The 57,374-nt window shown below is 61.8% G+C and carries 57 protein-coding genes and 4 pseudogenes (1 of these 61 running past the window's edge); 29 read left to right on the top strand and 32 right to left on the bottom strand.

The features are described 5' to 3' along the window. A protein-coding gene (locus CH273_RS00320) for a YceI family protein (protein WP_143546152.1) crosses the window boundary here: on the top strand, nt 1-420 show its 3' portion. 87 nt of this gene lie to the left of the window's left edge; only the last 420 of its 507 coding nucleotides appear in the window; its start codon lies beyond the left edge, outside the window; it ends in the stop codon at nt 418-420. A 10-nt stretch (nt 421-430) separates the two neighbouring features. Here CH273_RS00320 and CH273_RS27500 read toward each other — a convergent pair whose 3' ends face one another. Both CH273_RS27500 and CH273_RS00310 read right to left on the bottom strand, forming a co-directional pair. Next, a complete protein-coding gene (locus tag CH273_RS27500) occupies nt 431-787 on the bottom strand; it encodes a DUF2834 domain-containing protein (protein WP_052049195.1) in 357 nt (118 codons plus the stop codon). Nucleotides 788-866: 79 nt separating this feature from the next. Further along, on the bottom strand, nt 867-1,532 hold the full coding sequence (locus CH273_RS00310) for a TetR/AcrR family transcriptional regulator (RefSeq protein WP_176457419.1): 666 nt from the start codon (nt 1,530-1,532) through the stop codon (nt 867-869). 127 nt (nt 1,533-1,659) lie between these two features. Between CH273_RS00310 and CH273_RS00305 the strand changes: the two genes are divergently transcribed. Genes CH273_RS00305 through CH273_RS00295 form a run of 3 tightly spaced genes read left to right on the top strand, consistent with a single transcriptional unit; the run spans nt 1,660 to nt 4,608 of the window. Continuing rightward, a complete protein-coding gene (locus tag CH273_RS00305) occupies nt 1,660-2,511 on the top strand; it encodes an alpha/beta fold hydrolase (protein ID WP_094618277.1) in 852 nt (283 codons plus the stop codon). A gap of 49 nt (nt 2,512-2,560) precedes the next feature. Next, a complete protein-coding gene (locus CH273_RS00300; RefSeq protein ID WP_032393608.1) occupies nt 2,561-4,162 on the top strand; it encodes a phytoene desaturase family protein in 1,602 nt (533 codons plus the stop codon). A 38-nt stretch (nt 4,163-4,200) separates the two neighbouring features. After that, on the top strand, nt 4,201-4,608 hold the full coding sequence (locus tag CH273_RS00295; protein ID WP_032393704.1) for a nuclear transport factor 2 family protein: 408 nt from the start codon (nt 4,201-4,203) through the stop codon (nt 4,606-4,608). Here the strand turns inward: CH273_RS00295 and CH273_RS00290 are convergent, their stop codons facing one another. After that, nucleotides 4,609-5,238: a TetR/AcrR family transcriptional regulator gene (locus CH273_RS00290; protein ID WP_052049194.1), complete on the bottom strand. Its 630-nt coding sequence runs from the start codon at nt 5,236-5,238 to the stop codon at nt 4,609-4,611. Nucleotides 5,239-5,311: 73 nt separating this feature from the next. Here CH273_RS00290 and CH273_RS00285 point away from each other — a divergent pair, with 73 nt between their 5' ends. After that, entirely contained in the window at nt 5,312-6,919 is a 1,608-nt protein-coding gene (locus tag CH273_RS00285) for an MFS transporter (RefSeq protein ID WP_032393702.1), read from the top strand. A 176-nt stretch (nt 6,920-7,095) separates the two neighbouring features. Here the strand turns inward: CH273_RS00285 and CH273_RS00280 are convergent, their stop codons facing one another. Then, complete coding sequence (locus CH273_RS00280) at nt 7,096-7,362, bottom strand: hypothetical protein (protein ID WP_032393607.1); 267 nt, start codon at nt 7,360-7,362, stop codon at nt 7,096-7,098. An 85-nt stretch (nt 7,363-7,447) separates the two neighbouring features. Between CH273_RS00280 and CH273_RS00275 the strand changes: the two genes are divergently transcribed. The 4 genes from CH273_RS00275 to CH273_RS00260 all read left to right on the top strand — a co-directional run bounded on the left by CH273_RS00275 (nt 7,448) and on the right by CH273_RS00260 (nt 11,763). Continuing rightward, complete coding sequence (locus tag CH273_RS00275; RefSeq protein ID WP_230596592.1) at nt 7,448-8,788, top strand: acyl-CoA dehydrogenase family protein; 1,341 nt, start codon at nt 7,448-7,450, stop codon at nt 8,786-8,788. A gap of 128 nt (nt 8,789-8,916) precedes the next feature. Next, on the top strand, nt 8,917-9,573 hold the full coding sequence (locus CH273_RS00270) for a TetR/AcrR family transcriptional regulator (protein ID WP_032393605.1): 657 nt from the start codon (nt 8,917-8,919) through the stop codon (nt 9,571-9,573). A 471-nt stretch (nt 9,574-10,044) separates the two neighbouring features. Further along, nucleotides 10,045-10,941: an alpha/beta fold hydrolase gene (locus CH273_RS00265; protein WP_052049193.1), complete on the top strand. Its 897-nt coding sequence runs from the start codon at nt 10,045-10,047 to the stop codon at nt 10,939-10,941. A gap of 519 nt (nt 10,942-11,460) precedes the next feature. Further along, nucleotides 11,461-11,763 (top strand): hypothetical protein, encoded by a 303-nt coding sequence (locus CH273_RS00260; RefSeq protein WP_143546151.1) that lies wholly within the window; start codon nt 11,461-11,463, stop codon nt 11,761-11,763. Nucleotides 11,764-12,043: 280 nt separating this feature from the next. Here CH273_RS00260 and CH273_RS00255 read toward each other — a convergent pair whose 3' ends face one another. From CH273_RS00255 to CH273_RS00205, 11 genes are all read right to left on the bottom strand, one after another. Next, nucleotides 12,044-12,970 (bottom strand): D-isomer specific 2-hydroxyacid dehydrogenase family protein, encoded by a 927-nt coding sequence (locus tag CH273_RS00255; RefSeq protein WP_032393603.1) that lies wholly within the window; start codon nt 12,968-12,970, stop codon nt 12,044-12,046. 41 nt (nt 12,971-13,011) lie between these two features. Further along, the gene (locus tag CH273_RS00250) at nt 13,012-13,980 is read right to left on the bottom strand and encodes an L-idonate 5-dehydrogenase (RefSeq protein WP_230596591.1); all 969 of its coding nucleotides are present in this window, start codon (nt 13,978-13,980) and stop codon (nt 13,012-13,014) included. A gap of 66 nt (nt 13,981-14,046) precedes the next feature. Continuing rightward, nucleotides 14,047-14,820 (bottom strand): SDR family oxidoreductase, encoded by a 774-nt coding sequence (locus CH273_RS00245; protein WP_032393601.1) that lies wholly within the window; start codon nt 14,818-14,820, stop codon nt 14,047-14,049. Beyond that, nucleotides 14,817-15,455, bottom strand: a complete 639-nt coding sequence (locus tag CH273_RS00240) for a TetR/AcrR family transcriptional regulator (RefSeq protein WP_032393600.1) — start codon at nt 15,453-15,455, stop codon at nt 14,817-14,819. Before CH273_RS00240 ends, CH273_RS00245 begins: the two co-directional genes overlap by 4 nt. 72 nt (nt 15,456-15,527) lie before the next feature. After that, nucleotides 15,528-16,673 carry a pyridoxal phosphate-dependent aminotransferase gene (locus CH273_RS00235; RefSeq protein WP_032393599.1) on the bottom strand — a complete coding sequence of 382 codons (1,146 nt, stop codon included), beginning with the start codon at nt 16,671-16,673 and terminating at the stop codon, nt 15,528-15,530. A gap of 91 nt (nt 16,674-16,764) precedes the next feature. After that, the gene (locus tag CH273_RS00230; protein ID WP_032393598.1) at nt 16,765-17,562 is read right to left on the bottom strand and encodes an SDR family oxidoreductase; all 798 of its coding nucleotides are present in this window, start codon (nt 17,560-17,562) and stop codon (nt 16,765-16,767) included. 34 nt (nt 17,563-17,596) lie between these two features. Further along, complete coding sequence (locus CH273_RS00225; protein ID WP_032393597.1) at nt 17,597-18,910, bottom strand: MFS transporter; 1,314 nt, start codon at nt 18,908-18,910, stop codon at nt 17,597-17,599. A gap of 108 nt (nt 18,911-19,018) precedes the next feature. Then, nucleotides 19,019-19,660, bottom strand: a complete 642-nt coding sequence (locus CH273_RS00220) for an RraA family protein (protein WP_032393596.1) — start codon at nt 19,658-19,660, stop codon at nt 19,019-19,021. A gap of 181 nt (nt 19,661-19,841) precedes the next feature. After that, on the bottom strand, nt 19,842-20,840 hold the full coding sequence (locus tag CH273_RS00215) for a 5-oxoprolinase subunit C family protein (protein ID WP_032393595.1): 999 nt from the start codon (nt 20,838-20,840) through the stop codon (nt 19,842-19,844). After that, nucleotides 20,837-21,568 carry a 5-oxoprolinase subunit B family protein gene (locus CH273_RS27910; RefSeq protein ID WP_052049191.1) on the bottom strand — a complete coding sequence of 244 codons (732 nt, stop codon included), beginning with the start codon at nt 21,566-21,568 and terminating at the stop codon, nt 20,837-20,839. Before CH273_RS27910 ends, CH273_RS00215 begins: the two co-directional genes overlap by 4 nt. A gap of 36 nt (nt 21,569-21,604) precedes the next feature. Continuing rightward, nucleotides 21,605-22,399 (bottom strand): LamB/YcsF family protein, encoded by a 795-nt coding sequence (locus tag CH273_RS00205; protein ID WP_032393594.1) that lies wholly within the window; start codon nt 22,397-22,399, stop codon nt 21,605-21,607. 790 nt (nt 22,400-23,189) lie between these two features. On the opposite strand from CH273_RS00205, the pseudogene CH273_RS00200 reads away from it, so the two are divergent. After that, a pseudogene (locus tag CH273_RS00200) lies at nt 23,190-23,411 on the top strand (AMP-binding protein); the annotation flags it as partial. Between the two features lie 57 nt (nt 23,412-23,468). Here the strand turns inward: CH273_RS00200 and CH273_RS00195 are convergent. Further along, nucleotides 23,469-24,016: pseudogene (locus CH273_RS00195) on the bottom strand (ice-binding family protein); the annotation flags it as partial. Between the two features lie 500 nt (nt 24,017-24,516). Here CH273_RS00195 and CH273_RS00190 point away from each other — a divergent pair. Then, nucleotides 24,517-25,197: a TetR/AcrR family transcriptional regulator C-terminal domain-containing protein gene (locus CH273_RS00190; protein WP_032393699.1), complete on the top strand. Its 681-nt coding sequence runs from the start codon at nt 24,517-24,519 to the stop codon at nt 25,195-25,197. A gap of 118 nt (nt 25,198-25,315) precedes the next feature. Here the strand turns inward: CH273_RS00190 and CH273_RS00185 are convergent, their stop codons facing one another. Further along, entirely contained in the window at nt 25,316-25,804 is a 489-nt protein-coding gene (locus CH273_RS00185; RefSeq protein ID WP_032393593.1) for a hypothetical protein, read from the bottom strand. A 942-nt stretch (nt 25,805-26,746) separates the two neighbouring features. Here CH273_RS00185 and CH273_RS27275 point away from each other — a divergent pair. Continuing rightward, on the top strand, nt 26,747-26,959 hold the full coding sequence (locus tag CH273_RS27275) for a hypothetical protein (RefSeq protein WP_143546083.1): 213 nt from the start codon (nt 26,747-26,749) through the stop codon (nt 26,957-26,959). A gap of 557 nt (nt 26,960-27,516) precedes the next feature. Here CH273_RS27275 and CH273_RS00175 read toward each other — a convergent pair. The 9 genes and pseudogenes from CH273_RS00175 to CH273_RS00135 all read right to left on the bottom strand — a co-directional run bounded on the left by CH273_RS00175 (nt 27,517) and on the right by CH273_RS00135 (nt 36,066). Next, nucleotides 27,517-27,711, bottom strand: coding sequence for an SDR family NAD(P)-dependent oxidoreductase (locus CH273_RS00175; protein ID WP_032393591.1), 195 nt, complete (start codon nt 27,709-27,711; stop codon nt 27,517-27,519). A gap of 14 nt (nt 27,712-27,725) precedes the next feature. After that, nucleotides 27,726-28,682 carry an SDR family oxidoreductase gene (locus tag CH273_RS00170; RefSeq protein ID WP_032393590.1) on the bottom strand — a complete coding sequence of 319 codons (957 nt, stop codon included), beginning with the start codon at nt 28,680-28,682 and terminating at the stop codon, nt 27,726-27,728. Continuing rightward, nucleotides 28,634-29,195, bottom strand: a pseudogene (locus CH273_RS00165) (SDR family NAD(P)-dependent oxidoreductase); the annotation flags it as partial. The gene CH273_RS00170 and the pseudogene CH273_RS00165, both read right to left, overlap by 49 nt. Nucleotides 29,196-29,432: 237 nt before the next feature. Beyond that, a complete protein-coding gene (locus CH273_RS28345) occupies nt 29,433-30,053 on the bottom strand; it encodes an FAD-dependent oxidoreductase (RefSeq protein ID WP_052049187.1) in 621 nt (206 codons plus the stop codon). 63 nt (nt 30,054-30,116) lie between these two features. Next, nucleotides 30,117-31,568 (bottom strand): NAD-dependent succinate-semialdehyde dehydrogenase, encoded by a 1,452-nt coding sequence (locus CH273_RS00155; RefSeq protein WP_032393589.1) that lies wholly within the window; start codon nt 31,566-31,568, stop codon nt 30,117-30,119. A gap of 74 nt (nt 31,569-31,642) precedes the next feature. Then, nucleotides 31,643-32,578: a PDR/VanB family oxidoreductase gene (locus CH273_RS00150; protein WP_032393588.1), complete on the bottom strand. Its 936-nt coding sequence runs from the start codon at nt 32,576-32,578 to the stop codon at nt 31,643-31,645. Then, complete coding sequence (locus tag CH273_RS00145) at nt 32,575-33,807, bottom strand: cytochrome P450 (protein ID WP_032393587.1); 1,233 nt, start codon at nt 33,805-33,807, stop codon at nt 32,575-32,577. Before CH273_RS00145 ends, CH273_RS00150 begins: the two co-directional genes overlap by 4 nt. Nucleotides 33,808-33,845: 38 nt before the next feature. Next, nucleotides 33,846-34,868, bottom strand: a complete 1,023-nt coding sequence (locus CH273_RS00140; protein ID WP_032393586.1) for an amidohydrolase family protein — start codon at nt 34,866-34,868, stop codon at nt 33,846-33,848. A gap of 46 nt (nt 34,869-34,914) precedes the next feature. Then, complete coding sequence (locus CH273_RS00135; protein WP_052049186.1) at nt 34,915-36,066, bottom strand: cupin domain-containing protein; 1,152 nt, start codon at nt 36,064-36,066, stop codon at nt 34,915-34,917. Between the two features lie 370 nt (nt 36,067-36,436). Here CH273_RS00135 and CH273_RS00130 point away from each other — a divergent pair, with 370 nt between their 5' ends. Then, nucleotides 36,437-37,708: an MFS transporter gene (locus tag CH273_RS00130; protein WP_052049185.1), complete on the top strand. Its 1,272-nt coding sequence runs from the start codon at nt 36,437-36,439 to the stop codon at nt 37,706-37,708. 178 nt (nt 37,709-37,886) lie between these two features. Here the strand turns inward: CH273_RS00130 and CH273_RS00125 are convergent, their stop codons facing one another. Further along, nucleotides 37,887-38,828 carry a LysR family transcriptional regulator gene (locus CH273_RS00125; RefSeq protein WP_032393585.1) on the bottom strand — a complete coding sequence of 314 codons (942 nt, stop codon included), beginning with the start codon at nt 38,826-38,828 and terminating at the stop codon, nt 37,887-37,889. 46 nt (nt 38,829-38,874) lie between these two features. Here CH273_RS00125 and CH273_RS00120 point away from each other — a divergent pair, with 46 nt between their 5' ends. The 3 genes from CH273_RS00120 to CH273_RS00110 are packed head-to-tail and all read left to right on the top strand — an operon-like array spanning nt 38,875 to nt 41,722. Beyond that, nucleotides 38,875-39,936 carry an ornithine cyclodeaminase family protein gene (locus CH273_RS00120; protein WP_143546150.1) on the top strand — a complete coding sequence of 354 codons (1,062 nt, stop codon included), beginning with the start codon at nt 38,875-38,877 and terminating at the stop codon, nt 39,934-39,936. Next, nucleotides 39,936-40,868, top strand: a complete 933-nt coding sequence (dapA, locus tag CH273_RS00115) for a 4-hydroxy-tetrahydrodipicolinate synthase (RefSeq protein WP_032393584.1) — start codon at nt 39,936-39,938, stop codon at nt 40,866-40,868. The genes CH273_RS00120 and dapA overlap by 1 nt, the downstream gene beginning before the upstream one ends. 11 nt (nt 40,869-40,879) lie before the next feature. Beyond that, nucleotides 40,880-41,722, top strand: coding sequence for a fumarylacetoacetate hydrolase family protein (locus CH273_RS00110; RefSeq protein WP_094618272.1), 843 nt, complete (start codon nt 40,880-40,882; stop codon nt 41,720-41,722). A gap of 250 nt (nt 41,723-41,972) precedes the next feature. Here the strand turns inward: CH273_RS00110 and CH273_RS00105 are convergent, their stop codons facing one another. From CH273_RS00105 to CH273_RS28000, 4 genes and pseudogenes are all read right to left on the bottom strand, one after another. Beyond that, entirely contained in the window at nt 41,973-42,350 is a 378-nt protein-coding gene (locus tag CH273_RS00105; protein ID WP_032393582.1) for a hypothetical protein, read from the bottom strand. Next, nucleotides 42,340-42,678: a helix-turn-helix domain-containing protein gene (locus CH273_RS00100; RefSeq protein ID WP_032393581.1), complete on the bottom strand. Its 339-nt coding sequence runs from the start codon at nt 42,676-42,678 to the stop codon at nt 42,340-42,342. Before CH273_RS00100 ends, CH273_RS00105 begins: the two co-directional genes overlap by 11 nt. After that, nucleotides 42,675-43,778: pseudogene (locus CH273_RS00095) on the bottom strand (tyrosine-type recombinase/integrase). The gene CH273_RS00100 and the pseudogene CH273_RS00095 overlap by 4 nt, the downstream one beginning before the upstream one ends. 292 nt (nt 43,779-44,070) lie before the next feature. Then, nucleotides 44,071-44,346 (bottom strand): hypothetical protein, encoded by a 276-nt coding sequence (locus CH273_RS28000; RefSeq protein ID WP_230596590.1) that lies wholly within the window; start codon nt 44,344-44,346, stop codon nt 44,071-44,073. On the opposite strand from CH273_RS28000, the gene CH273_RS27995 reads away from it, so the two are divergent. The 3 genes from CH273_RS27995 to CH273_RS00075 all read left to right on the top strand — a co-directional run bounded on the left by CH273_RS27995 (nt 44,227) and on the right by CH273_RS00075 (nt 47,157). Further along, complete coding sequence (locus CH273_RS27995; RefSeq protein ID WP_306436876.1) at nt 44,227-44,535, top strand: histidine kinase; 309 nt, start codon at nt 44,227-44,229, stop codon at nt 44,533-44,535. The genes CH273_RS28000 and CH273_RS27995 overlap by 120 nt on opposite strands. A 154-nt stretch (nt 44,536-44,689) precedes the next feature. Continuing rightward, a complete protein-coding gene (locus tag CH273_RS00080) occupies nt 44,690-46,081 on the top strand; it encodes a cytochrome P450 (RefSeq protein WP_032393579.1) in 1,392 nt (463 codons plus the stop codon). A gap of 41 nt (nt 46,082-46,122) precedes the next feature. Next, the gene (locus CH273_RS00075; RefSeq protein ID WP_230596589.1) at nt 46,123-47,157 is read left to right on the top strand and encodes a GAF domain-containing protein; all 1,035 of its coding nucleotides are present in this window, start codon (nt 46,123-46,125) and stop codon (nt 47,155-47,157) included. Nucleotides 47,158-47,330: 173 nt separating this feature from the next. On the opposite strand, the gene CH273_RS00070 is transcribed toward CH273_RS00075, so the two are convergent. Beyond that, nucleotides 47,331-47,774, bottom strand: a complete 444-nt coding sequence (locus tag CH273_RS00070; RefSeq protein WP_176457417.1) for a helix-turn-helix transcriptional regulator — start codon at nt 47,772-47,774, stop codon at nt 47,331-47,333. A gap of 1,181 nt (nt 47,775-48,955) precedes the next feature. Here CH273_RS00070 and CH273_RS00065 point away from each other — a divergent pair. From CH273_RS00065 to CH273_RS00020, 10 genes are all read left to right on the top strand, one after another. Next, complete coding sequence (locus CH273_RS00065; RefSeq protein ID WP_141216002.1) at nt 48,956-50,038, top strand: hypothetical protein; 1,083 nt, start codon at nt 48,956-48,958, stop codon at nt 50,036-50,038. Continuing rightward, on the top strand, nt 50,026-51,597 hold the full coding sequence (locus CH273_RS00060; protein WP_052049181.1) for a cutinase family protein: 1,572 nt from the start codon (nt 50,026-50,028) through the stop codon (nt 51,595-51,597). The genes CH273_RS00065 and CH273_RS00060 overlap by 13 nt, the downstream gene beginning before the upstream one ends. A gap of 58 nt (nt 51,598-51,655) precedes the next feature. After that, the gene (locus tag CH273_RS00055; RefSeq protein WP_052049180.1) at nt 51,656-52,432 is read left to right on the top strand and encodes a hypothetical protein; all 777 of its coding nucleotides are present in this window, start codon (nt 51,656-51,658) and stop codon (nt 52,430-52,432) included. Next, a complete protein-coding gene (locus CH273_RS00050) occupies nt 52,429-53,316 on the top strand; it encodes a MinD/ParA family ATP-binding protein (RefSeq protein WP_052049179.1) in 888 nt (295 codons plus the stop codon). The genes CH273_RS00055 and CH273_RS00050 overlap by 4 nt, the downstream gene beginning before the upstream one ends. Further along, nucleotides 53,313-53,963 carry a DUF6668 family protein gene (locus CH273_RS00045; protein ID WP_052049178.1) on the top strand — a complete coding sequence of 217 codons (651 nt, stop codon included), beginning with the start codon at nt 53,313-53,315 and terminating at the stop codon, nt 53,961-53,963. Before CH273_RS00050 ends, CH273_RS00045 begins: the two co-directional genes overlap by 4 nt. Further along, a complete protein-coding gene (locus CH273_RS00040; RefSeq protein WP_032393576.1) occupies nt 53,960-54,241 on the top strand; it encodes a hypothetical protein in 282 nt (93 codons plus the stop codon). Before CH273_RS00045 ends, CH273_RS00040 begins: the two co-directional genes overlap by 4 nt. A gap of 10 nt (nt 54,242-54,251) precedes the next feature. Then, the gene (locus CH273_RS00035; RefSeq protein WP_032393575.1) at nt 54,252-54,488 is read left to right on the top strand and encodes a hypothetical protein; all 237 of its coding nucleotides are present in this window, start codon (nt 54,252-54,254) and stop codon (nt 54,486-54,488) included. A 47-nt stretch (nt 54,489-54,535) separates the two neighbouring features. After that, entirely contained in the window at nt 54,536-55,210 is a 675-nt protein-coding gene (locus CH273_RS00030) for a hypothetical protein (RefSeq protein ID WP_052049177.1), read from the top strand. Further along, a complete protein-coding gene (locus tag CH273_RS00025; protein ID WP_082322349.1) occupies nt 55,210-56,079 on the top strand; it encodes a hypothetical protein in 870 nt (289 codons plus the stop codon). The genes CH273_RS00030 and CH273_RS00025 overlap by 1 nt, the downstream gene beginning before the upstream one ends. Nucleotides 56,080-56,114: 35 nt before the next feature. Further along, nucleotides 56,115-57,374, top strand: a 1,260-nt coding sequence (locus CH273_RS00020; protein WP_094637940.1) for a hypothetical protein, incomplete at its 3' end; no start/stop codon positions are given.

The raw sequence follows: 57,374 nt of genomic DNA, 5'->3' as shown, positions 1-57,374 counted from the left end.
GGTTCGATCGGAGTAGAGGGAGCGTTTCGCAACGCGCGCGGTTCGGTCAACATCGGGCCCGACGGCCGAACCGATTGTGTGATGGAGATCGACGTGGACAGCATCGAGACCGGAATCTCCGTTCGCGACCATCACCTCGTCGGCGCTGACCTGCTGGATGCGACGACGTATCCGACGATCGGCTTCGGCGGCACCGCGGTTCACCACTGGGAATCAGGAATGCACGTCGAAGGGACGTTGGCCATCAAAGGGACCACGCGTGGTCACGGTCTGGACGTGGCCTCGACGCTGGACGGCGAGGCACTGCAGGCGTCGGCGTCGTCAGTGATCAGTCTGTCCGACTACAAGATACAAGCACCGTTGGGAATGTTGCGCCCCACCGTCGCGGTGGAGCTCGCCGCCAGGCTGATCCGGGTGTGACGGCGCGCCGTCAGTGAGCGTCTACCGAGGTGGCGAGTTCTCTCATCAGGAGGTACAGCGGGGCCGAGAAGCAGATGCCGACTGTGGCCGTGCCCACCGGTACCAGCCACCAATGCTTCGTCCCGCTGTCCCGAGAGTCCCAGAACGACCACAACCCGAACGTCAGCGACGTGATGCCCAGGTCGGCTGTCAACGACGCTGTGGGCATCGTTGCCGTCCACGCTGCGAAAAACTCGCGAGCGGACTTCGCCGAAACACCGTTCGCGCGAAAATATCTGTTCACGTATGTGTTCGGCGTGACGAAGCCGACGACGGTGAGAAGTAGAAGCAGCCGTATGCGTGTCGACCGGCGCGGCGTGTTCGTCATCGGGTCCTCCAGTGGGTTGCAGGTTCGCGGACCGGATACGGTCTCGAGAGATATAGTTCGCCACAGTGTTGATTGGAAGTCAATCATGGCGCGAGTCGGATCCGGCGAGTACCAAGACCGCGTCGAGCGAGGACTGAGTGCGTACGGGATCGTCACCCAACCCGACGGCGACCGCCTCCAACAGCGGCGCAAGCACCTTGCGCGTTCCGGATTCGCGCTCTGCATAGCCGGCGAGTTCGAGCAGAATATACCCGTGGGAGACACTCCACCATTGGTACGCGAGCGCGACACCGTTGCTCCTCGAGCGGAAACGCCCGGCTGCCCGAGCTCGTTCGCAGCAATCGACTACCAGCTGCAGCGTGCTGTCGCGGCCGGCGGTCAGTTCGGCGGGCGCAGTCCTGCGATACTGCCCGAGATTGGATGTAACGAACAGGATCTCGTAAATGTTCGGCTGTTCGCGAGCGAACCGGACCGACGAGAGCAGCAACGCCACGAGATCGCGTACCGGATCCGCGGTGGTACCGACGGCGGACATGTCCGACGCAAGGTCGGCGAATCCTCGTTCGATCACCGCGCCGATCAGCCCGCCGATCGATCCGTAGTGGGTGTAGACGGCCATCGCGGATGTACCTGCCTCAGTGGCAATTCGACGTGTACTGAGGGATCCGGAACCATCTCTGACCAATAATCGAAGGGCGGCGTCGAGAAGACGTTGTCCAACGTCCGGGTCCGCAATTCGAGCCATGGCTTCGAGTATCGCACGGCATTCCTCCCGAATCCCGACATCTGTATATCGCATGCTATTTCGGGTGTTATCGTATTTGCGAGCGCCTCGCGAGGTGTGGGACAGAATCGGACCGGAAGGATGCGACATGAGCATCGGAAGTCCCGAACGCGTGACGATATTTGAGCACGGTCCGCACGTGTTCGACGTCGTCGACGAAGGTCCCTTGCGCGGTGACCTCGTCGTCCTCCTGCACGGGTTCCCCCAGAATGCGTCCAGTTGGAGCGGGGTGGCCGCGTACCTCAACGCCGCTGGCCTGCGGACGGTGAGATTCGACCAGCGGGGCTATGCGCCCGGCGCACGCCCGCGAGGTCGATTCGCCTACCGTCCGAGTCAACTCGTCGCGGACGTGGCCGCTCTCGTACGTGAGCTGGGTTCGCCGAAGGTGCACCTCGTCGGCCACGACTGGGGTGCATGGGTGGCGTGGTGTGCTGCCGCGGAACGTCCGGACCTACTTGACAGTCTGGTTACGGTTTCGGTGCCGCATCCGTCCGCGTTCCTTCGGTCTCTCGTCTCGAGCGACCAAGCTCGTCGGTCGGGTTACATGGGGGCATTCTCGATTCCCTGGCTTCCCGAGGTGTCGATCCGCCGTCGTCCCGAGCGCTTCGGGGCCTTACTCCGAGCGACCGGTATGCCACCATCCGAAGTGGATCGCGTTCTCGCGGAGTTGGTGCCGTCGACGGGACTTTCTGGCGCCCTGAATTACTACCGCGCCGCGTTGTACGTCTCTCCGCGCCATCTCCGCCCGGTCACGGTCCCCACCACACATGTGTGGTCGACGAGGGACGAGGCGTTGTCGCGCACAGGTGCCGAGCTGTGTGAGCGCTTCGTGAAAGCCCCGTACCAACTCGAGATCGTGGACGCCACGCACTGGGTTCCGGACGAACTGCCCGGCCCGCTCGCCGAGGCGATCGTCAGTCGCGTGCGAGGACGCAGGTGACCAGCGCGATCTCGATGCGAGACACTCTATTCGAAAGCGAGCAAGCTGCATGTCAGTAGGTCGAAGTTACAAGCGCACTACCGTGGACCAGGAATGGGACTCCATCGTGATCGGATCGGGCATCGGCGGCCTGACGTCGGCAGCGATGTTGGCGCGTGCCGGGCAGAAGGTGCTGGTCCTCGAGAGACACACGACCGCTGGTGGTGCGACTCAAACGTTTCGCCGCGCGGGGTACGAATGGGATGCCGGGCTGCACTACGTAGGACAGGTGCACAATTCGAGGACGAGCCTGAGTCGAATCTTCGACCACATCAGCGACGGTCAGCTGGAATGGGCACAGATGCCCGACGTCTACAACACCGTCGTCGTCGATGGTCGGTCTTACGACTATCCCTCGGGTGTGGACGAGTTCACGGCCAGGATGAAGCAGTACTTCCCAGATGAAGCCGGTGCGATCGATCGGTACGTGGAACTGGTGATGCAGGTGAATCGCTCTGCACGTGGATATTTCGCGCATCGAGCGTTGCCGATCGATATCGGGAACTCGATGTATACGGACCTGTGTGAGCCGTTCAGGGAGTATGCGGACCGTTCGGTCACCGATGTGCTGACCGAACTGACCGGAAACGCCGAACTTCGCACCGTCCTGTGCGGTCACTTCGGCGATTACAGTCTACCTCCCGGTGATGCGTCATTCGGAGTGCACGCCATGCTGATCCGCCACTACATCGGTGGAGCGAGCTTTCCGGTCGGTGGTTCGGGTCGTCTGGCCGAGACCATCGTCCCGGTGATCGAAGCCGCCGGAGGAGCGGTCCTCATCTCGGCCGAGGTGGAGTCGGTGAGTCTGGACGGCTCGGGTGCCGCGTGCGGTGTCGAGATGACGGACGGCCGACGTTTCCTCGCCCCGGCGGTCATCAGCGACGCCGGGGTCGTGCCGACGCTGACCCGCCTGATTCCTGAGCACGCGGTCGATCACGAGCTGCTCGAATCGCTGCGAGACGTCGGTCCGTCCCTGCCGTGGGTGGTCCTGAATCTTGGAGTCGCCGAGCCGGATCAGGCACTCGGCTTACCACGCGGCAACTTCTGGATCCATGGAAGCTCTGACATCGACGGCTCGATCTCGGAGTTCCAGACCCATCCGAGTGATAGGTCGATGCCGCTGTACTTTCTCACCTTTCCGTCGGCCAAGGACCCCTCGTGGTCGGCACGCCATCCCGACCGAGCCACGATCGACATCGCGGGCGTCACGAGTTGGGAACTCTGGAAACCATTTCTGAACACACAGTGGATGAACCGTAGCGAGGAGTACGACCTGCTCAAGGACCGACTAAAGTCGGAGCTTCTCGCGCAGGTGTACCGCTTCTGTCCGCAACTGCGGGGAAAGATCGATCACGCCGAGATGGCCACACCCTTGTCCTTCAACCATTTTCTTGGGCGTGAGTTCGGAGACTTCATGTCGTTGGCACCGAGCCCGGAGCGATACGCGGTCCAGGGTCTCCGAGCCCACAGTTCGATTCCCAACCTGTTCTTCGGAGGACAGGACGTGTCGGCCTCCGGCGTCGTCGGTGCGGTGCAGGGCGGAGTCATCGCGGCGTCCGCAGTGCTAGGGCGCAACGTTCTGGACGATCTCGCGCACACGACGACAACGTGAGTTCTCAGCATTACGACAACGTTCGGAAGGACCGACGGATGAAGGCATTTCAGGACGCAGTGTTGGCCAAGGACGCGGTGGCCATGGAGGCCGCTCTGTCCGAGGCAGTCGTGTTCACGAGTCCGGTTGCGTTCAAGCCGTACCCAGGCAAACCGGTAACTTCAGCTATCCTGCGGGGCGTACTGCGGGTGTTCGACGACTTCAGATACGTCCGGCAGATTACGAGTTCGGACGGTCGTGATCATGCGTTGGTGTTCGAGGCGAAGGTATCCGGACTGGCGATCAACGGGTGCGACTTTCTGCACGTCGACGAGGACGGTCTGATCGACGAGTTCACGGTGATGGTCCGACCGCTCTCCGCCGCTCGGGCATTGTCCGAAGCCATGGCCGTCGAGTTCGAGCAAGTTCTGCGCGAGGTCGGTGAACACGAGCCCGACCTACCCTGATCACATTGTCTCGCTGCCGATGCCGTCGAGTCTCCGTTGCGCGAGTTCTATCGACTTCTGACGCGTCGAAGCGTCGACCCCAGCCAGGGTCAGCGTGACGGTCGCGGCGGTGTAGCCGTCGATCTGGTCGTCGCCGACGTTCATCCGATCGAGCAGTGCCAGTGTTGCCGCCTCGGCTACGACAACAAATGTGGCCGGCGTCAACTCGGTGCTGAACCTTCCGGACAATTGGCCCTGCTCGACGACGGTCACCGTGGTTCGTCGTGCAGGATCCAACAGTTCCCGGATACGTCCTTCGCCCAGCTCACGGCGACCGACACCCAACAGCGTGCGGTACCGGTTTCCGACCGGCCAGGTCGCCAACTCCAACGTCGCGAGCGCGAGAATGGGGTCGTCGACGATGTCCGCGACCCCGCTGAGCCGGCGGATAAGATCGTCGGACGCCTGATCCGCGATGCCGATAATCAGATCCCGGCGTGAGGGAAAGTGCCCGTACACCGTCCGCCGGACCACACCCGCGGCATCCGCAATGTCGCCGATCGTTGCATCCGGGTCTGACTCGTAGGCGGAGATGGCCGCCCCGATGATCTTGTCACGATTGGTCTGCTTGGTACCACGCCGTCCGTCCATGACTGCATGATTGCACATTGATGTGCAATCGGTCTAAGATTTGCGCATCAATGTGCAAATCTTGGAGGATCGAATGTCCCTAGTGCTCGATACACCCGTTTCTTCCATGACGGGACCCTACCGACGCCGGTGGGCGGCACTCACCGTGTTGTGCGCGTGCCTACTCGTAGTGGTGATGGCAAATACCTCACTGATCGTGGCGATCCCTTCGATGTCCGAGGATCTGAAGTTGACCAGCGCGCAGCTGCAGTGGGTCATCGACGGATACACCGTCCCGTACGCAGCATTGATGTTGCTGTTCGGAGCGTTGGGGGACCGATTCGGTCGACGCCGTGCCCTAGTACTCGGCATGCTCGTCTTCGGTGTCGGTTCCGTCCTCGGTAGCGTCGCCAACTCGACCGAAGAAGTGATCGCGTGGCGCATGGTGATGGGCATCGGTGCGGCCTCAATTATGCCTGCGACTCTGTCGCTGCTTGTTGTCACATTTCCGCGGGCCGAGCGTGCAAGAGCGATCGCCATCTGGGCCGCCACATCTGGACTTGGCATCGCACTGGGTCCACTGCTTGCGGGAAGCGTACTGCGGCATTGGTTCTGGGGTGCGACGTTCCTGGTGAACGTCCCCGTGGTGATAGTCGGAACCGTGGCTGCATTGGCACTCGTACCGCCGAGCCGAGTTCCGGCCACCGGATCGATAGACTGGCTAGGCGGCATCCTTTCTATCGTTTTGGTCGGCGCGTCGGTCTACGCGATCATCGATGGCCTACACGGCGGATGGACGGTCGGACCGCTCGTCGCCGCGGCCGCCTCTGTTGTTGCCCTCGCCGTATTCGTGCTGTGGGAGATGCGACATCCGCGGCCATTGCTTTCCGTTCGGAGGCTCAGCAACCGCAAGATCAGCGGATCGCTATTGTCCGTGGGCCTACTGTTCCTCGCGGCGTTTGGATCCATCTATTTCGTCTCTCAACAGTTCCAGTTCATCTTCGGTTACGGTCCGCTGGAAGCCGGGATACGACTACTGCCCCTCGCACTCGCGGTGAGTGTCGGCTCCATCGTGTCCGGTCGACTGCTCCCTGTGCTCGGAGAACGGGTGTTGATCAGTGCCGGAATGGCGATCGCGGCCGCAGGTGTTTTGGTTCTCACGCAACTCGACGCGGGTTCCGGGTACGAGTGGTTCCTGGTCTCGCTCGTGATTCTCGGCGTCGGAATGGGTGTGGCCGAGCCTCCGGCCACCGATGCAATCATGGGGGGATTCGACGAGTCCGAACTCGGCTCGGCGGGCGGGATCAACGACACCGCAATCGAATACGGCGGCGCATTGGGCATCGCCCTGCTCGGATCAGTGCTGGCAAACACTTACACGTCGACGTTCGGCGAACGCGTCGAGTCGTTCGACATCGGCAGTATTCCCGAGCCCCTCCGTGCCGATGCAACCAATGCCGCAGGCGCGGCGAGCGAATCAGTGGGATCAGCCACCGTCGTCGCACACGCACTCGCAGACAACGGTGCGACTGCACCCTTCGCGGACGTGATCACAGACGTGGCTCGGACGTCCTTCACTGCTGCGATCGAATCCGCGAGCTGGGTCGGCGGTGCCGTTCTGGTCATGGGAACAGCTGTTGTCGCCGCAGTCCTGCCTGGTCGTCGCCTGGACTCCGCCGACAGCGGGCACAACCAAAAATAGCGACACGCTGATTCCCATCGCCGACCACATCAACACAGTCGCGACCGAAGTCGGCGACCAAGTGTCAGCGAAAGCACTGCTAATCACCCACCCGGTCACCGGACTCCTCGCTTCACAGCAACAGCAGCGAGAGCGACCGGTCAATGCGACACCCGCCCCGAACTATTAGCTGCACCTCACGACACCTCACGCAATCCTCCGAGGCGAACCACCGCTGCGGAATCCGCGAAGCCGACGAATCTTCCCTCTGAGAGAACCCGCTCCAGAACATGGCCCCGCCGACCTGAACCCAACACACCAAGGCTGCGGGGAGGTTCGAGTCGTTCGGTCCGAAAGACGATGGCATCGGCAATGTTCGCGATCTCGAGCTTGTGCGTCAGCTCGGTTCCAACGGCAATCTGGGCAGGCGGCGGTGTGTCCCAGCTGCGTGCAGGGTGTTCCATTTCTCGAAGGTCGTCGCATCCGAAGTCACCTTCCAGACAATCACTTGCTCGGCTTCGATATCTCGGATCATGGAGATTCAAACGCGTGACGTCCTCTCTCGGTTCAGTAGTCGGTCCATACTCTTGCGCCACACTATTGACCCGAAGTCAACGATGCTCTAATTTTTCTGAGACCGCGGACACATTTCAGTGCGATCCCCGTCAACTGAAACGAGGTAGGGAAATGTCGCCAGCAACAACTCCATCGATTTCCAACACGAATCAGGTGCGTGAAAACCTTCGTGCACTTGTACCAGCGCTGAAGGAGCGGGCAGCGGACAACGAACGTGACAGGCGAGTGTCCGATGACATCATCGAAGACTTACGCCGTGCCGGCGCATTTCGTGTCGCTACCCCACGCCAGTTCGGCGGGCTGGAGTCCAACCTTCGGACCATGCTCGATGTGTCGTCGATTATCGCCGAGGGAGACGCTGGCGCGTCCTGGGTGACCACTCTGTCCAATGTGAATGCCTGGGCGGTGGGCCTGTTCAACGAGCAGGCACGAGACGATGTCTTCTGCGACAGCCCAGACGCAGTGGTGGCGGGGGTGTTGGCACCGACAGTCAACGCCCGAGCGGTTCCAGGCGGCTACCGAGTAACCGGCAAATGGCCGTACTCCTCTGGAAGTCTTCACTCCGATTGGTGTGCCGGTGGCGTTCTTCTCCTCGATGACGACGACACCATGATCGACCAGGGCATGGTGTTGCTCCCACGCTCCGACTACGTCATCGAAGACACCTGGTACGTCACGGGCATGCGTGCATCGGGCAGCAACACGGTAGTGGTCGACGACACGTTCGTTCCCGAGCACCGAATGCTGTCAATGCTGACGATCATGTCCGGCTCGTACGTCGCGGAGCGCGTTGATTCGGAGTTCGCACGTTCCGCATTTGGACCTATGTTGATTACGGTGCTCGTGGGTCCACAACTAGGCATGGGGCGTGCCGCACTTGAAATCGTGCGCACGAAAGCAACCGAGAAGTCCCTGGCCTACACCACATTCGATCGACAAGCGGACTCCGTCGGTTTTCAGATGCTCGTCGCCGAAGCCGCGATCAAGATCGACACAGCACATCTGCACGCATATCGGGCCGCCGATGACGTCGAGGAGTGGGCGGAGCACGGAGAGTATCCGGATTTACTTTCTCGCGCACGTATCCGTGGCGATGCCGCAGTCGCTCTCCGTAGCATCAACGAGGCTCTGACCCTGCTACTCGATGCGATGGGATCGGGTGGGTTCGCGGAAGCAAACGCACTACAGCGAATTTGGCGGGACTCGAATGTTGCTGCCCGTCATGCCGTGACGATGCCCAGGGTGAGCATTGAGACGTACGGAAAGGCGCTGTTGGGGGCACCGCTCCACGAGCACATCACACCCATCATCTGATCGGCAGTCCCAAGTTAGTCTGTTCGAGTACTCGAATCGACTCGCTGAGAGGGGGACGTGTGGCTGATCCGCGCGCACCGCGAACGTCAACTCGTGCGGCGCGGTCGACAGAGTCTCGTCGGCGTCTGATGTCAGCCGCAGTTGAGCTGTTCGCGAGCCTGGATTACGAGAAGGTCGCCGTCGCCGACATTGCCGCGAACGCGGGTGTGGCGCACGGATTGCTCTTTCACCACTTCGGCAACAAGCGTGGAATCTATCTCGAAGCAATGAGCAGTACTGCCGCGCATATGATCTCGGCGTTCGAGTTAGATCCTGACCTGGAACCGGCGGTCAGTATCCGGGCAGCACTGACAACTCACGTGGAGTATCTCGCCGAACACCGCGGTCTTGCTTTGCGGTTGGTCCTGGGCGGGCGTGGAGCAGATCCCGAAGCGTGGGCTGTCTTCGAGCAAGCTCGCGATCAGGTAGTGCGAGCTATTGCGGTGCGTCTGGGCCTCGACCCCGACAACATGGCCCTCAGGTTCGCGAGCAAGGCGGCCGTCCGCGCGGTCGACGAGGGAACTGCGCAATGGCTCGAACTCGACGTCGACGTATCCACTGAGTTAATCGTCGAGTGGTTAATCGCTGTCGCTGTCGCGTGCGTCCGGACCGCGTCAATTCTGGATCCCAGCCTTGAAGTCGGGGACTCACTTGACACGCTGGCGAAGCCACCACGCCAACTGTCCGCCGACGATCGGTCAATGCGACGCACAATGCCGGAAGGTTCCAAGTCCCTGCCGGAATGAACGAGAGGTGTGTGCCGACAGAGTTGCCTGGATCGAAGGCGGGCGTACGCGAGTGAGGCGGTGATCGCGGTCGGAGTCGTGTCCAATAGCTGCGGCGACGGTGCGCGAAACCCGACGGTGCACTGCTGGCTCTTAGCACCACAGCGAATGGGTAGATCTCACCACGGACGAGGAGGTACCCGAGCAGACACGACAGGAAGGATGCCGCCTGCTGGCCGCGCGGTCGTAGTGGCTACATCTTCCGCGCCTGCGGAAGCAGCGGCATCACGGGCGGCCACTTGCGCCGGAGGTCGATCGATTCGCAAGGATCCACCGATACGCGCGATCCGTTTCGACTCTTGAACCAGAACCGCAGCCCTTCTATGTCAGTTCCAGAACTTCGGGCGAGGACTGGAGCCGTCCCAGCGTAGAAGTTGCTTGCGTACCAGTCTACGCCATACTCTTGACTAGAAGTCAACCAAGGGGTGGGGAATGGGAATGCTCGATGAATGGCGCGATATCTCATGGGATGACCACTACCACTACGTAGAGGTCGATGGGAACCTTATCGGGTACGTCGATTACGGTCATGTAGAACATGATTCAACGATCTTGCTCCTACACGGCATTGCTGCGAGTTGGCGATGGTTCGTTCAGATCATCCCCATCCTTGCTGAATCGCATCGCGTGATCGGAATCGATCTACCTGGCTTCGGCGGTTCCGACCTACCACGAGAGCGCCTTGGGTTCAGCGCGATGGCGCGATCAGTGGAGTCCTTTAGCCGAACGCTCGGACTGGGCGTAGTCCACTTGATCGGTCACTCGATGGGATCGATTGTGGCAACTCGAATAGCGGCGGACTTTCCCGATAGGGTTGGGAAGCTTCTCGTGACCGGTGGTCCCATTCTTGGACTCGCCGACCTACCCCGCGAACCTTTGACTACTCTCCGTCAGCAACCCCGCTCGGTTTTCTCTCTTCTGTTCGAGTCGGCAATTATCGCCGTGCGCGTTCCCCGAGGGGTTGCCAATATCGTAGCCAATTCCGCCGTCTTGCGACGAGTTACGCTCGGACTATTCGTTCACCATCCCGAAGACCTTGCACCGGAAATATTGTTGCAAGTGATGGCGGGGCTTGGCGCACGCGGATCGTTTCCGGTCCTCATATCCGTCTTCAGAGACGACCCAAACCTCAGGCTCGACAGCATCAAAAGCAACACCCTCGTGATACGAGGAGACAAAGACCCGCTGGCACCTAATTCCGACCTCAAACGATTCTTGGCAACCGTACCCGACGCTTCAGCAGTGACGATCGACAGCGCTGGTCACTGGCCACATCTTGAGCATCCTGATGAATTCTTGCTCCACGCCCTTCCGTTCCTCGCTCAATAGATCTAATACTCTCGCTCGCAGAAGCTCGGCCGCTCGCACCCCTGCGTAACATCGTCATTGAGCGGAGCTCTGGTATCACCCCCATCCCTCAGTCACGTCTGAAGACAATTTGTCGCGCGGGTAGTCCCGTACACGGGCGCTGCCCGTCGCACGAATGGACGACTTGGTCCGACTAGCGCTCACGGTGGTGCAACTCAACCAACGACACACTGAATCACCACGACCGAAGGCTCACATCGGCGACCTGCTTTTGCCCATCCTGGCAGTTTGGTCTACTACTCCGGCAGGATTGGCAACTGACGGATTTGGTGGAGCATTGATCACGTAGAGCAATTCTACATGAATTGCATTGACCGGCGGGCGGGCTAAGCTGCCGGGCGCGTGATTATTTTCGGGTGTGCGAAAGTCAACCTGCGACCCAGAATGTTTTTGATCCGCCAATCCCAAGTGACCCCCAGAACGGCTGACAGTCTGCAATATTGAAGGCCGGACCCCGCGAGAAGATGGAGCGAGACCTTGGTGTTGGGCACCGACAGCGTGCCGATCGACCACAAGGGAATCGGCACCGGAAACGCAGGATTCGGTGCGTATCAGACCGATGGACTGGTCAGGTCAGTAGCCACGCGCAGATTCTCCGACGTCGCTTCCCATCCGTTTTTCATTCACATTGTTCTGAGCGGGCGTCATTTACCTGTTCGGCACCCCCGGCTCAGCCACGTCGCCCAAGTCCGTGGTCTGGCGTTGATCTTGATTCCGGTCGAAGTCCGCGCTGTATGGGATTCGATGCTCGCGATTTCCGACGGAAGCGCTGCATTGACCTAATGGTCGGCGACTTCATCTCTGTCATGGCTGCGTTGTAGATCAAGAAGCAGCGCCGTCACAGCGTCCGCGCTGCAATGGACCTGTGCAGCCTTTCGGGTCAGCAAAGCACTCGACAGCGACGACGTCGTTCATTCATCGGCCGATGATTTCCGGAATCGAGGAGGTGACCCCACGCGGAGTCGTTGACGAACGCCTGCACTGACCGGGCTTTCAACTCCATCGCTGCTCTCCGTCGTAGGGACGTGGGTATCCGAGCAGCCTGGATCGAATGTTCTGGGCGCTAGTACCCGGCATTGAGATCAATGACTGCTTGAAGCGATGACCCAACGATGAACCTACGCACGTTTTCTTCGACGTGACGTGCGAATGCGGGTTCAAGGGCAGCAGGTGGGTTCGCTACGTGGGGGGTGACTATGGCATTCGGGAGAGTCCACAGTGGATGGCTGTCGGGTAGCGGTTCCGGCTCGGTCACATCGAGTGCGGCACCGGCGATTTCACTGTTCTGCAATGCATTGACCAGAGCGTCGGTGTCGACGAGGGACCCACGGGCGATGTTGACCAGCCATGCGTCGGACTTCATGGCCTCGAACTCCCGGGTGCTCAGCAGGTACCGAGTGTTCGACGTGGCGGGCGCGCCGAGCACCACATGATCGGCCACCGGCCACACGTCGGCAAGACCGTCCCCGCCCACCGTGTGCACAGCGCCATCGACGGGCCTGCCCGAGCGGGTGACGGCGATGGTCTGCGCACCGACCGAGGACAACATCGAGATCAGAGCACGACCGATCCCACCGCAGCCGACAATGGCAACCATAGAGCCGTGGAGCGACCGCGAGAGACGGCCGAACCCTTCTTGGTCCCAACTTGTGGCGGCGAACTGAGCCGGAAAGTGCCGTGTAGCGGCGATCAGCAGGCCGAGCGCATGCTCGGCGACGCTCGACGAGTACGCGCCCGCTGCCGACGTCCACACTCGTGACGCTTCGCCGGCCAATCGCCCTGAGGCGAGCCATGACTCGACGCCTGCCGACGGCAGCTGCACCCAGCGAACGGAATCGGGAAGGGTCGACGGGAACTGATCGGGTGAGCCAGTCCACACGACAGCGTCGGCGTCCGGGTCGTCGACGACGACCGCACCTGCCCGTTCGATCGCGACTCGCAGGTGCTGGGGCTGCGTCGGGCCGAGGTGAACGGTCGTGAGCGGTGCCATGGGTGTGGAGTCCTTGCTGTAGTGGGAGTGGTCGACGTCGATCAGCGAAGATCGAGTACTACCTTGCTCGCCCTGGTCCTGTCGCCGGCGATGGCGATGGCCTCGACCGACCGCGACAGCGGATAGGATTGAGTGAGAACGGGTTTCACATACAATCCTTCGGCCAGCAGTGCAAGCGCGGTATCGAATTCGGAACCGAACCTGAAGGCTCCGACGAGTTCGATCTCGCGCGTCACAAGCAAGTTTCCCAACAGCGGGATCGTGCCGGGGGGCAGCAATCCGAGCTGTACGACGCGTCCGCCGCGTCGCACGCTGGTCACGCATGTGGCCAAAGCCTGTGGGGCACCCGAGGCTTCGATGGCGATGTCCACGTCCGTGGGTAGATCGTCGGTATTCGTCGCGATCACCGTGGCGGTGGCTCCGACTGCGGCGGCGATGGTAAGTGCCTCCGGCACGAGGTCGGAGACGACGATCTCCGCTGCTCCGGCGTGCACGAGAACGGCGACGGTGAGGCAGCCGATCGGGCCTGCGCCGGTGACGAGCACACGCCGACCGCGAACTTCACCCGCGCGCGAAACCGCATGCAGTGCAACCGAAAGTGGCTCGGCTAAGACGGCGAGTTCGAGACCGAGACCCTGCGGCAGCTCGCGAAGCTGGTCGGCAGGAACGACGATCTGCTGGGCAAATCCGCCTTGCACGTGCGGCATCCGTGCGGCGCTACCGAGGTAGCGAGTGTCGCGACAGACATTCTGGCGGCCGTCCACGCACTCGGGGCAGACTCCGCACGGAGTTGCCGGGTGCACGGCGACCGGCGCACCAATAGCGGGCCCGTTGGTGCCAGGACCCAACTCCGCGACAGTCCCGACCACCTCGTGGCCGAGTACGAGAGGCTCTTCGACGAGAAAGTCGCCGACGCCGCCGCGCTGGGCGTAGTGCAGATCTGATCCGCAGATGCCGCCGAAGGCAATCGACACCGCGATCTGACCGGGGCCGGGCGTTCGGGGTGCCACGTCGTCGACGCGGACGTCCCCAGCCCCATGTACAACGCAAGCAAGCACAGCAGCGAGCCTTTCGGGTCAAACGACGGCGGTCATGCCGCCGTCTACGTAGACGATCTGCCCATTGACGAAATCCGATGCGGGCGAGACGAGGAACAGCAGGGTGCCGACGAGCTCCTCCGGCTTGCCCCACCGCTGGGCGGGTGTGCGCCCTTCGAGCCACTCGGTGAAGGTCGGATCGTTCACCAGAGCGGACGTGAGCTCGGTATCGAAATAGCCTGGGGCCAAGGCGTTGACGGTCAATCCGTATTTCGCCCAGTCAGCGCACATGCCGCGGGTGAGCATCTTGAGTGCACCCTTGCTAGCCGCATAGGGTGCAATGCCCGCCCTGCCAAGTTCACTCTGTACCGAGCAGATATTGACAATCTTGCCAGCACCGCGCAAGACCATCGCGCGAGCGAACTCGCGCCCGACCAGAAAAGCACTTGTCAGGTTTGTGTCGATCACGCGGTGAAAATCGTTGTCGGAGAACTCTAGCAATGGGGCACGATGCTGGACACCGGTGTTGTTGACAACTATGTGCACTGGTCCGACTTCCCTCTCGACGCGTTGAGCGGCGTCGGTGACCGCTGCCGAATCGATGACGTTGAAGGCATAAGCCCGGACATCCGCTCCGGTCCGGTCGGCAATGTCGGCTCGCGCGCGCTCTAGAGCTTCTGGATCTCGTCCGTTGAGGACGACGAGGGCTCCGGCTTCCGCGAGACCGGTCGCCAAAGCACGACCGATACCTCGGCTGGACCCGGTCACGAGCGCGACGCGTCCGGAGATGTCGAATGTTGGGTGACTGGTCATACGCGTACTCCGCTCCACGACTGACCGAGATCGATCGATCCGCGTTCGGTCGCCCAGCCGACGAGTGCTCCGCGCAACGCCGCGAACAGCTGACGCGATCCCTGCTCAGCACCCAGGCCGACCGTCTCGATGAGATCGAAGATCTCACGTGGATCGAACAACAGGTTCCACAGGAACAATGCTTCGTCACCGACGTCGGGAACACCGAGTTCGGCAGCGGCTTCGGCCAATCCGGCCTCCAGAGCCTCGGCCTGCACTGTCAGGTAGTACGTCTCCTGGCGTAGACGGTCGAGGTAGCCGCGCCTCGACCGACTCGAGACCATCGCCTCGCCGTGCTCGACGACGAGATCGACCCAGCACCGACACAGCAGTTCCACGCGCTCGAGCCCGGTTTCGTCGAGTGTTCGCCCGTAATCACGCATGCGGCAACCGACTTCGAATCGATACTCGGCGAGGATTTCCTCGACCGATCCGAACTGCCGATAGGCGGTGGCGGGGGACACCTCGGCCTCCTTGGCGACGTCGGTCATGTTGACGGAACTGTTGGGCAGTTCTGCGAGCCGGACGGCCGCAGCGATGAGGTTGCGTCTGTTGCGCTCGGTGTCACTGCGCATCGGCTTCTTCGCTGCTGGCATTCGCGCGCCTCTCGTTCGAGCCTGTTGGGGCGGGTCTTCGTCGGTGCTGGTTCCTACTGCGTCAGGACTCGGTCACCGTAGTGATGCGAGGCCTCGGCCGAGTCTGGCGACACCCTCGGTAATCGCGTAATCACTGGCAGCGTAGGACAGTCGCAGGTGTCCTTCACCATGGCGACCGAACTCTCCGCCCGGCCGGAGTGCGACACCGTGCTCGCGGAGCGCCGAGACGACCTGTACCGAAGGAAGATCCACCGAGTATCGGGGGAAGAAGTAGAACGCGCCCTCGGATACACCGATGTCGAGGCCGGGGATCTTCGCCAGCTCGGTGGCCATGAGCTCGCGTCGCTGCGCATAGATGGTGCGCATGGCCGCGACCTCGTCGGAGCAGTCGTTGAGCGCGACGAGCGCGGCGCGTTGGACGGCGCTGTTGACCGACCCATTCACGGTGTTGTGCACCCGGGCGCAGGCGGCGATGATCTCTTGCGGGCCTGTCAGGTAGCCGACGCGCCAGCCCGTCATGGCGTAGCTCTTGGAGAACGTCTGGCAGTAGACCGTGCGATCGGCGAGGCCTGGTACGTCGAGAGCCGAGACGAACGGATCTGTGCCGTATATTAATTCGCTGTAGGCCTCGTCGGCGATCACGATGGTGTCGCTCTTGTGCAGTGTGTCGGCCAAGACCTCGAGTTCTTTGGCGCTGTGCACGATGCCGGTGGGGTTGGACGGATTGCAGAACACGAACAGCGTTGCGCCCTGCAAAGCTTCGGCCAGTGCGTCGAGGTCCCAGTGCAGGTCGTCCTGTAGCGGTACCGAAACGCAGTGTCCTCCGGCCAGATTCACGAGGTCCGCGTACAGCGAGTACGTGGGGTCCGGGATGACGACCTTGTCGCCGGGGCTGACGATGGACAGAATCGACGCGGCCAAGCCTCCCGTACCGCCGTGCGTGATCAGCACCTCGTTGTGCGATGACGCAGCGGCGGAACGAGCAAGTACGTTCTCGAAGACGGCGGCGCGTAGCTCCGGGTCTCCGAGTAGGGGTGAGTAGTGGGTGTAGCCCTCGCTCAATGCGTCGGCTGCCGCCGCGCGGATGGCCGTGGGAGTGTCGAAATCCGGTTCACCCATGGCCAGTGACACCATGTCTCCGGTCGACTGTGGTTGCTGCACACGCAACGACGCGTCTTCGACCCGTCGTACCGCGTCGGATGAGGAAAACGTGATCACGGGAGTACCGGACCCCTTCTGTTCGAAAGAGATGAGTTGAGCCTCTCGCATATGAGAGAAGTTTCGCATTTTATCGCCGGGTCCGTCAAGATCACGTCCCGGCCATGCCGTCGGGAGCGCCCTTCCAGCGACTCGCCTCGATGTCGCCCGCGGTGTCGCGAAGGTAGGTCGGCGCGATGACCAGTTCCTCGATCACCGTTCGGGCCGGCAGTGTTGCGCACAGAACTACGGCCCGAGCCACGTCGTCGGGTTGAACCATGGCGTCGCGGACCTCCTGGCTCGGCGGTTGAGCGCGGTTGTCCATGATGGGGGTGCTGACCTCGCCGGGCAGAATGCATGTCGCCCGGATGCCGTCGTTGCGAAACGTGTTGTGCAAGTAGGTCATGAAGTTCCGGACCCCGGCTTTCGCTGCTCCGTATGCGGCACCGCCGAGCAGATTCGGTCGCAGCGCGGCAAGCGACGACACTGTGATGATCGATCCGGCACCCCGCTCGATCATGTCCGGTAGCACGGCTTGGGTGAGCAGATAGACGGCCGTGAGGTTGACCCCGAGGACCCGATTCCATTCCTCCTCCCGAATCCAGCGGACGTTGAGGATGGTGCTCGCGGCACCGGCATTGTTGACGAGAATGTCCACCGGCCCGATCTCCCTGCGCACCCACTCGACCAGCGCGCTCACCTCGGTCGCGTCATCGATGTGCGTCGGCCGGACCGCGACGCTGCCGCCCCCAGCGGTGATGGCGTCGGCGACCTCGTCGAGCACGTCTCGGCGACGCCCAACGAGCACCACCGTCGCGCCCTCCCGTGCGAGGTGTTCGGCAGTGGCTCGGCCGATGCCTGTGCCTGCGCCGGTGACGAGTGCAACCTTGTTGGACAACGTGGGTGTCATGATCGGTCCTTCTGGTGGGTCGAGCCGTGTGCGGTCACCGGTCGGCGAGCGGTTTTCCTGCTGTTTCGACCAGCTTGAGCGTCGCTACTGCAGTGATCACCGCGGTGAGAATGACCGCGTATGCCGGGATGCTCTTGTTGCCGGACAATCCAATCAGCCAGTTCATCACCAGCGGAGCGCTTCCGCCGAAGATGACCGTGGTCATGTTGAAACCGATGCTGTATGCGCTGTACCGAACGTTGGTGGGGAACAGTTCGACGAGCTGTACGTGGATGACGGCGGCGTGACCGGCGAACAGGAACGCCAGGATGCACCCTGCGAGCGCCGCAAGCGCCATGTGGCCCTGCGAGATCAGGAAGAAGCAGGGGTAGGCCGTGACGGCCATGCCGACGGCCGACCACAGCAGAATCGGCTTGCGGCCGATGCGATCCGACAGCCGGGCCGCAAATGGAATGGCGAGAAGAATGGCGATGAGGCTGATCGCAGTGACGGCGAGGCCCTGCAGCTGACTGAAGCCCTGTTCCTTCTTCAAGTACGTCGGCATGTAGACGAACAAGATGTAGTAGCCGGGACCGTTCAGAGCGGGGAGCGCAATGGTCATGGCGATCGCCTTGAGGTGACGCTTGGATGTCAGCGCGACCTTGAGCGGATTGCGCTCGACGGTGTTGGCCTCGCGCAGCGCCTGGAAGTGCGGGGTGTCCTCGAGCCGCTTACGGATATAGAACCCGATGAATCCCATGGGCACTGCAAGCAGGAACGGGATTCTCCACGCCCACGATTCGAGGACGCTCTGGCCGAGGATCGAGATGAGCGCGCTGGACAGGAGGCTGCCGAAGAGCAAGGCGGTGAATGAACCCATGGCCAACCACGAGGTGGTCCGCGCACGCTTGTCGTCGTCCGAGTACTCGCCGACAAACGACATGGCTCCCGAAACTTCTCCGCCGGCGGAGAAGCCCTGAATCATCCTCATCGCGATGAGGAGAATCGGTGCTGCCCAACCGATGGTCTCGAAGCTCGGGATCAGTCCGATCGCGGCTGTGGAGCCGGAGATCATCAGAATCAGCACTGCCAGAAGGGATTTACGGCCGAACTTGTCACCGAGATACCCCGAGATCACGCCACCGAACGGCCTGACGAGGAAGCTGACGAGGAATCCGACATACGTGAGCATTATTCCGCCCGACGAATCACCACCGGGCGCAAAGACGATCGCGAGCGTGGGAACGAGCAGACCGTAGATGCCGTAGTCGTACCATTCGACGAAAGATCCGATGGTGCCGGCGACGGTGACCTTCTTGACCACTTTCGCCTGGCTGTTCGCCGTCGGTACGTCCTTTGTTGCTGTCATGATGTGTCTCTTTCGGATTCGCTGGAGTCATGGTGTGGCCGAGCTCGTGAGAGATGTGCCGTTGCCCAGCTGCAGCGATGGGCACCGAAGTGGAGAAGGGTGTTGGGGTCAGCGGGGAGCTGCCGCGTACATGGCCGCGACCTCCGCGTCGAGGGCAAGCTCGCGTTCTGCGATCTTGGCGGCCCCGGCGAGTACTTCCTCGGCCCGTGACGGCGGAACGACGATGACGCCGTCACTGTCGCCTGCAACGATGTCGCCTGGGTTACAGACGATTCCGCCAAGTGCGACGGGAGAACCGATGACACCGGGGCCGTTCTTGAACGGACCGGCAGGAGTGATGCCACGGGAGAACATCGGGAACCGGAGTTCGGCGATGATGTCGCGGTCGCGAACACATCCGTCGACGACGGCACCGACCGCACCGTGCGCTGCGAACCGCTGAGTGAGGTTGTCGCCGATCACCGCACGGTGGAGGTCACCGAACCCGTTGACCACGACGACGTCGCCGGGGCGAATGTACTCGAGTGCGTCGATGATCGCGGCGTTGTCACCGGCGGCGGTGAGAATGGGCAGCGCGCTCCCGACGAATCGCGCGCCGTTCCACACCGGGGTGATTCCCGCGTCACAGATACCGAGCCGGTCCATGGCGTCGCCGAGGTTGGCGACGGGGTACCGAGCGAACCGGGCGATCAGCTCTGCAGACGGGCGGGTCCAGCCTTGTTCTATTCGGACGAGCGGAGTGGTGGTCAACGAGAAATCCCTTCGAGAGCGGAGCCACAGCAGATGTCGCAGTGCTTTGAAATGAGAATCTATTCTTGTTTGGGAGAACTTTCCCGTTTTTCGCGAGATTGGTCAATGGGTTTGTGTGAAGACTGAGTTACGGCGCGTGAACAGCGTGTGCTGCGTGACTTTCGCGGACCCGCTAGGGCCGTCAGATTGCGGCAGCAATCCCCGTGGGAACACCGATGGAGCCGAAGATCGACGCCATGGCCCGCCCGAGTGTGTACAGATCCTGCTGCTGTGAGCGATACTCACGTACCGCTGAATCTGTTGTCGTCCATCGAATTTGAAGCTTCCTGCCCGGACCTGCTTGACCGAGCAGCGACAGCGAGACCCGTGTTGCGATTGCAACGATGGGATAGCCGGCAGTGAGCGATCTGGCTCGGCCGAGAATGATCAACTCGTCCGAGTGTGGAATCTCGATTGCACCGATAGGGATTCCGTGCGAGGTGATCTCCGGTAGTCCTACCGGGTGCAGCACGGGCCCGTCCAGTCGTAAACCGACGTGGTCGGATTGGGGGCCGACGGTGTAGATGGAGTCCTCCAGCAACTCCCTCATGTCTACCGCAGCGTCGATCTCGGGGCCGTCGGTCACGTCGATCGTCCAGGTCTCGCGTCGAAGATTCGGCACGACGACGAGCGGATCGAACAGCGGTATGTCGGAGTAGGGGTGGAAGAAACTCTCGTAATCGGTTCGCACACGGACGATGTCACCTGATCGGAGGCGCTGGGGAAAGCCCATTCGTGCGTCCGGAGCAGCACTGCCGAGGAAGAGGTCCGTCTCGATGTCGCCGTTGATCGCGAGGTAGAGCCGGATCCCGTCCCGCACGTCGGTCACCGTGACGACGGATCCGCGTCCGACGCACACCGGCTGCCACATCGAGACCGGTAGGCCGTCGACCCGCACCGTCGCATTGGCTCCGGTGATCGAGATCAGCAGGTCCGCATCGGCGACTGCCGAGAAGTGCGACCCCATGATCTCGAGGCAGGTGGCAGCACGGTTGTTTCCGACCAGAAGGTTTGCGGCACAGGCCGAATATTGATCGGCAGCTCCGCTGACCGGTATTCCCAATTGCTCGACGCCGGTGCGACCGAGATCCTGCAGGGTGGACAACCACCCGGCGTCGATGATGCGCAGACCCGCACTCACGAGAGCTCGTCGATCGGCTGCAATGGAAGCCCGAGGCGGTCGTTCCACTCGGATGCGTCGAGCGCGACGAACGTGAAGTGGTCTCCGGGGCCGTACGCAACCACAGGATCGCGATGAATGTCGAACAGGGCCAGCGGTGTTCGACCAAGGATGCGCCATCCGCTCGGACCTGGCGCGGGTCCGATGATCGAGTTCTCACCTGCTGCCATGACGGCACCGCCCGGAACCGCGGAACGTGGTGCCGATCGACGGGCGAGCGGGCCGCCCAGATATGGCGCGCGCATCATGGGTGCGGTGCCGGATCCGAGAAGCTCGACCATGTGCGCGGACTCGGTGAACCGGGCGACGAGTTCGCTCGGAGAGATGCTCAATTCTTCTGCTGCAGAGTCCAGATCAGGACCGAAGTCTCCGCCGAATACGGTCGGAATCACAAAGCGGCGGCCCGGTACGCCGGTAGCGTCGGCTTTCAGTGCTGCGTCGACAGCCTCGGACAGAGCGGCGTCGATACCGTCCGCGTCGTGTGTCGCGCAATCATATTGCACAAGTATGGAATCGAGCCCTGCGACGATATCGGTCACGCCGTCGACCCGCGCCGCCAGTACCTGTGTGCGCACGGATCGGGTTGTGCGTCCCCGAACTGTCTTGTCGGCGGCAACCACGGTCAGCATGATCGCCGCATCGCCGTACTGCCGGTGGTCCACCCGGACGGCCGCCTGCGTATCGGACATCGGACTGATTTTCTCGGTTTCCGTGCCGACGCCCGGTCAGGCGTTGACAGCGTGGCGTGCGGACAGAATGGTACGCAACGGTGCAACGTCCACGCCGGCCTCGTGCAGTGCGCGATTTATCGAGCGCGCATTGTCGATCGCATCCGCGTTGTCTCCGTGCAGCAGAACCAGATCGCACACCTGTGGGACGTCCTGTCCGTGCACCGATGTCACGACGCCTTCTCTGATCATGCGCACCGTGCGTGCGGCGATGGCGTCGACGTCGTGGATGAGGGCGCCGGGTTCGGTTCTGAGAACCGGGGTTCCGTCGTTCTCCATGCCGCGGTCGGCAAGGAAGACGAGTGCGACCTGCAGTCCGCGAGCCCGTGATTCCTCGGCGAGCAGTCCCTCCTGCGTGACGACGATGAGCGACGGATCGAACGACGCGACAGCGTCGGCGACTCCCCGTGCGTGGGTTGCATCCGTCACCGTCAGGTTTCCCATGCGTCCGTGCGGGTTCACGTGCGAGATCGATCCGCCCTGTGCCTTGACGAAGGCGCTGAGAGCTCCGATTTGGTACAGAGTGTCGGTGCGGATCTCGTCTTCCGTGCATGCCATCGCACGACGACCGAAGCCGACCAGGTCGGGATATCCGGGATGCGCTCCGATTTCGACACCGCGCTCGATACAGGCGCGAACGGTCTGCTCCATCACGCGCGGATCGCCCGCATGGAACCCGCACGCGACATTGGCCGTGGTGATCAGGTCCAAGATGGCGTTATCGTCGCCGAGCGAATAGTTGCCGAAGCTTTCGCCGATGTCAGCGACGAGAGCTACCGAATTGTGCGACATGAATTCTCCTGGAAGTCAGGGCGACTTGGGCGGGCCGACCGTCAAGCGTCAAACTACGACACTCTTCTAATATGCGAATACCTTCTCATTTGGCACCCGAGCTGTCAACGGTTCATGCAGCGTCCGAAGATCGTTAACAAACAAGTTACCTATGAACGAGAGGTCTACCGAGCCGGAAGCGAGTTATGATCCACGCGCCTATGCAGTAGGCAAGATCTCCCTCCCGATACAGCTCGAGACGCCTACGCGATGAGTGCTACTTCCGGGCTGTACGTCGCTTGGGTAGAAATTTTGCATACGCTGGGCGGCCCCGCTGTGAAACAGTCCGCATATGGACAACGCCCCCGCGCGCCGCGGCGCAGGGAGCTAAAGCCTCTGTGTACGTTCAGCGGTCGAACCGGGAGCGTGGGTGAGAGTTAGCTGTCGACAGTGACTTCGATGACTATTTCAGCTCACTGGTCCCAGTATTTCAGCCGATCGTCGACTTGAGGACCGGGCTGGTCGTCGCACACGAGGCACTCACCAGGTGGTCGGCTTTCCGGACACTTCGCCAGAGCAGATCTTCGACGTCGCTCGCAGACATCGCGGAGTTGGCTGCGTTCCTTGGGTCAAATCGCGCGACCTGGGTCACCGGTGGTCTAACGGCGTCGCTGGTGTGAGCGGACGAACCGCGGTCATGTTGTTACGTGAGCACGAATCATCGACCTAAATCTGGCCCCACGGGCCGTTTTGGAGACACCCATTCTCGATAGTGTTCCGAATCACACCCTGCATTGGAGGATGAGGATACATGTCTGCCATCGGATACTTTCCGTGGAACTCTACCGCCGAACGCGGTCAGTCTCTTTGTGTTCGAGACGATTCCGGTGCTCTGACCTACAACGACTTCGCCACCCGAGTGGACGCATGCGCGGCACAACTCGCCGATCGCGGTGTCACCCGCGGCGACGTTGTCGCGGTGATGCTGTCGAACAGGGCAGAGCTGCTGATCACGCTGATGGCGGCGTGGCGCGCCATCCAGAGCCAGTAGTCGTCCCTGTACATCGGCATTCGTGGTCGCGGTGATCGACGCCCGCGCCATGATCGTGCCCACGAAATCGGTACTGGTACCGAGAGTGGCCGAGCTTCCGACCTGCCAGAACACGTTGCACGGGTTGGCCCCGTTGATCAGCGAGACACTGCCGTCGGATGCCGTGATCAGCGTCGATGCCGCCTGGAAGATGAAGACGGCATCCGATTTGCCCTGCGCATCGAGTGCCAGGGTTCCGGTGAGCCCGAGCCGTACAACCCTGCCAGCAGAGTCGGTCCGCCCAGTTCGACTCCGGTCGAGGTTGCTCCCGGCCGTCCGGCCACGTCGTCGTGTCCGGTGCTCAGGTCCGCTTTCGCCTGTGCTGCAACAGAATTGCGGTCGTTAATGACCCCACTGGTGAGCTCTCCCGGCGGGAATCCTGTGATGAACGGTTCGACGCCGACCCCTGGACTCACTCCGACGTTTCCGCTGATTTTCGACGGTCCGGTGTTGGTGATCTTGGAGCCGGCCAGTACGGCGTAGCTCTCAGCGGTGCCGAGTTCGACGGTGGTGGGCTGAGCGCCGGCTGCCGAAGCATTGACCAGCATGAGCGCACTGGTTGCCAGCGCGACGTGCCGGCGAGGGCAATCAACGCAGAGCCCTTGCGTCGGGATGTGGACGGCGACGGGTGTTGCGGAGCGTACATGTGTGTACCGATCTGATGGAGGGGGTTCGAGTTAAACGTGTTGTCGCACAGCGAATTATGGGTATCGATTCCCCCGACGAGAGTCGACTGTGAGATTCCGCGACGGTCGACGATGTTCACTGGATTTCACCAGGGGCGTCGAGGTCTCGCAGAGTCCGTAGATCGGTGGATCGCCGGCCGACTGTCTGCAACCGAGCGAATGAGATGGAAGACCAGCGGAGGCTCATGGCCCACTCAGCAAACAAAGAGTTTCCCCGTATCTCTACGGTGTAGAGCAACAGCTGACCACGTGTATGGTCTCGGGTCAAGCGCAGGGCGTTGATGAACAACAAGTTTGTTTGTGGACCGAAAGCCGACTAGCGTGCTGCTTACCTTGATTTACCGAAAATGGTGAAGCACTTCATGACGCCCTCGGACCGATCCAATCAACTTCCCCGCGACAAGATCGATCGCGAAGACGTCGTATCAGCCGCCTTGGCCATCATCGATGGCACCGGACTCGACAGCCTGACCATCCGCAGTCTGGCCGCGTCCATCGATCGCGACCCGATGACCATCTACCGTTACGTTCCAACCAAAGAGGCCCTGCTGGACGCGATCGCCGATTCGATCCTCGGAGGCCTCGTAGCGGTCGACGAGACCGACACCGACTGGAGACGTCAACTGACGATCTTCGCGCGGCATTACCGCGAGCTCGCCCTCGAACACCCGCGGGCGGCAGTTCTTCTGGCGACGCGGCCCCGGGCTACGCCACTCGGACTGGGCACCACGAGGTCATTGGTGTCACTCGAAGGCATCCTCGGTGTACTGGCCACTGGCGGTTTCACCGTCCCCGAAGCACTCTCGGCCTACCGATTGCTGATGTCCTTACTGCGCGGGCATGTGCTCAGCGAGACCCAGGAGACAACGGATCATCCAGACGAGACAGGGGACAGATTGCGCCTCGCGCTGCGCAGACTGCCGATCGAAGACTTTCCCATCATGTCCGTCATCCCCCCGCTCATCACGGAATACGACGGTGCCCACGAACTGAACCGTGGATTGGACGTCCTGTTCAACGGCCTGCGCTACATGTCCACCTGAGGGGCCAACGGATCAACAACGGGCCGATGATTCAAAACTGTTCTAGCACAGCGTATGCAGACGTCTACTGGTAACCCTGCATTTCAAAACTCGTCGTATTCCCCCGGGCCTCGTGGCCTCAACAGGAGCTACCGAACTCCGATCGGGCAGTCTGCTTCGCCGACGACACGAGAACGAATCCCTGCGGCAAGGCATCGACCTGATGGCGTGTTGCCGAGACTTGAGCAGCTTGCGTGCTCGTATCACCGTCCGTGGAGGCGACGACGATGAACAGCGAACCGGGATCGTCGGGTAGTCGAACCACTGGGTCGGCCGTCCAGGGAGATTCGGGCGCAGTCAGGGATACTTGAACGGACCCCGATTGCGGCTTCGATGCGTGCAGCTCACCGAGGGTTGTGTTCTGCTGGTCCTGGGCAAGGCCGTTTCGGCTTCCGGAGACGCCGACGTCATCGACACTGTCGGTACACACGTTGATCAAAATCACCACGGAGCCGTCCGCGCTACGAGTGAGCCCCGTTTTGCCGATGACCTCGGTGTCGATCAGGTTGCCGCAGCCAGCTACCACCACCGCGACGACGAGCGGGGTGGCCGCTTTCATCAGACGCATCTCGTGAACGGTACGGGGTGCTTACCTCCCGCTGGCCGGCTACAGCTGAGCGGGCAACTTCCAGCTCCCTTGCTGGGGTTCGGCTGGTGCGCTCGTACTTGCCTGAGCCGTAGACATCGGCTCTGGCTTGATTGGTCTGCGCCCTGCGTGTGCGCCAGTACGGCAACGGTATTGAACACGTCGATTGGGCGATCGACGGTGTCCCGGTCTTCGCGAGCGTCGTCGCGCTGGCGGGGCATGCCTGATTTTGTCCAGGACGTTGTTGCCGACCTTGATACCGCATGGCCATGGGGTGGCAGCGGTGGATTCACAAGCGCCCGACTCGTCGACGGAGTCGCTATGTGGGAGGGACAGGGACGGTTGTACGGCACGGATGGGAGACCTGGCCGGCATCGTCTGACCAGCCCAGGCCCCGACTCCAGCTAGCGCTGCCCCGTGATTCGTTCGACGGCGGGTTTTCGAGTACGCATCAACCGGGGCGTAGTTGCGTGGTGACAGCTGAACTGCGATCGCAAGTCAAAGACACTGCGGCACAGCATATGCAGAGGTTTGCTGGTAAACCCTGCATATCAAGACCGGTCGTATTGCTCTGCGCCCCGACGTGGGGTATGTGCGGGCAGTCGCTGTCACGGTTCTCCGAGGGTGCCGCTGCCCGTCTTAAGCTGCAGATCATGGATCGACAGCAGCACGGACTCCGCGAAGACTACTTTCCGGCCGGAACCGTTGCTGCCCCAGGTCTATTCTCCATCGGCCCGTCGATACACCTCGATGCACCGTGAACTGTTGGAACAGTACGGTGAGCTGTCGTCGACCTGGGCGGAATCCGCTTTGGCTTCATGCTTGCGTCGCCTGTCGACGAGCTCGTTGTCCGAAGAGTGGGGTGTCGGTGTTGCCGACGCGTGGACGGACGGTCCGGATGCGTTCTGCGTTGTGTACCGGTACATGACTGTCGCGAAGACTCTGGGAATTCGGATGACACAATCGGGGCCGCCTCCTGTTGCGGATACGGCAGACGCTGGGCGCTTCGGCCGAGAAGTGGCCGACTTCGATATCGGGGAGCCGTTGGGGACCGTCGCGAACAACCTCCGGCAGGACAAGAACGGTGTCGACTGGTGGGGCTACCTCGACGCCGATACACCGGAGAAGACCACCTAATTCGTTTCGAGCAGCGCATGAACCGCGGCACAGTGTTTCGCAGCCGATCAAGGATGCCTTTCGTGGGTCAGGACCCATCAACAGGAAAACGAGATCGCGAACGTGCGCACCGAGGTGCACACAGGGCGCTATCACGACATACCAGACCCACCGACATCGCCGCCAATGGCCGGAACTCCGGCCCAGGCATGGTCAACGAGGTCGAGGACCGAATCGAAGCACTGCTGTAGCGCATCCTCGATCACTCGGCGACGAGACGAGTGCATGGCGATCCACGGCAAGGTCATCGCCGTGGATAGACATGGCTAAATCATGGCGGTGGGCGCTACGCGAAACCGCATTGCTGGGCAGAGGACCGACCGACTGTCGACCCTCACTTGAGGGTCGGAACGACTTCGGGACCTTGAATGCCCCGCGGATGAAGCGCGGCCGAGCAACAAAGCCAGCGAGCCCCCACCGAGCAGGCGAAGTTCGACCCCGTGTCTACTCTTTGTGGCCGTCTAGCCTGGTTTTGCGATTGACACCCTTGACTGAACGTACGTTCAGTCAGAAGGCAATCAAAGCGATTCATGGGCGATCGTCTTCGCACCGAGGGCTTCGAGTTCGGCGACGGTCTGCTCGGCGTTCGCGACATCGCCCGAGTAGTTGACGACGACGTTCGCGCCAAGGGTTGCGTACCGCAGGGCAATTGCCTTGCCGATACCCCGAGCGGACCCGGTGATCAGAGCGGTTTTGTTGCTCAGGTCAGTCATAATCGTGATGCTCCTTAGTGCCATTCTGCGGGAGAGGAAGTGACGGGAAAGCTCATGCGAGTCAGACGTTCTGAGAGGTCCCAAGCACGGCAAGCGTCGACTTCGCTGGTCAGCCGGCTGTAGATGGGCTGAGTCGCTGCGGCGCCCCCGAGGTGCATGAAGCCCTTAGGTCCGTAGAACGAACCGCCGGCCGCCTGCGGGTCGGTCGCTGCGAGAAGGGCCGGCTGAGCCGCCGATTCCCGCGTGCCGACGATGATGCCGAGACGGGAGAAAGTGCGCACCATCTTCACCGTCATGGTGTCCTTCGTTCGACCCATTGTCGGCTGGGCCGCAAGGAGGTTGGTCGGGGAAATTCCGGGGTGTGAAAATGTGCTGCGGATTCCCCAGCCTGCGGTATCGCTGCGACGTTGAAGCTCGATTGCGAACAGGCCTTGCACAATCTTCGAGCTGCTGTACGCTTTGGATCCGTTGTAGCTGTGTTCCCAGTTCGGGTCCTCCCAGTTGACCGCGTGATAGTTCGCTGCGAAACTGATCTGGCTGGTCACGCGGGCCTTGCCGGCCGTCAGCAGCGGGAGGATCTGCGCGACAAGCGCGAAGTGCCCGAGGTGGTTGGTGCCGAGTTGGAGCTCGAAACCGTCTTGGGTGGTCTGCCGCGACGGCGGGGTCATTACTCCGGCGTTATTGATCAACAGATTGATCGGTCTGCCGTCGCGCAGCAAATGGTCGGCGAGCTTCGCGATGGAGCTCAGGGACGAGAGGTCGAGGGCACGGACGGAGATCTGCGCGCCGGGGAATTCTCTGCGGAGGCGGTCGGCCGCGGCCTCACCTTTCCTCGTATTGCGAACCGGCAAAATCAGTTCCGCGCCTGCACTTGCCAGACGGGATGCGATTTCAAGGCCGATGCCGTCACTTGCACCGGTTATCAGCGCCAGTTTTCCAGCGAGGTTGGGGATGGAAACAAGGGTGGGCATGAGTGTGGTCCTTTGCTTAGTTGAGGCTGTTGAGGAGCGCGACGGCTTGGGGGGTACTGGCCAGCTGCTTCGGCGAAGCGGAGGGGCTTGACTGCGTCGACGTGAATTTCGGTCGTTTCGGGCTGCGACTCGATGATCTGCATGACCTGGGCGATGAATTCATCGAGCGGAACCGCGTGCGGGTTGTTCTGCTGCGGGAACGAGCGCGGTGCGCACCGACGGCGGCACCAGCTCGAGCACTTTGACGCTCGTGTCGACCAGCTGCAGGCGCATGGATTCGCTGAGCAGGTGGATCGCGGCCTTGGAGGCGTTGTAGGAGGGCGTCAACGACAGGGGAGTGAACGCCACACCGGACGACACGGTGAGGATCATCGAATCTGGTTGCAACTGAAAATGATCGATGAATGCGGCGATCAGCCGGATCGGGCCGAGCAGGTTGGTGGATACCGTTGATTCGGCCGATGCGAGAAAGCCCTCTGTGCTGTGCCAGTCCTCGATCTTCATCACTCCGGCCGCGCCTCGCGCTTCGACAAGAAGACCTGAGGGCAAGGGCGCATCGATCGGAACTGCTCCGATCAATGACGCAATTTTGCACCATCGGTGTTTCAGTCTCTGTCACAACACGATTGGCCTCGAATTCTAGCAAAGTCTGCGAGGTGGTTGACTGCTCGGTTAGCGGCCATGACCCAGGTATGGTCACAGAAAAGGACCTACCACAGGTCATTCGAAAACAACCGCGCGCCCGTGTCATCAGGGTGAATCCACAGAAGCGAGCATCGCTACCAGATTCCTTGCTGCGTCAGACGCTATCCCTAGTTCTTCCATCCTTCGGGACTCTGCCGCGATCGCGGAGGCTCGAGGAAACATCTCTGCCTCGTATGCGCAGACTGCCTCACTGAGCGGCTTGCGCGCCTCCAGGGTCTCGGCGATCGAGGTTCCGAGGATTGCGCCGTCCAGCATCGCTTGATTTGCGCCGTCACCAGTAGGTGCCATCAGATGTGCAGCATCCCCCAGTAGCGTCACGTCTGGTTGTGTCTTCCAACGGACATCCAGTGGGGTAGCCAGAATCGGGCGGGGAACAACCCGGTCGTCAGTGGCATCAAGCATCGCGATCAAAGACGGGTCCCAGGCTGAAAAAAGTTGCCGAAGGCGCGCTTTTGATCCGACGGGATCCGCCGCATCGATACGGTTTTGGACAAACCAGTTCTCGTCGCCGCGGATCGAGACAGAGACGCGAATACTTCCGTCGCCGTTACGTCGAGCCATCACGTTCAGGTTGTCTCCAATGGCGCGTAAGGCGAAAAACCCCTGCGGTTCGCCGGTCTTGTCGCTGTTACGAAACGAGTCTGCATACTCCCGCAAATTTTGCACGGTATCGCCCTATTCCTAGGCGAACTCTTGCCCTTGTCGTCAGAGGTGCGTGTCGTGCATATTTTAGAGAGCAATGTACTTTGTCTCGAGATACTCGCCTATCCCCTCGGAGCCGCCTTCTCGACCGAATCCCGACTCCTTCACGCCACCGAATGGTGCAGCGGCGTCGGAAATTACGCCCCTGTTGATTCCAACCATACCAACGTCCAAGGCAGCTGACACGTTGATCGCGCGATCGAGATTTGTGGTGAACAGATATGCAGCCAATCCGTACGCGGTCGCGTTGGCCGCCGTGAGTGCCTCGTCGTCGGTATCGAATCCGATCACGGCAGCCACCGGCCCGAATATCTCTTCCTCAAGTAACCGTGCATCGGTTGGAATATTATCCAGAACGGTTGGGGTGAAGTAAAAGCCGTCGCAGTCAGGTGCGGAGCCCCCCGTTCGCACGCGCGCACCTTTGGCGACGGCGTCCTCGACAAGCGATCCCACAGCAATCTGTTGCTTCAGGTTTACCATGGGCCCGATTTCGGTGCCCGGCTGGTCACCAGCGCCGACCGTCAGAGCGGTCACGCGCGCAACCAGCTTGTCTGTGAATTCCTCACGTATTGAGTTGGCCACAAAGAGCCTGTTTGCTGCTGTGCAGGCCTCCCCACCGTTGCGCATCTTGGCGAGGATCGCTCCGTCCACTGCCGCGTCGACATCGGCGTCGGCAAATACAATAAACGGGGAGTTACCTCCAAGTTCCATAGACGTTCGGAGCACACGATCCGCCGAGCTGCGGATCAACAGCTTCCCGGTTGCAGTCGAACCGGTGAAGGTGATCTTGCGTAGTCGCGAATCGGCCATCATCGGCCCAGAGACACCCGCAGCGTCGGATGTCGGCAACACTGACAGTACACCTCGAGGTAGTCCTGCATCATTGAATATTTGCGCTAGTAGAAGCATGGTGAGGGGGGTGTCCTCAGCCGGTTTTACGATCACCGTGCATCCTGCGGCCAGCGCGGGGCCGATCTTGCGTGTGCCCATCGCGAGCGGAAAGTTCCAGGGGGTGATGGCCAGCACGGGCCCAACGGGACTCTTGGTCACCAAGATACGACCCGTTCCAGTTGGAGCCGCAGCATATCGGCCCGCTATACGCACCGCTTCTTCGCTGAACCACCGTAGGAACTCCGCGCCATAGATTACCTCGTTTCGACTCTCCGACAATGGTTTTCCCATTTCGAGCGTGATCAACGACGCGAACTCCTCCGCCCGCGTGTGAAGGAGTTCATAGGCGCGACGCAACACACCGGCTCGGTCACTCGGTGCTGTTGTAGCCCAATCCGTTTGGACTGAATCGGCGATCTCCAACGCGGACAGTCCGTCGGCGGCTGTCGCGTCGGCAACCGCGGCGATGACGGCTCCGGTGGCAGGGTTTATGACGCTGAATCGCGCTCCGGAGGAGGATTCAGTCTGGTAGCCGCCAATCCATAGGTCTGTGTGTAACTGCGCGACGGTATTGCGCGGTGCTGTCAAAACTAATCCTCTGGTCGTGTGTGTCGGTGAACGTACGCATCTCGTAGGTTCGAGGATTCATTAAGTCCTGACTGTCACAGGTCCAGAGTGAGAGTCGTTGTTGCTGAACGAGAGACGCATGGCATCATGTATTGTCCCTCCGCCTGTTCGTCCAATGTCAGGACCGAGTCGCGGTGTTCGGGTGTTCCGGCGACGACCGCGAGCTCACAGGTACCGCATGTGCCGACACCACACGATGTAGGTACATTGACACCGGCGTCGTTGAGCACATCGAGGATGCTGCGGTCGGCTGCAACATGGTGTGTTGTTCCGCGCCGAGCCAGGTGCACATCGAAGGGGTAGTCGGTCGCCTCTTCGATATCCTTGGGTATGAACCTCTCGATGTGAAGGGAGTTCGTGGGCCAATGACTGCTCGCTTTGGTCGCCGCGTCGAGAAGGGCAGGTGGTCCGCAGCAGAATATTTTGGCATCGTGAACGACTGCCCCCAGTATTGCCGACAGAGGCAACGGTCCGCATTCGTCTTGCGGGAACAGTTCGACCATCTCACCGAGGGCGCTGAGCTCGTCGACGTAAGCCATTGCGGCTCTGGATCTACCACCGTAGTACAGCGACCATGGTATTCCACGGGAGCGTGCAGCAGCGATCATTGGGATGATAGGGGTGATGCCGATGCCGCCTGCGATGAAGACGTACTCTTGTGCGTCGGCTAACCGAAAGTGATTGCGCGGCAGCGATACATCAACTGTGTCGCCGATCGCGAGCACGTCGTGAACGTGGGCCGATCCACCACGTCCTGATGGTTCGCGCAGTACCGCAATTCGGTAGTGCTTGTGGTCGTCTGGGTCGCCGCACAACGAATAGGTTCGCAGATGCGAACCGCACTGTAGATCGATGTGTGCCCCGGCGTCCCATGTGGGCAGTTTGCGCTCTGTTGAGGACAGCTCGAGCTGAACTACGTCTTCAGTTAACGCGGTCTTACCTGTGACGGTGAGTGTCAGATCCGCAGTCACGGTCGGACCACGTCCGAGGTGCGCATTGCGACCGGAAGTGAGGTCAAGGCAGGAAAGATCAGGTCAGGAAATCTTGATCCTGCTCCGGCGGGTTCGATACGATCAAAGCCGGTTATCAATCCTTTGAGGGTCTCCTGGATTTGAAGGCGCGCTATGGGCGCGCCGAGGCAGTGGTGGAGTCCGCCGCCGAACGCCAGGTGTTGATTGGCATTGCTCCGGCGGAAATCGATGGAATTCGGGTTATCGAACACCGTGTCGTCACGGTTGGCTGCTGCAAGCATCAGGATTACGTGTGCACCGGCCGGAAGGACGGTGCCATCGGAGGCGGCGAACGGCTCGACCAGGTAACGCTCGCGAACATGCAGCGGTGAACGAAACCGAAGCAGCTCCTCCGTCGCCGTCTCCACGAGCGCTGGGTTTGACTTCAGCTCGGCGAAAATCTCGGGATGTAGCGCGAAGATCTCGAAAATGTTGGAGATGGACGTCCGGGTGGTCTCATACCCTGCATCGAGAACCGTGTGGATGAGTGACAGGACCTCGATGTGGGAGAGCTCGCCACGCGCTTCGGCCTCAAGTAGAAGTCGTACGTACGGGCTGTGCTCGTCGGCGGTTCGAGTACTCAGAAAGTCTTCGAAGTAGTCGAGGTAAAAGGTAGTAATCGCGTTCAACGCAGTCGTTTGCAGTTCGTCGAGCGGAACCGGAGAGAAGATCATCAGAAAGTCGTGTTGGCTTTCCGTCAGACAACCCCAATCCTCCTCGGGTATACCGAGAAATCGGCAGATGACACCGCGAGGGATGTCGACAGCAATCTGCCGGACGGCATCGATTGTCTCACCGTCCGTTATTTGCGACAGCGCGCTGGCGACAGATTCGGTGGCGAAGTCTCTAAACTGCGCTACCCGCCGCGGAATAAACAATGGGCCGACTACGTTGCGTAGCCTGCTGTGATCTGGCTCGTCGATCTGTACAAGGTTAGCCCGGAGGCGGTCACGAGCGGGGCTGTCATCGAGCCACGCAGGCGCGGTTGTTCCTGCTGGCTGAACCCGCGTGGTCGTAGACCGTGTGATGTCGCGAATATCTTGGTGGCGACTGACTATCCAGGTCGACTTCATGTTGGGCCACGGAACTGTGCCGAGTTCCCGGAGCTTCGCGTAAGCCTGCGCCCTATCGCCCGCGAGGAAACTTTCATCGCGGAAGTCGATTGGGAAGGCTGGTGAATTGGTGCTCATCGGGGTACCTCCGGAGGCGAGTCTGTGGTCGGGGCGTGTCACGCAGGGGAAAGAACATTGGTCAACTGGTAGATGCGCGCGGCAGTGCCGGCGAAGATCGATTCGCGCTCCGGTTTCGAGTACTGAGCCGTCAACCGTTGGTACGCATTGCATACGTTCGCGAAGGGGCCGGACCCGTCGGTGGGGACGTTGCTCTCGAACATGGTGCGGTCGGGTCCGAATAAATCCACTGTGGTCTCGACGTACGGACGCCACTCGGCAGCAAGTGTTTCCGAGTTTGCGGGTGGGTCGGCCAAGAAGGTAGGGGACCCTGACATGAACGACCCGAGGCCGCCCATCTTGACGGTCACGTTCTCACACTCTGAAATCGCGCGCATATCTCTCTCCCACTGTGGACGTTCCTGTTCCATGCGCCCTGCGTGGCGTCCGATGCCGAGCGGATGTCCCATGTGGTCGAGGACGATGGACGTCTCGGGGAAAGCGCGAGCGAGATCCGCTACGTCGGAGAGCTGGGGGGCGAGAACGAATGCGTCGAACGTCAATCCCATCGGTGCCAAATACGCGAAACCGCGCCTGAAGTCTTCGTCGCGATACAGCCCTGGTCCGAGGTCGAAGACGCCAGCAAGTATGGATGGGTCCTCGTCCCAGAGCGCCTCTTGTCTGATTCCTTTGAATCTGGTGGGTGCTGCTTCGGTATGCGCTGCCAGCGTCTCGCGTGCGGTCGACCGTCGTAGGTCGATCGTTCCGACGATGCCATCCGCTACGCGTATCCCACGGTAGGCGCCGCTTGCGCCCATAGCTGCTTGGCCGTTGTGGAATTCGGTCTGTCCGACAGTTCGGAATTTGTCAGGCCCGTCCATGCGGTACATCGACTGGGACTCGACGACGACGGAGGCGACGACGTTGTGTCCGTCGGAGACGTAGTCGACGTAGTCCTCGATGAGAAAACGTTTGCGCCGCATCACCATCTCCACGATGGCATTCGGCCGGTCGAAGAGATGATGGTGAGCGTCGATGATAGCAATGTCGGGGTCGATGGGCGTTTCGGGTTCGAAGGTCATGACGTTCCTGTCCTACGGTGGGCGGTGGGGCGGTTGCCGCTGTCGACTACGTGTTGTCGTCGTCCCAATTCCGTGGCGCGAGGTAGCCTGTCTGCCCTGCTTCGGTCCCCAAGGCGAGTATCGGTCCGTTCAGGTCCTCCTGCCAGACAAGAGATTCCATTCCGATATGCAACGGGTGGTCCTGTACGGTGTAGGCACTGACGCCAGTCTCACTTGGGTAGTGGGCGTGTTCACGCCATGACGGCGCGGATAGCAACAGGTCACCAGGTTCCCAATCGATGCGTTGCCCGTCCACGATGGAATATCCCGAACCTTTGAAGTGATAGTTGATCGCAACCGAACTATGTCGGTGTCCTCGTCCTTCGGGATGGGGCTTATGGCCGGCTGGGATCTGCGAGAGCGTTACGAAGAAGCTGCTCGTGGCACCTTGTTTGCGCTCAGTCGACGGGTTGTAAAGCGCCATGATCGTCCGCTCGCCGTCGCCGGGTCGCTGGGACATGAGGTTCGAGGTCTTGGCGTACGGCCAGTGCAGGGGTTTGTCGGGGATTGGTTCGATATCGACGAGGAATTCGTACCCGCGTAGTCGGGCGCCCTCCGGTGAGACAACATGATCGGGGGCCGCTCCGGTCGCCACCGCGACGGGTTCGTCCATGTCGATTGGTCCTTCGACGGGAGCAGTGGCCGTCCAGCCGCTTCCGACCGGCTCAAAGTAATGCGTACCCAGTTGGGCGAGCAAAGGCGCATTCGAGTAAGACAACCGCACCCAGAGGTCGTCACCGTCGTTGTGAAATTGGAACGGCTTCATCGACGGGATCGTGCACACATCCAGTTCATCGAACCGGAAGGTGACACCATCGGCGGTCACGCTGCCGTTGCTGCGAATGCCGATGTGCACCTGGGTCGAGTTTCGGCGAATACGCAGTGTCCGTTCACCTGGAAGTAGAACCTCGACCGTTACATCGATGCCGGGTGCGAACCCGCGGCGTGTCGATTCTGGATGGACGATGAGCGCAGCTCGCCGTCCATTGGCGGGCTGCGGGCCGGCCGCGAGCTGGTCGACCACTGCCTCGATCTCGTTGCGCGATACCTTGATCGGCGTCCACGGGGTGGGGAGATCCAAGTCTGTTCCGCTGACATCGGTGAGCCGAACACCTGAATTCAAGATAGTGCTGCGGTCGTTTGAGTCTGTGACCGTCATCGATCGATCCTCCTATGGTGGCGTGCGTCTCATTCGCACGCTTCTTCATGGACGTTAGGCGTCGTCCCGACAAACGTCGAAGACATATTCAGGCATCGACGCATAAGAGATTCCTTAATCCGTGCTGGATACCGTCTTATACGTATTCGTTGATGATTCGATGTTGGAATTCGTATTGGGCACCTTGTGGCGTCAACAGCTACCGTGACCTGCACCACAGGGTTTGAGTCGGGCGCTCTTGGTTCCCGTCGACCTGGACTCCACAACCGAATCGAGATACCCCTCCATGCATCAGGCACTTCCCGAACCTGTGCCGACTACGGCGCACACCGGGCCGAAGGGTCCTTCGTCCTCCGCGCCAATCCGAACGTTGATCGGTGTCTCCCTGGGCAACGGTCTGGAAGGTTACGACTGGGCGGTGTATGCCGTGTTCGCTCCCTTTTTTGCCACCCAGGTATTCGACCCGTCCGACCCGGCGTCAGCCTTGCTGTCGACTTTCGTCGTCTTTGGCGCTGGTTTTCTGATCAGACCGTTCGGAGGTGTCCTCTTCGGATGGTTGGCTGATCGGTTGGGGCGAAAGTCTTCGCTGCTATTGGCGATTGGTTGCGCAACGGCCGGAATGTTGTTGATTGCCGCTGTACCCACGTACGAAGTGGCTGGCCTCGGGGCAGGTGCCATATTGCTGCTCGCGCGATTGCTGCAGGGCCTGGCCCACACTGGTGAGGTCGCCTCCGCCTATACCTACGTAGCTGAGGTTGCGCCCGCTCCACGCCGGGGCATGTGGTCTTCGGCCATCTATGTGTCGTTCACCATCGCTATCATCGCTGCAACGCTGATGGGCGCGCTGCTGAACAGCGCGCTGCCTTCTAACGCGATGACGACCTGGGGTTGGAGGATTCCGTTCGTGGTCGGGTTCGCACTGGGCATTCTCACGCTGGTGATGCGGGCTCGCATGCCCGAGTCGCGGGCATTTACGCAATTGCTCGAAGAACAGCCCGTGCAGCGTCAAAACATTGTTTCGGCTCTGTGGAAATACCGAGCCTCGGGCGTCCGTGTATTCCTGATCATGGCGTCGCTGTCCGCCCTCTATTACGCGTGGGGCGTAGCGAGTACGACATGGGCAATCAATGTGGTCGGTCTCAGTCCTACCGAGGCGTTGTGGGCGGGCGTCGCCGCCTTGACGGTGAGCATGTTCGTGTTTCCGTGTGCAGGAGCTCTGTCCGACCGAATCGGACGCCGTGGCAACTTTTTCCTGTTCGGTATCGGAGTCGGAATACTTGCCTATCCGATGGATCACCTTGCTCGCCAGGGGACCCTCGGCTTCATGGTCGCGATGACAGTGATGCTTTGCTTGTTCACGTTGGCCGGATCCATCCTGCCGGCGCTATTGTCCGAGCTCTTCCCGACCGAGGTACGCGCGACGGGCATTGCGCTCCCGTACGCCCTGTCAGCGGTCGTCTTCGCCGGGACGACACCGTATCTGCAGCAATGGCTGGCCGAGAATGATCATCCAAACACGTTCTCGGTCTACCTCTCCGTTGCCGCTGTCCTCGGCGCGCTGGTCATGTATTTCACTCCCGAAACGAAAGGAATTTCACTCACATACGAACGCAGGGGGAGCCGGTATGAAACGGCAAGATAGCGCCCCCCTTAGCCGAGTTTCGGGTACTTCTTCCCTTCTGGAAAGACTAACTTCCTGTACTCCGACGAGGCGACCCGCTCCAGGCCGGAAATGAACAACAGTCCGAGCGAACTGGAATCGTCCGGTCCGGTTCTGGCCATTCTGAGGGAGGGAGGCGTATGGTCCCCGCCATCAGAGACTATTCCTGGTAGTCCTCATTTAGTCGTTGAGATGAGGTCGCCGCGGCACCCTCCAATCCGTGGCGGACTGCGTCGAGCGTTGCCAGCTGCAGCGGAGAGAAATGCTTATCCTTACGATGAACAAGTACAATACGTTCCTTGAGTGAGAAATCGGGAACATCGATGGGCCTTAGGGCACTATCACTGCCGACTGCGTATGAGGGTGCGATAATGGCCCAATCGTGCTCGATAGCTGCTCTGACCATCGCTTCGGAATGCCCCAACCGAATGACGAAGCTCGGTTCGTCGTATCCCTCGGCGCGAAGCTGGGCCACCAAGTTACGTTGATAGACCACTTCGCTCGGGGCCCCCACCATAGGCAACGCCAACGCTTCGTCAACGGTCAGGGTAGTGCCGATTGCCACGAGATGCTCAGTCGCATAGACCGACAGTTTGACCGTCTGCAGCACTTCTGACTCTGTCGAGTCCGATAAGTGCCGCTCGTCCCAATTGAGTACAGCAAAATCGAACTCGCCTGACTCCACGCCCCGAATCGACTCCTCCGGCCGGGAGATCGACACTGTAATGTCGACGTTCGGACGTTGCTTTCCTAGTTTCGCCAGGATGGGCGCAAGCAAATAGGTTCCCACAGCCATGCTTGACGAAACGAGTACACGACCGGCATCCCCCGACGCGAGGTCTCCGACATCTCGACGTACCTGCGCTGCGCCAGCGAGTACGTTCTTTGCCCATTCGTTCGTCCTCTCCCCGGCTTCGGTCAGCACCAACCGGTTTCCGCGACGAACGAACAGCGCTGCACCGACCCACGATTCGAGCGCCCGTAGCTGTGCAGATACCGCAGGTTGGGCAACCATCAGGATTTCGGCCGCCCGTGTGACGCTGCGTTCGTCGACGACCAGCCGAAATACCTCCAGTCGTCGAAATGACAGCTGAGTATCCATACCGCACCATAACCTTTTAATTATCCCAGCATTCGTAGATCCGTAATTGATTTATATCAGAGGTGAGATCAACGTTGTACGTATCTCGTCATTACTTGCCGATTTGGGCCATCGACCTTCAGCACGAAAGGTGCTCATGACTTCAACTCTCGACGCTGCAGGCCGCGGAACCATCTCGGTCTTCAACGACGCCGAGGTGGTCGATGCTGTCGATCAGCTCGACGCAATCGCCGCACTTCGCGGCGTGCTCGTCTCTGCGTATCGCGGAACGGCCCGCTCGATACCCAAGACTATGTCGCAGTTCGACGACACCAGCACTGCGCATTCTCTAGGTGCGGTGGATAGTGCTGGCAATGTCGTTGCGTTCAAGAGCTGGGTCAATACACCAAGAGGAGCCTCTGCGGTGTTGACCTTGTTCGATTCCGCTGATGGTCGAACGCTGGCGGTCATGGCCGCAGGAGTGCTTGGCATGCTTCGTACAGCAGGTACTGCGGCATTGGCCACGGACATCATGGCCGCGCCATCAGCCGGAGAATTGGCGATACTCGGTACCGGACGTCAAGCTTTCCACCAGGTCGTCGCAATCCACGCCATCCGGCCACTCGGACTGGTTCGGATATGGAGTCCTTCCGAAAGCAGCCGCCGCAAGTTCGCGTCCAGGATCGCGACAGAGCTGGACCTGAGAGTCGAGGTCGCCGACTCCGCCCGCACGGCGGTCCGCGACATGCCTATCGTCACGACCGTAACCCGCGCGTCCGACCCGTTTCTCGACGGCGACTGGCTGGTACGCGGCGCGCATCTCAATGCCGTCGGCGCGATCCTGCAATCTACGGCCGAACTACTCCCTTCAGTACTCCCGCTCAGCGACTTCACGACAGTCGACGACGTCGAAAATGCTGCACGCGGATCGCGTGAACTACGGGAGCATTTCGGCAACGACCTTGGCTCGGTCCTTTCGCTCGGTGAGGTCCTGGACCGCGACGTGAAAAGGCCCACTGATCCGCGGCTCACTGTGTACAAGGGGCTCGGTTCCGGGCTGACGGACCTTGCTCTTGCGGCGCTGGTTTGGAAGAGATCCCACGACACACTCGACCCGAAGGAAAACTGATGAGTTTCCGTACCGATCCCTCCAACATCAATGGGTCGATCGCGCCGTTGATTACGCCGTTCAAAGACAATGGCCAACTCGACACCGACAGCCTTCGCCGGTTGGTGGAATGGCAGATCGATGCTGGAACGCACGGTATTTCCATAGGCGGCTCAACCGGTGAACCGAGTTCTCAGACGATCGACGAACGAATCGAAGCGATCGAGGTGGTAGCGGACGCCGTCGCGGGCCGCGTGCCGTTCATCGCTGGAACAGGTTCCGCTAAACTCGACGAGACGCTCAAGCTCACTGCGGCTGCCGATCGTGCTGGCGTGGATGCAGCGCTCGTGATCACCCCCTATTACGCGCGACCGACCCAACAGGCATTGTACGAATGGTACGACCGTGTTGCCTCGGAGACACCGGATCTGCCGATCATCATGTACAACGTTCCCTCTCGAACGGCTGTCGAACTTGCACCCGACACGGTCGCGCGTCTACACCGTGACGTAGTCAATATCGTTGGGATCAAGGAGACGACCAGGGATTTCGAGCACTTTTCGCGCGTGATAGAAGCAGCAGACAAGGGGTTGCTCGTCTGGTCGGGAATCGAACTGTTGTGTCTGCCTCTTCTGGCACTCGGGGGCATCGGTTTCATCAGCGCAACCGCCAACATCGCCCCAAGGGCATGCGCTGAAATGTACGAGTACTGGATGGATGGCAAGTACGAAGAAGCCCGACGGATTCACTACGCGCTGCATCCTCTTGTGGATCTGTTATTCGTCGAGACCAACCCCACCACAGCCAAACTTGTACTCGAACGCGAAGGGCGAATCGACTCTGCGCACGTGCGCCCACCGCTCATCTCGACGACAGCCTCCGGTATCGCGAAAGTTGACCACCTACTCGCCAGGGCGGCAGGTCTGATGGAACACGAGAGGGCGGGCCGATGAGACTCGGCACGATGGTTATTGACGGACAGCAAATCACGGTGGCCAGCGTCGACGGTGCCACAGTTCACGACATCTCGACGTACGCCGGACCCGACGGGCTGGCGGCTCTTCTTGATTCGGTTGATCTGGCCGACATCACTGGAATCGATCTGTCCGCATATCCAGAAGTGGACGCGCATCGGGGATCGTGGATGCCTCCGATCCCCTCACCGAACAAAATTCTATGCGTAGGCTTGAATTTCAGTACTCACGCCAGTGAAGTTCTAGCCGAGGTCAGTGAACATCCGACCTTGTTTACTCGATTCCCGACATCCTTCGTCGGCCACCACGAGCCGTTGGTAAGACCCAGGGTTTCCCATACCCTCGATTGGGAAGGCGAGATCGCCGTCGTCATCGGCACCCGTGGGCGTAATATCGCCGCCGACGAAGCCCTCGACCACATCGCCGGGTACACGGTGATGGGGGAGAACAGCATCCGTGAATGGCAACTGCACAGCAAACAAGCGACCGCTGGGAAGAACTTCGACCGATCTGGTTCATGGGGACCATGGATCATCACGCGCGATGAAATTCCGGACCCGTCGGCGCTCGAGATCGTCACCGAACTGAACGGCGAGCAGGTCCAACACGGCAAGCTCGCCGACTTAGTCTCTGATATCGGAACCATCATCGCGTATGTCAGCACTTTTACGGAACTAGCACCAGGCGACGTAATAGCGACAGGTACACCATCGGGAATCGGACACCGACGGACACCGCCCCGGTATCTCGCCCCCGGTGACCGGCTGGTCGTCCGGATCCCCGAGCTACTCGAACTGACCAACGACGTGAGCGACGATGACATTGTCCCCTGAACCTGTCCGGACTCGATTCGACAAGAAGCACATTCAATTCACAGACCGCCAAGCTAGACGTGCCGGCGCGGGTTCTCATCAACACGGAGCACACTTTGCCTTTCGATAGCCCCTTTCCGCTGGTACCGATTCCTGAAACAGATCTCGCCGATTACATCCTCGGGGATATCGCGCCGCCAGATGAGAGCCTCCGTGCAATCGTCGACCATTCCTCCGGGCATGCCCTCACCTACGGACAGCTGACGCGTGTTTATGGCAGCAGGATCGGCGGGTTGTCGAGAAGTAGCGAGGTGAGGTCGTCGCGGAGTGCGCAGCGCGCGCAGATGCCGCGTCGGTAGTGCTCGGCTTCGGTGCCGCACCCGGTGCACTGGAAATCGGTCTCGATGCCGGTGCAGTCGACACAGACCGCTCTGTCCTCGACTCGTCCGGGGAGCATTCGCTCGAATCCGCATGCTGTGCAGTATCCGTAGGTGCGCACCGCGGAGTGGAAGCATGTTCCGCAGATCTTGCCGTCGGGCCAGCGCACGCGCGGTTTGTCGGCTTCACGTCCGCATTGATCGCAGGTGAATTCGCCACCGGTTCTCGGTCGCCCTCGAACGGTGTTGCGGGGTTGGATTTCAATGGTCATCGCGGATCACCCGGGCGCGACGCGGCCGGATTGTCTTGTTGAGTTCCACGACGTTCGGTGCCGATGACGTCGCAGTTCGCTTCTTGCGTTCGTCGGCTGCGGTGACGGTGACCAGGTCCTGCATTCCACAGCCGAAGATGTCGCAGAGCGCCGCCATCATCTGCAGCGAGACACGTTCGGGTCGTTGCGTGACGAGGCGGTAGACCTGCGGGCGGGAGAGGGAGATTCCGCGTTCAACCAGGCGGGGGATGAGGTCGGTGCTGTTATGCATGCCGTGTGCGGCCATCAGCTTGGGTAGGCGCCAGATGTAGTCGACGGTGCATTTCACGAGATTTCTCCTTCCATACCGAGAGCGTCGCTCACGGTCGCATCCAACGCCCGCCGCAATGTGCGAGTGCGGAAGTCGCTCGACACGCACGTATAGAGGGAGGTGGTGCTGGCGTGCTCGTGACCCATCTGCTGTTGCACGAACAACGGATCCCAGCCGTCTTCGATCAGGTGGGTGGCGTACGCGCGACGCAGTGAGTGCAGGTCCAACCCTGGCGAGAGCTGCAGCTCGGTGCAGTAGCGCCGGAACCGGCGTATCAGGGTCAATTCGGCAACCAGCGCACCACGTTCGGATGGAAACAGATGGAGTCCCGCATCGAGATAGGGCTGGCCGTGGGTGAGCCAATCGTCGACGATCTCGGGGGTCCAGTCGAAGACCGTCAGCACGCTGCGCCGTTTCGGGGGTGACCCGCGGTTGGCTTTGCCGTAGCGCACGTTGAGAACTCCGAAGCGGCCGAACTCGCGTGCGTGGGGATTGCGGGCGAAGTCGACGGTCTGCAGGTGACGTACTTCGTTGAAGCGCAGCCCGTAGGAGTAGGCGAGTTTGAGCATCACCGCGTCACGGTAGGCCGGCAGCCACCCCTTGCGCCCTGTCGCCGCGATCGTGTCGACCTGGGTGTCGGCGTGATCGAACACCAGTTGCAGCTCGGTCTTGGTGAAGGCACGCTTGGCCGGTGTCTGCTCGTTGTCCTGGACGTGTGCTGCGGTGTTCCACTCGAAGAACACCTGAGCGGGGTGCGTACCGAAGCGGCTCTCACACAGTCGATCCCACCCGTAGTCGGGGTGGCTGATGTAGGAGCAGAAGAACTTCAGCGAGGTCTGATAGCTGCGGATCGTCGAGTCCGCGATTCGGCGAATCGAGCGGAGGTCTCCGAAGTATTCCTCCACCATGGCCGGGGTCCATGCCCACGGGAACTCGTTGGTGTAATCGATGAACCGCACGACCACCTGTTGCCGTTGCTCGATGGTACCGAGCTACAGATTTCGGCAGAGCTGCCGGTTCCGCCATCCCGTGAGCATGTCTTTGACCGTTTGCTCCTCGGGATGCAGTGCCGTCACCGACTCGACCAGGACGACGCGTCCGCTCTTGTCGACCCCCATGACACCCATTCTTCGTCTCGTTCAACGAATCAATGATTCACCAGATGAATCAATACTGCCAATAGCACTGCCAGCCTGTGATGTTGAACAGCGAAAACTACAGGCTGATGATGCCTCAAGAAGGGCGTCCGAACGGGCGACCTGCCAAACAGCACGTAATATCCTCATTTTGAACAGATTTCGTACTTCACCCAGAGAAGCACGAAGTCAGTTTGCCGGAGCTGAATGATTCATCGGATGCAACATGCATAGGTCCACCTGACATAATCTATATTATCGGCAACGAATTTCGTTATCGACAGACGTGGCCGGGGTGGGATCGCTGGACCGCTGGTTCGTCATCCACGTGCTCGGACGGCAGTCCGACCGGTTGCTGCAGTAACGGGTTGCCGAGCTGACGAGCAGCCGCGATCACGTTGTCGACGCCATCGACAACGAACGTCGCCGCATCGAGCGGGACCTGCAAGACGGTGTCCAAGAGCAACTGGTTGCCCTGGGAATGCTCATCGGCCGCGCACGTCGCGCCGAGAAGCCCGACAAGGTGCACGAACTCCTTACCCAAGCCCACGTCGCATCCCACGAAGCGATCAGCGAGCTGCGCGAGGTCGCCAACCGGGTGTACCCGATCGCACTCGATCGGGCCGGTCTCCACACTGCGATCGCGACGATGGCCGAACGGGCGAGCATCCCCGTCCGACTCACCTACGCACCTGACAGGGCGGCTTGCCCACACTTCTCCGAACAGACACGGTGGTGACTGAAATCGTCGCTCGCACCACTCGCCCACTGCATAGAAGCACCCGCCGCCCACTGCACGAACGCTCCCATCAGGCAATAGCTCCTAGGCCCGTCAGAGTCGCACGCGGCTGCCCAACGTCCGATGCCTACCGAGGTACGAGAGACTGTCGCACATGAAAGGTGCTCGAGCGACCTCAGCAAAACTGCCGCATCCTCGGTATCGGCTTCCGATTGCCGGAGACGTGCTTGGCCTTGATGCTGCCAAGCCGGTGCAAAAAGAGATGGCGATGGCCGACCAACTCGGCGGAATCTACGAGCGGAAGATCTTTGGCCACCGACTCGTCGTGGTTTCGGATCCAGAGCTCGTGTCGCAAGTCAACGACGAGGAGAACTGGGCGAGGTTTCTGGCTCTGCCTCACCGAAAGCTACGGGCACTTGGCGAAGACGGACTCTTCACTGCTTTCAACTCAGAACCGAACTGGCACCGTGCACATGCTGTTCTGGGGCCTGCGTTCAGCAAGTCGTCCATGCGTGGCTACCACGATTCGATGCAGGAGTCAGTGAGTGAACTGCTGAAGGCCTGGGATAGACACGCTGGGTCAACACCTATCGATGCTTACGCAGAATGCTCCAAACTGGCCTTCGATGTGATCGGACGATGCGCCGTCTCACACGACTTCGGCTCGTTTCGCCAGCCTGTACCGTTTGCGGACGCCGTCACCCGCGCGCTCCAGTTCGTCAACCGGTCTTCGAACGACATACCAGCAGTTCGGACCGTGCTTGGGCGAGGAGCTCTCCGTCAGCACCAGAACGACATTTTGTTTATCCGCAGCACCGTCGACGCGTTGATACATCGAAGAATCTCGAACGGAAGCTCAGGTCAGTCGCCACCAGATCTGTTGCAGCACATGCTTGAAAGTCCGGATCCGTCTAGCGGCCAGTACCTGACGCCAGAGAACATCCGAAATCAGATAGTGACATTTCTAGTCGCTGGTAACGAGACGACTGCCTCTACTACTGCTTTCGCCCTGCACTTCTTGAGCCGCCGACCCGACATATTTCAGGAACTACGGACTGAAATCGACGAGATCGCGCCCTCCGAGATCGACATCGGCTTTCAGGACGTGCCGAAACTCCGGCGCACGCGCCACGTAATCGATGAAACTCTACGGCTTTGGCCCGCGGCACCCGGCTACTTCCGCAAAGCCCGTGAACGAGGCGCGACCACCCTCGGCGGCTATCACGTTCCGGAGGGATGGGTCTTCGTCCTTCTTCCGCAGCTGCATCGCTCTGCAGCTTGGGGGCCGACCGCACGTGACTTCGATCCCAGCAGATTCGCTGCAGGCAATGCGGGTAAGTCCGATCAACGCATTTACAAACCTTGGGGCACCGGCCTGCGCGCGTGTATAGGTAGGCAATTCGCCCTGCATGAGGTTGTGCTGGCGTTGGCATCCATCGTTCGCCGATACGACTTGGAGGCGGATCCCAGTTATCAGCTCGATGTCCGCGAAGCTGTGACCTTAAGGCCGCATGGGGTGAAGCTCTCGATCTCGCGACGCTCTTGACTGTACCGTCGTTTGTCTAGATCAATCAGGAAGGGGAACCTGTGGACATCGTGAACAGCTGGCACCTGGTGGAAACCTTGGTTCCAGGACAGATGACAGTCATCAGCACTGGGGGGAAGGTCCGAGATTGGACCAAAATCGACCGCTTGTCACCTGGGCCCGAATTCGATCTGCATGGATTTCTGGAACTCACACGTCGTTCTTGCGCCGAGCAAGCTGTGCTCTTCAAAGGCCGTCGGCGCGAAGCCCGCATTCGCGCAGTACCGGTTCTGGGGCCGTCTGGGGAAACCCACGGCATACAGGTCTGGGTGGGGGACCCGGAGGTCGAACCCGATCCTGCGCGAACCGTTTCCGGAATAGCCTGGCTGCTCGAACGCACCGTCATCGAGCAGACAGTAGAGGCTTCCGCGATGTCCGGCGTCTCTGCTGCTGATCACGTACCGGAACGAACCCCGGCTGAATACAACGCCAAAGCCGTCAAATTCGACGGGTCCGAGGAGTTGTTCGCCCAGGCACTGGTCCCTACCCACGGTCAGAAGTGGGAGGGCCCAATGTCCGTTCTCCATGCAGATGGCCGAGTCATGCGTTGGCATTGCTGGGGCAGAGGGAGAACTGACCCTCCCAACGTCGGCCTCAGGCTGCTATGGCACGACGTGACAGACACAACGGAACCCGACAAACCAACATTGGCTGAGCTGGGAATGCCGAGCGGCCTTGAGAGCGGTGGAACACGCATCGCGGTATTCGACGGCCGAACCGGAATTTTGACGATGTGGTTACCGGAAGCTCCAAACTGGGTGAAATGGCGTGACCTCTCAAGCGGTTGCGGCGTGTTGCACGACGACGACCGGGCGACACTGTCTGACGCTCTGGAGAAGTGGACTCACGACACGTCTCCCGTGTCAGCTGATGTACGCATCCGTGCAATCGACGGCGGCGACGCGACCGACTGGAAGTGGCAGCAGACCCGACTTGAGCTGCGGCCATACCCCGGGCAACTTGGCGACCGGCTGGTCCTTGCGGTGCTCCCCGCGCTACAACCTTCCGAGCAGGCGCTTGAGGTTCCCACTCCCTGAAAGATCGTGATAGCTTCGCCCTCGGCACCTTCGACTCTCCCGGAGAGTCGAAGACTTCCTGTCGGCCGCATGGCCCTCAGACGCAGCCTTTGAGCACCACGTGGATCACATTTCACGTGGCTAACAAGCATGCGTCTTGGAGCCAAAATGCCGACCCAGAGTCAACTTCGCAATCAAGCCGGTTCGCCCCGCGGCCGCTTCCGCGCACGCTCGTATGCCTCGTTGACCCGTTGCGTCGGGTACTCCAGCGCTTCAGCTATCTGGCGGGCGGCCGGCGCGCTCAGCTTGCTCTGCCCGCGCTCAAGCGCCCCGATGTACTGGCTACTGACGCCGATTTCACTCGCTAGCATTCCCTGGGTCAGCCCTCTGGATATTCGCAGATCACCGAGGTACTCCTCGTCCTCCGGCACCGAGACGAAGTCGCTGATCTCGCTCCCGAATTCCTCGGCGCATCGAGCAAGAGTGTCTACACGGGGATGGGACTGGCCTCGCTCCCACTGTGAGTACGTCGTCAGAGCAACTCCGAGAACGCGCGCAACCTCAGCACCACTCAGCTTGAGTTCAATTCTCCGTGCACGCAGCTTGTCAGGTGCGAACCCACGCAACCGACGCCTCACCGATGGAACCTCACAGGAGAACACGATGTCACTTGTCTCAGTTTGGTAGCACATAAAGCATGTTTAGCTGCTAATGTATAGAATTGGTTGTTTAGATACTGGACATGCTGACTCCAGGCCGTTGAATGCGCCACCGCGCGAGCTCGTCCACGGCACGAGTCGTACAACAAGACATTCCCCCCAAGATGCAACGGCTACGCGTCGTATGGCGCAGCAAAGAAGGTGAGGTTTCTCCCGAATAGAGTGCTTCGATTAAGCAGACCCCAGATGCGCCGTGATTGGTCGTCCCGAAACGCATCCGGAGTCCTCTCCACCTACGGAACGAGCCCAATATCGGGCCAGAGTTGTATCCGCAGTGGCTCTCCCAGCCTATGCGGATCTTGCAGAACCGCAATCGGATCGGAGATTACCTATGACATCCGTCGTGCAAGCGCCGACGTTACACATGACTCCCAGTTGGAATCTCGGCTACGCCCCATGCCGCTCGGTCAGTGACCGCGTCGCCGGCCTTGCCGTGTGCTCACTGCCATCCGAGCCCCGCCACAGCAGGCACCGCTTTCTATGCGATGAGACCGGGTCAGTAATCAGCGAATGGACAGACTCAGATCTGACATTCCGAAAGCCGCGCTCACAGCCCCACTCTTTGAGCCGCGTGGCTTAGTAGCCCCCGATCGCGGTTGGCGTCCGCTCGGACGCCAACCGCGAGATGGCTCGCCAACGGACTCACCGCCCTGGGGCTGTTGCCGAGCCAACTCACTTGACGGACCGACGCGAAGGCCAGTTGCAACGCTTCGACCTCGTCGTGTACCGAACTGCGCGACCCGGCGGGAGAACACACCGCTGCCCAAAAAATCTCTCGCAGAAAGGAGATAGCGACCCACCATGTGGATCTTCCAGCAGCTGTGGATCTGGCCCGTCATCTTCGGCTGGCTCTGACTGAGGACGTGGGGCAATCGAATCGACATCCACACATGCCGATCCGATTGCCCCACATAGCCTCCCTGCTGGTCACTAGCTGAATTGCTCGACCGATCTAAGACCCAAACTTGTTGTAGAACAACAAATCTCGAAGGAGATACACCACAATGCCGACTCGCTCTTCGACTAAAGCACGCCACCGTACGATCCCTCGCCCTGTCGCAGCGTCAGCGACAGCAGCGCTCACTTTGACGGTGGCCACGATGTTCACCACCGCTGGATTCGCCGTTGCCGCGCCAGGGCAGCCCGGGGTGACCACAGAAGTTCCCGGCGGCCAGCCGAGCGTCACTACACCGTCCCCGTCGGTGCTGCATCAGGATTCAGGCACGACAGCGGACTGGCAGTACGTCGGCCCGTACGTGCCACCGGCGGAGTACCGCAACGCACCGACCCGTTCGGTTCCCAACTACAACGCGCCGGTCTACTACAGCGAACCCACCGTCGAGCAGACGCCGTCGAAGCCTGCCCCACAGCCCTCGACCGACGCTGTACCCGAACCTCATAAGGACGAGACGGTCGTAGCACCGGGTACGCCGGTTGCTCCGATTCAGGCTCCGGACAACACCGTTCGTTTCGGTGCAATCTCCGGTGAGAAGCCAAGTTGGTTGAGTCAGGACGACGCGGACCGTGTCAACAACACCGCCGCTGTGCTCGAAGCCCAGGGCGCGACGTACTTCAACAACCTCGGCATTCCGACGACACGCTCGGACCGGATGGCGGCCGGCACCACGGCGGGCGTGCTCATCGGAGGAACGACCTCCGCGGTCACGACCTACGCAGTCGTAGCACCGGCGGCGATCTTGGCCGGTGGCCTGATCGGCGGCACCATCGGCGGCATCACCGGCGCAGGAGTCGGGTCGGTTCTGATTCCCGGTGTCGGAGCTGTCCCGGTGGGTGTCGCCGCCACAGCGGGCGGTGCAGCGATCGGTGCAGCGGTCGGCGCTGCTGCAGCGCTGATTCCAGCGGCCGGTGTCGGCGCAGCCGGAGCGGTCATCGGCGGTGTCGTCGGCGGCGCATACGGTGCGGGCGAAAACCTCGGTGAAGCACCTTCGCCCGCCCCAGCACCTGCCCCGGCACCCACGCCAGCCCCTACTCCCGCGCCACTCGCGGCCCCGGTGTGGACTCCTCCGGAGGCAGCGAGCATCGCACCCGCGCTTCCGTTGGAGGTGCGGGAGATCGTCGCTGCGCAGCCGGGCGGTACCGATGTACTCGCCGCCGCCGATACCGTTGCAGCGCAGGCGGGATCGTTCCTGGATTCGGTTGCCCCTGCTGGATGGCACCTGTGACCTCGCGTCCTCGGCTCCGCGTTGCTCGCGTGGCGTTGGCTGCGGCCGCCACTGTGGCGGTCGTGGTCAATGCCACGTCGCCGGCGTTGGCTGCTCCGAGCGAGTCGGGCACGGACCTCATCACGGGGCCGTGCCCGGCGCTGTTCGCCCTCGGCGTGCAAGGGACCGGGGAGTCCGCCCCCGATGCCGCGCCGACGACCGATACCGGGATGCTTTCGCAGGTCTTCATGCCTCTGCTGGCCAAAGCCGTATCCGGTGGTACTGAGCTCGCTGGGCGGGCGTATGTGCCGTACGACGCCGGGTTCGGAGGCGCGGTGCCCGGCGGCAACGTCCCCTACACACAGTCGGTCGAGGGTGCGGAGACCAGCATCGACGCCATGGCTGCGGAGGTCGCTGCCGCATGCCCGGAGACGAAATTCACCGCCGCCGGCTACAGCCAGGGCGCTCACGCGGTCTCGACGTGGGCACAGAAAGTCGGAGCCGGTCAGGGGTCGATTCCGGCCGCCAAGCTCGTCGGGGTCGCCACCTTCGGCGACCCGACTCGGGCCGTGGGTGCACCGCTGTTTCCCGGTGCACCAGGGCAGACGACCCCAAAGCCTGCACCCGGCACCGCAGGGACAGAGGTCTCGAAGATCGAGGCCCTCGACCAGAACGCGCCGACCGGTGGAGGTATCGCGCCCACGTCGGACACGGTGAGCAACTACGGCGCGTTGACCGGCCGGGTCGCGAGCTTCTGCCAGTCCGGAGATCTCGCGTGTGACGCACCGTCGGATTCGCCGATCCTGCGGGTGGTGACCAACATCGCCGGTCAGTCCGAGCTCTCGGCCGGTGACCCGGTTCGGTCCCTGTCCTCGGTCGCGGAAGCGTTGGCGATGACCTCGATCAAGACGGCAGTGACGGTGGTCAACGAGGACATCAAGGGAACGACGCTGGCGAACCTGTCGATCGCTCCGAAGAAGTCCCTGTCCGAGCGTCTCGCGGCGGCATCGGATCCCAATACTCCGCTACCGACTGCCGACCAGGCGATCTCGGCTCTGCTCAAGGTGGGGACGATCGGGTTCAACGCCGTGAAAACGGTGGCGAAAGAGATCCTGACGCCGGCGAATATCGCCGAACTCGCCACAGTCGGGATGTCCAACCCCGTCGCCGCGGTCGGGTTGCTCGGAACCAAGCTCCTCGGCGCGGCCGCCAAGCTCGTTCCCCCGGCCACGACGTCGCGGTTGACCAACCAGGCCTTCACCGCTGTCAAAGACAACATCACCGACAACAAGGACCTGTTGAACCTGGCGACCCTGACGAAGTACTCGTCGACCATCGCTCAGCACGGCTCCTACGGGTCGACACCGACCACCCCGACAGGTGAATCGGCGACGGCGTTCGTGACCGACTGGTTCGTCGCGCTCGCCAAGGACCTGGCTAACGGTTCGACCGATACGGGCGGCATCGACGCCGACCCCAGCTCCCCGCTCCCGAGCACTGCGATCACCACCGCCGTCGTCACACCACCGGCCAGCACCAGGCCGACCACGACGACCACTCCGGCTGCTCTGCCGAATTGAGAAAGCCCCTGGCGCACACCTGCTGTGCGCCAGGGACTCTCGAAGAGAGGAACCAAAGATGATGACATACAACAACGAAGCATCGACCTCCCTCGACTCTTGGTTTCCACCCTTCGATCCCCTCGACGCCACCCCGGCGGCCGATGCCACACCGCCACAGAACGTTCCGGCAGCAGACAAGCCCGATGACACCCGGTCCGCCGCCGACGGGTCACACTGGCTTCTCGCGCCCCCACAGCCAGCAGCGCCACGACCGCGACCCGCTCGACGCCGCTCCGTCAACGCCCGCGCGCTCGGCATCACCGCGGCGGCCGTCGCGATGACAGTCGGTGTCGGAGCACTTGCGGTCGCTGTCTTCACCTCCGACCCGGACACCACGCCCGAGGTCGAGGCCGTGTCGACCCCAGCCTCGACATCGGAGCTGCCCGCGCCCACGACCACCACCGCTGCGCTCGCCCAATCCTGGTGCCCCGAATCGGTGACCGACGGGGTGGTGACCGGCGCGGGCCCGGGCGGTACCACCTCGGGAAGCGCAGCGATCCTGGCGTTCGAGCACGCCTACTACGTCGAACGCAGCGGCGCGGCCGCCCGCGAGATCCTCGCCCCGAACGCGCAGTTGAAGTCTGCAACCGCCGACGAGCTCCAACGCGGTATCGACACCATCCCCGCCGGTACTGAGCACTGCGTGAGCATCCGGGCCGCCGCCCCGAACACCTACGCCGTGACCCTCGAGCAGCGCTACAGCGACGGCACTCGCACCACGGACAAACAGACCATCAGCACCACCGACGCCGGTGGCCGCACCTTCATCACCTCGATCGGAGCAGCACAGTGACCGAAGAGCGCGCCGAATGGATGAGCGAATGGCTCACCCCGCCCCCAGAGAGCCCGTTACCCGACACCGCGGACCAGGGCGCACGGGTCCTTCCCCTACGTGCTCACCCCGAACCGGTGCCCGCCCCCGACCCGATACCACCGATGACTCTGGTCCTCGGTGCCTGCGGGGGCGCAGGAGCGAGCACCACAGCACTCGGACTGGGCAACGCATGGTCTGCTCGCGGCCACGACGTGGTCGTCGTCGACGCCACACCTGCAGGCGGTGATCTGGTCGAACGCGGCGCAGATTCCATGGTCAGCGACACCGTCATCGAAACCGCCTTCGACAGCTCCGACCCCGACAACGTGCCGGCCTCGGTCGCCGACTGCACCTCCGCGACCTCGGCAGGAGCACACATACTCGGGCGCGCCTGGCTGCAGTCGGTCGAGCCGGCATACCGGGGCATCGATCGCTACCTCCGCAGCCAAGTCGACACCTCGATCTACGACCTCGGACACCGCGGGTTCGGCCGCGCCGCAGCCGATCCGCTGCGGTCCGAGCCCTGGGCGGCGATAGTCCTGGCCGTCCATGCCCGCGCCGATGCCGTCAATCGGATGCGCGCGGCACTGGAAACCATCCGCTACACCGCCACGGATGCAGGCCCACTGCGCACCATCGTCGCGATATCCCACCAGCTCCCGGGAACACCAGGAATCGACCTCGACGAACTCCGAAACCACCTGCACGGCAGAGTGTTCGCCGTCCTCGACATCCCCTACGACCCTCACCTGGCCACCGGGCTGCCGATTACGGCCGACGAGCTGAACCCAGCGACGTCCGCTGCCTACGAGCAGCTACGGGCAAGCACCGTGCGCGCTGCCGCCGGAGGGCAGGGCCGGTGAGCATTCCCCACCTCGCGACCCCCGGCAACCAGACACCCCGCGGTGCGGGAGATCTCTCGATGCGCCTACCCGAACGCGAGCTCCCGATATGGGACAGGCCGATACCACTACCGGATCGTTCCCCGTCCCCGATGCTCTGGCTGCTCGGCGCACACGGCGGCGCAGGCGTGAGCACCCTCGCCCACGTTCTCGCTCCCGCCGGCGACTGCGGTGACCGCTGGCCCGGCGGGTACGGAAAGCAAAGTCCCTACGTCGCGATCGTTGCCCGCGAGACCGTCTCGGGACTGGTCAAAGCAGGTGAACTGCTTCGTCAACACACCGCAGGCCACGGTGGACCCTCCACGATCATCGGCCTGATCACCGTGGCCGACCGACCGGGTCGAAAGCTGCCCAAACAGATCCAGCAGACCCGCGACGTCGTCACTGCACTCGTCGGCCGCGACTGGCGCATCGGCTGGGTCGAGCAGTACCCACTCGCGCGAGATCCCAGCGGCCTGGCGGTCTGGTCACCGTTCGATCCGCAACCGGAGAAAAAGCGCAGTGCCACAGACGTTCCCGCCGACATCGCCACCGTCGGATCGGAACTACGCGAGGCCATCCTCCTCGACGTTCGACGCTCCACCACCCCGACAGAAGGAAAGCCATGATCCTGCACAGCCTGCACACCGGAATCGACATCCTCGCCCAGATCGAGCTCACCCCCGAAGCGCCACCGAAGTCCGACGGCTTCCTACGCCTGGGCCGCTGGCTCAGTTGGTTTGTCCTTCTCGCCGGTGTGTGTGCACTGGTCTACGGCGGCGGAAAATTCGGCTGGGAGAAGTACAACGGCGGGGCACTGGAATCGCCGAAGATCGTCGTCGGAGCCCTGATCGGCGGTGTCATCGCCACCAGCGCCGGCACCATCATGACCAGCGTCGCCGGATGAGCGTGCACAGGTGAAGACACCACCGACCGAGGTCACCGAACCATTGGTGCAGTTGCTGCAATACCTGCTCTGGTTCGCCTTCGCGATATTCACCATCCGATTGATCTGGGCCGCAGGACGTTTGGCCTACACCCGACGAGAGTCCCCCCACGAGACCGACGCCGCTCAATCGATCGTGGTCACGCTCATCTCGGCCGTGTTCGCCTCTGCCGCAACCGGTATCGCCGCAGCCCTGTTGACGTTCTGACCATGCGAGCGCCCCAGCATCGCGTAACGAAAGAGGTATCTCCGACCATGACCGCATCCACACCCGACGACGGGGCACCCCGCATCCGCGGGGCACGAGCATGGATAGCCGTCGGGCTGCTCGCAGCGGCACTGGCCACGGCCTGCAGCTCCGGCGGCACCGAAGCCACCGATACGGCGGCTCCGACCACCTCGACGGCCCCGGATCCGTCCGCACCACCGACCGGGGTGCGCTGGCAGGACTACCAAGGCATCGCACTGCCTGTCGGCGATCAGGGCCCGGCCCACAATCCGGGAAGCGGCCCTGTCGGCGGATTCACTCACGACCCGCAGGGTGCGGCCCTGGCAGCACTGCAACAGACCGTGCGGATCTCGGTCGCTCCCGACTACCAATGGCCATCGGTGGTCAATGCCGCGGTCGCTCCCGGACCTGCACGTGACTCGTTCGCCGTCAACCGGCAACTGATCTCGATCACCGCACCCCCTGCCGCCGACGAGCGTCCCTCGATCGCCGGGTACCGGATCACCGACTACACCGTCGAGCGGGCGGCTCTGACGATCTACACCACCTTCCCCGACGAATCGATCGCCGCATCCGACACCGCCGTCGTGTGGTCGGGCGAGGACTGGCGGCTACTGCTTCCCGAGCCCGGCGACACCACCGTCAGAGTGCGCTCGATCACCGAAGTACCGGAAGAGGCAACACCCTTGGAGAAATCGTGATGAGCACAGGACCGCGACACAATCCCGTCCCGTCGTCCCCGGATGACGACGGACAGGTCCTGGGCGGACGCCGGTGGACGTTGGTGCTGTCGGTGATCGTGATCGTTCTCGTCGTCGTCGGCGGCACCGCGGCCGTCCTGATCAACCGCAGCGCCCGCGAGATCTCCGCGCCGCAACCCGACACCGCCAGTCCCGCCGCGCCGCAGCCGACCCAGAGCAACCGCGCCGACTGGGGACTGCCCTACCTCGACGAACTCGGCTTCCGCGTCGAGGTGCCCCCGAACCCGAACGGCATCGCCCTCGACCAAGACCCCGGCTCTCGCCCCGATCCCAGCTCCGCCGACTACCAGAGCGCCCCGCCTGCCGGGGTGATGTGGCAGAAAGTGCAGAACTATCCCCTCCCGTTCTCCGCCTCCGACGGGCCCACCGCAGTCGACGGTGCCCTCGCCACCGGCTTCGCTCGAACCCCACAAGGCGCGGCCCTGGCGGGACTGCAGCTGGTGAACCGCAGCCAATCCACGTTCGAGGGTGCAGCGGCAGTGATGGGTACCCGAGCGGTCGCCTCGACCCCCGAGCTGCAGACCGAGCTCGACCGCAATCTCGCCAACGCCCAACGTCAGATCGCGGCCGGCAACACCGCGCCGCCGGCCAAGCCATTGTTTCGGCAGGAGGCCTACCGCCTGACCTACTACTCGTCGGACTATGCGGTGATCGAATACGCCGGCAAGAACGTCTCCGGCAATGGCTGGACCACGGTGCCGATCGAGCTGCTCTGGCGCGGCGGCGACTGGTCCCTCAAGCTCGCCGAGGCGGGCAAGGTCGGCAACACCCCGACGTTGGCGGGGTGGACGCAATGGCCCGGAAAATGACGACCCTCGCCCTCCGGTGCCTCCGGTCGACAGCAGTGGCACTGGTGATCGTGCTTGCGGTGATGCTGACCGGCAGTGCGATCGCGGCCGCGCAGGAACCCACTCCGGACGACACGGCACAGACGGACTCGGCGCAGACCACCGCGTGCGACACCGCCGGCGACGTCGTCGGTGACGTGTTGGGCACGCAGTTGCCGGTCATCGGCGATCTGATCGGCGGCGCGAGCGGCGCACTGTGCGCAGCGGACGGCAACCCCCTCGACGCAGCCAAGAACTTCGCCACCAGTCAGTTCGCGGAGATGTGGGAATCGCAGTTCGGGGAGATCGTGCAGTCGATCCTCACCGGCATGGCGCAGGTACTGACCATGGCGATGACCTGGTGGATCAAGATCCCGAACCCGGATCTGCAGAATTTCACTCCGCTGCAGACGATCTCGGAGTACACGGGCTGGATACAACTGGCACTGCTGGTCGCGACGATCATCTTCCTGGCCTTGCGTCTGGCGGCTGCGCGGCGTCACGCACTGCTCAACGAAGCCGAAGAAACCTACAAGGCCCTCTCCCGCACCATCATTGCCGCCACGATGTTCTCCGTCGTCGTCGCCGCGGGAACCCGTGCCGGGGACGCGTTCTCGGACTGGCTGATCACCGATACCTCCAACCGTGACCCGGTGGGCATGGTCGACTCGATGCTCTCGATCAACTCCTACGGCAGCGCCACCCCGGGGTTGATGCTGATCATCGGATTGGTCGGCCTTCTCGGCGCGATCGCGCAGGCAGTGATGCTCGTGGCCCGCCAGGTGCTTCTCATTGCCGCTGTCGCGGCCGCACCGCTCGCGGCCGCGGCCGGAGGTACCTCGGTCGGCTCACAGTCCTACGACAAGATCGTGGCCTGGATCATTGCGTTCCTGCTCTTCAAGCCCGTCGGCGCGCTGGTCTACGCGATGGCGTTCCTGACCGCACAGAACTCGGCGAACGTCACCGAGGGCGAGATCCCCGACATCGACCAGCTCCAACAATCGCTGTTGGGCATCGTCATGCTCACCATGGCCGCGGCGGTTCTGCCCGCGATGATGCGCCTGTTGGTGCCGGCGGTCGCGGCCGTCGGCTCGGGTGGATCCGGTGCCGCCGCAGCAGGAACAGCTCTGATGGCCGGAGCTGCGGTCGCCACGGGCGGAAAGTCCATGGCCGCAGGCAAAGCAGTCGGTGGCGGCAGCGCAGGCGCGGCAGCGTTCTCCGGAGGGGCCGGTGGTGCCGGACGACTCGCCGGCGGTGGCGGCGGCGGTGGTGGCGGT

Origin of the sequence: Rhodococcus sp. 05-339-2 (assembly GCF_002258965.1) — a bacterium.
GTDB lineage: Bacteria > Actinomycetota > Actinomycetes > Mycobacteriales > Mycobacteriaceae > Rhodococcoides.
The sequence above is the reverse complement of the archived record's forward strand: the minus strand, read 5'-3'. Positions and strand labels throughout refer to the sequence as shown.

Coding starts and splice junctions, on each gene's coding strand:
- CH273_RS00310 (WP_176457419.1), bottom strand. CDS start 1,532: ATGGCTCGAATTGCGGACCCGGACGTTGGACAACGTCTTCTCGACGCC.
- CH273_RS00265 (WP_052049193.1), top strand. CDS start 10,045: ATGGGAATGCTCGATGAATGGCGCGATATCTCATGGGATGACCACTAC.
- CH273_RS00105 (WP_032393582.1), bottom strand. CDS start 42,350: ATGACCATTGAAATCCAACCCCGCAACACCGTTCGAGGGCGACCGAGA.
- CH273_RS00040 (WP_032393576.1), top strand. CDS start 53,960: ATGATCCTGCACAGCCTGCACACCGGAATCGACATCCTCGCCCAGATC.
- CH273_RS27275 (WP_143546083.1), top strand. CDS start 26,747: ATGACTGTCGCGAAGACTCTGGGAATTCGGATGACACAATCGGGGCCG.
- CH273_RS00145 (WP_032393587.1), bottom strand. CDS start 33,807: ATGAGCACCAATTCACCAGCCTTCCCAATCGACTTCCGCGATGAAAGT.
- CH273_RS00055 (WP_052049180.1), top strand. CDS start 51,656: ATGATGACATACAACAACGAAGCATCGACCTCCCTCGACTCTTGGTTT.
- CH273_RS00110 (WP_094618272.1), top strand. CDS start 40,880: ATGGTTATTGACGGACAGCAAATCACGGTGGCCAGCGTCGACGGTGCC.
- CH273_RS00225 (WP_032393597.1), bottom strand. CDS start 18,910: ATGACAGCAACAAAGGACGTACCGACGGCGAACAGCCAGGCGAAAGTG.
- CH273_RS00270 (WP_032393605.1), top strand. CDS start 8,917: ATGTCAGCCGCAGTTGAGCTGTTCGCGAGCCTGGATTACGAGAAGGTC.
- CH273_RS00080 (WP_032393579.1), top strand. CDS start 44,690: ATGAAAGGTGCTCGAGCGACCTCAGCAAAACTGCCGCATCCTCGGTAT.
- CH273_RS00190 (WP_032393699.1), top strand. CDS start 24,517: ATGACGCCCTCGGACCGATCCAATCAACTTCCCCGCGACAAGATCGAT.
- CH273_RS00065 (WP_141216002.1), top strand. CDS start 48,956: ATGTTCACCACCGCTGGATTCGCCGTTGCCGCGCCAGGGCAGCCCGGG.
- CH273_RS00230 (WP_032393598.1), bottom strand. CDS start 17,562: ATGACACCCACGTTGTCCAACAAGGTTGCACTCGTCACCGGCGCAGGC.
- CH273_RS00170 (WP_032393590.1), bottom strand. CDS start 28,682: ATGCCCACCCTTGTTTCCATCCCCAACCTCGCTGGAAAACTGGCGCTG.
- CH273_RS00290 (WP_052049194.1), bottom strand. CDS start 5,238: ATGGACGGACGGCGTGGTACCAAGCAGACCAATCGTGACAAGATCATC.
- dapA (WP_032393584.1), top strand. CDS start 39,936: ATGAGTTTCCGTACCGATCCCTCCAACATCAATGGGTCGATCGCGCCG.
- CH273_RS00295 (WP_032393704.1), top strand. CDS start 4,201: ATGAAGGCATTTCAGGACGCAGTGTTGGCCAAGGACGCGGTGGCCATG.
- CH273_RS00285 (WP_032393702.1), top strand. CDS start 5,312: ATGTCCCTAGTGCTCGATACACCCGTTTCTTCCATGACGGGACCCTAC.
- CH273_RS00030 (WP_052049177.1), top strand. CDS start 54,536: ATGACCGCATCCACACCCGACGACGGGGCACCCCGCATCCGCGGGGCA.
- CH273_RS00140 (WP_032393586.1), bottom strand. CDS start 34,868: ATGACCTTCGAACCCGAAACGCCCATCGACCCCGACATTGCTATCATC.
- CH273_RS27500 (WP_052049195.1), bottom strand. CDS start 787: ATGACGAACACGCCGCGCCGGTCGACACGCATACGGCTGCTTCTACTT.
- CH273_RS00185 (WP_032393593.1), bottom strand. CDS start 25,804: ATGCGTCTGATGAAAGCGGCCACCCCGCTCGTCGTCGCGGTGGTGGTA.
- CH273_RS00300 (WP_032393608.1), top strand. CDS start 2,561: ATGTCAGTAGGTCGAAGTTACAAGCGCACTACCGTGGACCAGGAATGG.
- CH273_RS00240 (WP_032393600.1), bottom strand. CDS start 15,455: ATGCCAGCAGCGAAGAAGCCGATGCGCAGTGACACCGAGCGCAACAGA.
- CH273_RS00255 (WP_032393603.1), bottom strand. CDS start 12,970: ATGGCACCGCTCACGACCGTTCACCTCGGCCCGACGCAGCCCCAGCAC.
- CH273_RS00060 (WP_052049181.1), top strand. CDS start 50,026: ATGGCACCTGTGACCTCGCGTCCTCGGCTCCGCGTTGCTCGCGTGGCG.
- CH273_RS00305 (WP_094618277.1), top strand. CDS start 1,660: ATGAGCATCGGAAGTCCCGAACGCGTGACGATATTTGAGCACGGTCCG.
- CH273_RS27910 (WP_052049191.1), bottom strand. CDS start 21,568: ATGTCCGATACGCAGGCGGCCGTCCGGGTGGACCACCGGCAGTACGGC.
- CH273_RS00025 (WP_082322349.1), top strand. CDS start 55,210: ATGAGCACAGGACCGCGACACAATCCCGTCCCGTCGTCCCCGGATGAC.
- CH273_RS00135 (WP_052049186.1), bottom strand. CDS start 36,066: ATGACGGTCACAGACTCAAACGACCGCAGCACTATCTTGAATTCAGGT.
- CH273_RS00280 (WP_032393607.1), bottom strand. CDS start 7,362: ATGGAACACCCTGCACGCAGCTGGGACACACCGCCGCCTGCCCAGATT.
- CH273_RS00125 (WP_032393585.1), bottom strand. CDS start 38,828: ATGGATACTCAGCTGTCATTTCGACGACTGGAGGTATTTCGGCTGGTC.
- CH273_RS00175 (WP_032393591.1), bottom strand. CDS start 27,711: ATGACTGACCTGAGCAACAAAACCGCTCTGATCACCGGGTCCGCTCGG.
- CH273_RS00245 (WP_032393601.1), bottom strand. CDS start 14,820: ATGACCAGTCACCCAACATTCGACATCTCCGGACGCGTCGCGCTCGTG.
- CH273_RS00205 (WP_032393594.1), bottom strand. CDS start 22,399: ATGTCGCACAATTCGGTAGCTCTCGTCGCTGACATCGGCGAAAGCTTC.